This is a genomic window from Niveispirillum fermenti, assembly GCF_048066175.1.
GTDB lineage: Bacteria > Pseudomonadota > Alphaproteobacteria > Azospirillales > Azospirillaceae > Niveispirillum > Niveispirillum fermenti.
The window spans coordinates 1-56,570 of the sequence record NZ_JBLTXA010000013.1 but is presented as its reverse complement, the minus strand read 5'-3'; the positions used below and the strand labels follow the sequence as shown (position 1 = coordinate 56,570).

Here is a 56,570-nt window from a genome sequence, read left to right as displayed (position 1 = left end):
GGGTGACGTGCCGTTGAAGGCGCGGCGCCTAGTGGATGTCACCTATGAAGCCATGATGCGGGGCATCGCCGTCGTCCGGCCGGGCGCCACGCTGGGCGATATCGGCCATGCCATCCAGTCCTATGCCGAAAGCTTCCGCTTCTCCGTCGTGCGGGATTTCTGCGGGCACGGGTTGGGCCGGGTGTTCCACGACGCCCCGTCGATCCTGCATTACGGCCACAAGGGCCGGGGCACGGTGCTGGAAGAAGGCATGTTCTTCACGATCGAGCCCATGATCAATGCCGGCCGGTACGAGGTGAAGGTGCTGTCCGACGGCTGGACGGCCGTGACGCGCGACAAGAGCCTGTCGGCCCAGTTCGAGCATTCGATCGGCGTCACCAAGGACGGGTCGGAGATATTCACCCTGTCCCCTGCCGGCCATACAAAGCCACCCTACGCCTGACCTGCGGGCCGGATCAGGCTCACTTCCCGTCTGGCGCGCCCAACCCCCGGCTGTTACACTTATAGGCGAGTGGACGGCAGGGGTCATGCACATCATGGATGTGGAGCGGCGGCGGTGAAACGGGCAGGCAAGCTGATGCCACAGGCGGAGCGGCTGGACGAGGCCATGGCCGGGCCGCCGCTGACGGATGACGACCTGCTGGCGGCCCTTGTCGCCGGCCGGCCGGTGCCCGCCTCCGCGGCACCCGGCCCCGCCCGGCAGTCACGGCCCCAACCGCCGGAGCCGGAGCCGGACAAGCCGCATTATCACGGCCACCGGGACCGGCTGCGGCAGCGCTTCCTGGCCTCCGGGCCGGACGCGCTGCAGGATTACGAATTGCTGGAACTGCTGCTGTTCCAGGCCATCCCGCGGCGCGATGTCAAGCCGCTGGCCAAGGAGCTTCTGTCCGCCTTCGGCACCCTGTGGGCCGTCACGCAGGCCCCGGCGGAAAGCCTGAAGGCCCGCTTCAATTTTTCCGACGCCACCATCGCCCATATCCGTGTCGTCGGGGCCATCGGCCTGCGCATGGCGCGCCAGCAGGTGATCGGCCAGCCGATCCTGTCCTCCTGGCAGAAGCTGCTGGATTATTGCGCCGGGGCCATGGCGCATGAACCGGTGGAACAGTTCCGCCTGCTTTTCCTGGATCGCAAGAACACCCTGATCGCCGACGAGGTGCAGCAGCGCGGCACGGTCGATCATACGCCCGTCTACCCGCGGGAGGTGGTGCGCCGCGCGCTGGAACTGGGGGCGTCCGCCATCATCCTGGTCCACAACCACCCGAGCGGCGACCCCACGCCCAGCCGGGCGGACATCGACATGACGAAGCAGATCATCGCGGCCGCCAGCGCGCTGGGCGTCGTGATCCACGACCATGTGATCATCGGCAAGGGCGGCAAATATGTCAGCTTCAAATCGGCGGGACTGATGTGACCCGAGTGGGGCGTGCGCCCGCGCCTCAGCGCAGGGAGAATTCCACGGGCAGCACCAGTTCCATCCGGTCCCGGCCCAACTCGGGCGGAAGGGGCGGCAATGGCTGCGCACGGGCCAGCAATTCCTCCGCCTCCCGGTCCAGCAGCGTGATGCCGCTGCCACGCTCCAGGCGATGGGCCAGCACCCTTCCCTCCCGATCCAGCGTCAGCCGGACCCAGGCCGTGCCCTGCTGCCGCCGTTGCCGGGCACTGATCGGATAGCGCTTGTGCCGGGCCAGATGGGCCAGCAACCGGCCCTGGAAGGCGGCCAGCGCATCGGCCGGCGGCGGCCCGGCATGCACAGGCTGTGGCGAAGGGGCGCTGTCGGCGCTGCTTTCGGCCGCAGGTGCCGGGGACGGCGCCATGACGGGCCGGGATGCGATCTCAGGCACCGGCTCACGCCGCGGCGGCTTCCGGGGTGGCGGAGGCGGCAGCCGCGCCTCCGCCCGCTCGATGACGGGGGGCGGCTTGGGGGCCGGCGGCGGGGTCACGGCCGGCTGGGACGGTGCGGGCGGCGGTGGCGGTGGGGCCGGCGGGGCCAGATCCATCATGATGGCCGACAGGCCCGGCGGTGGCGGGGACGGCGGCGCCTGCGGCTTCAGTGCGACGACACCGGCCACGCCCAGATGGGCCCCCAGCGCCAGCGCGAAGGCCAGCCCCCAGCGTACCCCACCACCGGACAACGGGACGGCCGGGCTGCGCGCCGGAAGGCTCATGGCGCGGTTCCCACGGCGGCGCCATCCAGCCCGACCAGGGCGACCTTCAGATAGCCGCCGTCGCGCAACCCGTTCAGAACCTCCATCAGGTCGCCATAGGGCACCGTCTTGTCGGCGCGCAGGAAGACGCGCTGGTCCTTGTCACCGCCGGTCGCGGCATCCAGGGCCGCCACCAGGGCATCGGGGCCCCCGGCCACAGGCGTTTCGTCCAGTGCCAGCGACAGGTCCGCCTGCAGCGACAGGAACAGGGGCTTGGGCGGACGCTGGGTCTGCGGCGCGCTGGCGGCCGGCAGATCGACGGGAATATCCACGGTGGCCAGCGGCGCTGCCACCATGAAGATGATCAGCAGCACCAGCATCACGTCGATGAAGGGCGTGACGTTGATCTCATGATTTTCCGTCAGATCATCGTCGCCGCCGGTGCGCAGCTTCGCGGCCATGGCGCCTACTCCGCCACGCGCAGGCGGGGCTTGGCCGCGGCGGCCGCCCGCCGGTCAAGGTCACGCGACAGCAACCGCAGCACGGCGGCGGCGGCATCACCCACCTGGGCACGATAACCGCCGATGACGCGGGTCAGCGCATTATAGACCAGCACGGCCGGGATGGCCGCCACCAGACCAATGGCGGTCGCCAGCAGCGCCTCGGCGATGCCCGGCGCCACGACGGCCAGGTTCGTCGTATGGCTTTCCGCGATGCCGATGAAGCTGTTCATGATGCCCCAGACCGTGCCGAACAGGCCGACGAAGGGCGCCGTGGCACCGATGCTGGCCAGCACCCCGGTGCCACGGGCCGACCGGCGCGCCACGGCCGCCTCGATCCGTTCCAGGCGGCTGGCCGCACGCTCCTTCACGCCATCGGCGGGCAGGTCGGATGACAGTTCCATTTCCTCCCCCACGGCGCGCAGCAGGAAGGCCGCCGGATCGCGCGGGTCGGTCAGCCGCGCCGTGGCCTCCCCCAGGCCGGACGCACCGTCCAGCAGATACAGCGACGACGCGGCGCGGCGCTTGGCGGACGACAGTTCCAGCAGCTTGGCGACGAAAATGGTCCAGGTGGCCACCGATGCCGCACCCAACCCGATCATCACCGATTTCACGACCCAGTCGGCGGCCATGAACATGCCCCAGGGGGACAGGTTGTGCCCCGCCATCACGGGGTCCGCCAGGGCCGGCGCGGATATCAAGACCGCCGCCACGCACGCCGCCCATCGCATGCCTGTCCGCATGATTGTCACCGATCCTCAATGGAATGTCATACGGGTCCTATCTCATATGCGACTTAGTTGCAAACGCAAATCGACGACCGAAGCCATCCGCGCGCCAAGGGCACGGATGGCAGGTCCCGCGGGTCAGGTATTGCCGAAATAGGGCCGGCGGCGTTCGACGAAGGCCGTGATCCCTTCGGCGAACTCGGCACTGTCGATGGCGGCCAGAAACGTCTCCCGCTCCGCCGCCAGTTGCTGCTGGAAATTATGCTCAAGCGACAGGTACAGCAGCCGCTTGGTCCGGCCCGAGGCGGCCGCCGCCCCGCCAGCCAGCTTGCGGGCCACGCAGCGCGTCTCCTCCGCCAGCATGGGTGCCGGGCAGATGCGGTTGACCAGGCCCAGTTCCAACGCCTCCAGCGCCGTCAGGCGACGGTCCAGCAGAGACAGTTCCGCCGCGCGCCGCGCGCCCACCAGGCGCGGCAGGGAATGGGTGGCGCCGGCGTCGGGCGTGGTGCCCAGCGGGCCATAGGCCATCTGGAACACAGCCTTGTCGGAGGCCACGACCAGGTCACAGGCCAGCGTGATGCCAATGCCGGGGCCGGCGGCCGTGCCATGGATGCCGGCGATCACCGGCTTTTCCATGCGGCGCAGGGCCGTGACGGCCTGATGGGTGAAGTCCATCAGGCGGCAGAAATAATCCCGCCGCTCCCCGGCCGGGGCGGACAACAGGCGGTGGAACGCATGGATATCCCCGCCCGACATGAAGCTGGTGCCCCGCCCCGTCACCACCAGGACGCGGACCTGGGGATCGTTGGCGGCCATGGTCGCGGCTTCCGCGAAGGCGGCGGCCATGTCAAGGTCCAGCGCATTCATCAGGGCCGGCCGGTTGAAGGTGATCTCCGCCACGCCTTCGGCACCGTGGCGGGTGTAGAGAAGGCAATCATGCGTCATGGTGGTGGTCATGGCCATTTCCCTTCCTGTCCTGGGGCCGTCATGCGGGTCGGCCGGCGGCCCCTTGGCCCCGATCGTATCAAACAATTGTATGCTTGTGACAGGGATCACACCGGCCCCTGCACCGAAACATCGCATCCATGGGGATAGGGTGGGCTCAGCCCAGCATGTGCCAGGCCATCCGCGCCACGATCGCGGCATTCACCAGCATCAGCACGGGCGTCGCCAGGAACGCCAGACGACGCCAGCGGTTGGCGGCTGCACCGCCCAGCAGGCCGATGGCCAGCAGGGCCGGCACCGTGCCGGCGCCGAAGGCTGCCATCATGAGGGTGCCGGCCAGCGGGTCGCCGGTGCCCATGGCCGATGCCAGCCCCGCATAGACCAGGCCACAGGGCAGCAGGCCCAGCACCAGCCCCAGCAGATAGCCGTTGATGCCGCCCGGCTGCGCGAACAGTGGCCGCAGCGGCACCGTCAGCCGCCGGCCAAGCCCTTGCACGCAGCCGCCGCCCGTACCGGCCGCCAGCCACCGCCGCAGCCCGGCCGGCAGCCAGGGCGCCAGACCCAAAAGCCCCTGGCGCAGGAACAGCAGCGCGGCCAGCATGAGGATGAGGGCCAGCCCCCAGGAAACGCCAGCCAGGCGCGTCACGGTTCCGCCCCCGGCCGCGACCAGCCCGCCCAGCCCGGCATAGGTCGTGATGCGGCCCAGATGATAGGGCAGCAGCATCGATCCGCGGGCCCGCGCCAGAACGATGCCGGCCCCCTGCCCCGTCCCCGCCGGCAGCGCGCCGACCTGGGCCAGAACGAAGGGGCCGCACATGCCCGCGCAATGCGACAGCCCGCCCAGCATCCCCGTGGTGAACATGGCCGCCGCCAGCGACCAGACCATTCCATCCATCATGCCCCCTTGGCCTGCCTCTCTTATGGCACGGCCGGCCGGCCACGGCCTTGACGGGGATCAATCATTCGCCGGGGCAAGGATGCGGCCGGGGAAGCGGCGCTTTCACACCTGCCCGCCGGCGAACAGACCGGCGATGGTCGTGACGGCCCGCTCCGCCTCGGCCCGGTCCGGCGTCGGGTCGTCGATGCCATAGCCGAAATATTCATCCGCGCCGACATACTGGAAAACGAAACCGTCGCGCCGCGGCACGAAGGACACCATGTCGTGGTACATGCCATAGGTCACATCGGGCTGCGGCATGGTGCGGGCCAGTTGCCCGCGCACGGGCACCAGCGTGTCATCCCCGAACAGCGCCCGCGCGCCATAGCCCGTGCAGTTCACCAGCACCTTCTGCGCCAGACCGGCGAATTCCGCCGGGCTGTGGAAGTCCCGCACCTCAAACCGCCCGCCATTGGCCAGAAAGCCGGACATCAGGAAATGGGAGTAGGAGGCGATATTGAACATCATGCCCGTATCGGCCCGGACATCCCGATCACCGAAATCATGCCGGCCGGCGGCATAGGTCGTGCGGGGCGACCGAAGCTCCGGCGTCAGTTCCCGCGTCAGCCCGTGGGCGAAGGCGGGACGCGGGTCGGGCGGGCGCGGGGTCTGGCCCGCCATGGGCACGATAAAGCTGTCATACCATTCGATGGGCGTGCCGGGCAGGCCCAGCAGCGTCTGGAACCGGTCGTAGGAGGCGCGCGCCATGGCCGCCCACTGCGCCTTGAAGGCCGGCGTGGCATGCATGTCCAGGCAGATGCGGCTTTCCGGCGACCAGACCCCCGACGCGAAGGAGGACCGCACGAAGGGCGGCATCTCCCGCGCATAGATCGTCACCCTGGCCCCCGCCCGTTGCAGTTCCAGGGCCGTGGTCAGACCGATGGCGCCGCAGCCGATCACGGCGATATCACGCGCACCGGTCTGCATGACCAGCCCCACGGCCACCGCCGCCGATCCCCACGAGAGGGACCAGCCGGCACCACCATGGCCGTAATGGTGAATGACATCCTTCTCCCCCAGCCGTTCCCGCTCGATCCGCGGCCCCTGCGGCCGGAAGGGACGGGTGCAGACGGTGATCTGGGTGATGTGATCGATCCCGGTGCGCAGCGGCGGCAGTTTCAGCACCGGCCCGGCCGCCGCCATCCCGGGGGCCGCCGGACGGCCCGGCCCACCGGCACAGCCCGAAAGGAACGCCATGGAAAGGGCGGCACCGCCGCCGGTCAGCAGCATGCGTCGATCGGGAAGCAGGCGGGTCATCAAAAACCTCTGGTCTGGACGGGTGGGTCAAGGCCAGCCTATGCGATCAGGGCGGGCCGGATAAAGGTTTCTCACTGGGCACCGCCGCTTTCATGGCGCACGCCTTCCTTGACTACGTATTCACCCCGGCGGCGGCGGCAGGGCCGTTGACGGCAAACCACGCCCGCCCGCATCGTCCCGCGCAAACAGGGCGGCCCGCTGACAAGGGCCCCGGGGGCAAGGGGACGGAAATGCAAAAGCCCAGGCTCAGCCTGATCCAGATATGGAACATGTCCATCGGCTTCCTGGGAATCCAGGTGGCGTTCGGCCTGCAGAACGCCAATGCCAGCCGCATCTTCCAGACGCTGGGCGCCAATATCGACGATCTGGCCATCCTGTGGGTCGCGGCCCCGCTGACCGGCTTGCTGGTACAGCCGGTCATCGGCCATCTGTCGGACCGCACCTGGGGGCGGCTGGGGCGGCGGCGGCCCTATTTCCTGCTGGGTGCCGTGCTGGTCACGCTGTCGCTGCTGATCATGCCATCCTCTCCCGCGCTGTGGTTCGCGGCCTCCATGCTGTGGATTCTCGATGCCTCGCTGAACATCGCGATGGAACCGTTCCGCGCCTTCGTGGGCGACATGCTGCCCGATGAACAGCGGATGACGGGCTTTGCGGCGCAAAGCTTCTTCATCGGGGTCGGTGCCGTCGGCGCCTCCGCACTGCCCTGGATGCTGACCCACTGGTTCGGCATGGACAATACGGCCGCCCCCGGCCAGGTGCCGCTGACCGTGCATATCGCCTTCTATGTCGGGGCGGGTGCCATCCTGGTCACCGTGCTGTGGACGGTGCTGACCACCCGTGAATACAGCCCCGGACAGGTGGCCGCGTTCGAGGCGGCACGGCTGGCCGAACGCCGGATGGCCCCGCCCGCCCGGGCCGACCGGCCGGCCGCCTGGTTCCGGCAGACAGGGCTGCTGTGCCTGGGAGCCGGCATCCTGATCACAGCCCTGGTCGGGGCGGCGGGCCTGGAAAAGGAGGTGCATATCCTGGGTGGCGGCCTAGCCGTCTTCGGCCTTGCGCTGCTGGTCCATGCCCGGCTGAAACAGGCCGGCCGTGCCACGGGCGGCTTCTCCTCGGTGATGGAGGATCTGTTCGCCATGCCGGTCGTCATGCGCCGGCTGGCCATCGTGCAGTTCTTCAGCTGGTTCGCGCTGTTCGCCATGTGGATCTACACCACGTCGGCCGTCACGGCGCACCATTACGGCACGACCGATCCGGCCAGCCGCGCCTTCAATGACGGGGCGGACTGGGTGGGGCTGCTGTTCGCCGTCTATAATGGCGTGGCCGCCGTCGCGGCCTTCCTGCTGCCCGCCATGGCTCGCGCCATCGGCCGGCGTGGTGCGCATATGCTGTGCCTGTGCCTGGGCGGGGCGGGGCTGGCCTGCTTCCCGCTGATCGGCGATCCGGCCTGGCTGTGGCTGCCCATGGTCGGGGTCGGCTTCGCCTGGTCCTCCATCCTCTCCTCGCCCTACTCCATCCTGTCGGGCGCCGTGCCGGCCGCCAAGATGGGGGTCTATATGGGCATCTTCAACATCTTCATCGTCGTGCCGCAGGTGCTGGCCGCCAGCATTCTGGGCGTGGTGCTGCGCGGCTTCTTCGGCGGGCAGGCCATCTGGGCCCTGGTGCTGGGCGGTGCCGCCATGCTGGTGGCCGCCCTTGCCATGCTGGCGGTACGGGACGAGGCCGGGGCGGGCTGAACGGCGGCGGCCGGTCAGTATCCCCTCTGCCGGTCCACGACGTTCACCAGCCCCTGGCCCGCCCGGTGGCGGGCGATATTGCCGGCGATGATGCGTGCCGCCGTGACCGGATGGGTGACGGCGGCGGCATGCGGCAGGACCGTGATGGCGGGATGGAACCAGAACGGATGGCCGGCGGGCAACGGCTCCACCGCGAAGACGTCCAGCGTGGCCCCGGCCAGGTGCCCCGTGTCCAGCAGCGGGATCAGGTCCGCCTCCACCAGATGACCCCCGCGCGCGGCGTTGATCAGGAAGGCACCGCGCGGCAGGCGGGACAGGGTGTCCCGGTTCAGGATGCCGCGCGTATCATCGGTCAGCGGCAACAGGCAGACCAGGATCTCCGCCTGTTCCAGCAGAAAGGTGAGACCATCGGCGCCGGCCACGCAGCGCAGGCCGGCCAGATCCCTGGCCGTCCGGCTCCACCCCGTCACGTCGAAGCCGAGACCGGCCAGCGCCCGGCCCGCCGCAGCGCCCAGTTCCCCCAGCCCCAGAATGCCGACCCGCCGTTGCGCCGCCGGCACCTGCGGCAGGGGACGCCAAAACCCGTCGCGCTGCTGGCGCTCATAGGCGGGCATGTGGCGGTGATAATGCAGCACCCGCATCACCACGAATTCCACCATGCCCGACACCAGCGTCGGGTCGACCATGCGCACCAGCGGCACATGGTCCGGCAGGCTGTCGTCGCGCAGCACATGGTCCACGCCCGCACCCAGCGAGAAGATGGCTTTCAGGTTCACCAGCCCGTCCAGGATGCCGCGCGGCTGTTTCCACAGGAAGGCGTAATCGATTTCCGCCGGATCACCGATATCGGGCCAGACACGCACCTCCAGCCCCGGATCGGCGGCGGCGAGCGCCGACAGCCAGGCGTCCTGGTCCACCTGATGGCAGGCATAGAGCATGACGGGCGGTTTCATGGCGGCGGACCTTTCCTGTCTCGGGCGCCTATTCCAGGCGAAGTGCCACCTGGCCCGTGAACGGGCTGACGGCGATATGGCGGAAACCCATGCCCGTGCGGGACGTGAACTCGGTGAAGGCCTTGAATTCATGGGCATCCCAGGTGCGGTTGCCGATGAACTCATCGAACACCAGGATAGTGCCGGGCACCAGCCGGGGGGCCAGCGCCGTCAGCACGGTGACGGTGGAACTGTAGATGTCGCAATCGATGTTGGCGAAACGGACGGCACCCGAAAAGGCCGCCAGGAAGTCCGGCAGCGTCTGCGCGAACCAGCCCTTGTGCAGCGTCACATTGCCGGGCATGGCCGGCAGTTCCGCCCCCAGGCTGAAGGTGCCCGCCGGTTCGTTCCCCCAGCCCTCGGGCAGGCCTTCGAAACTGTCGAAGCCGTGGGCCTGCTGCCCGCAGGCGGCTGCGATATGGCGCAGCGAAGTGCCCCGCCGCACGCCGAATTCCAGCACCAGCCCCGGCACCGACGCCGCCGACAGGGCGAAGCGCAGCAGGTCGGCCGACAGGCCGAACAGGCGCGATTCCGGCGCCAGATGCGGCACCAGGGCACGCGCGCCGTCCAGAATGGCGGCCCGGCCGTCGCTGGCCGCCGCCGCCCCATCCGTGCCGGCACCGCCCGTCAGAACGTCATAGGCGGCCAGGAAGGCGGCATATTTGCGGTTGGCACCCGTGCAGGCAGCCGCATGCCGCAGCCGGGACAGGGCCGCCGGCAGCCCCTGGCCGTCCAGCACGCAGGCATGGCTGGCGAACCAGGCCGCGGCATGGCCGGGATCATCCGCCAGCAGCCTGTCGAAATCCGCCAGGGCCGCCGCCGCGTCGCCCAGCGCATGCCAAGACAGGGCGCGATGATAGAGGATGGCGTGGTCCAGCCGGCCCTGCGCCTCTGCCGCATCCACCAGGGCGATGGCCTGCTCGTAGCGCGCGTCGCGGCGCAGCGCATTGGCCAGCGCCTCCGTCACTGCGGCATCGGCAGGCCGGGCGCCGTGCAGGTCCGCCAGGATCGGCACGGCCGCATGCATCATGCCCAGCCCGTTCAGGGCCCGGGCCAGATGGAAGCGCAGCACCGGATCGCCGGGCGTGCGCAGCAGCGCCGCCTCCAGATGGGCGCGGGCCGCGTGGTGATCATTCAGCCCGACCAGGGCCGCCCCCAGCAGGCCCAGCCCCGCCGCATCGTCCGGCGGCACCCCGCCGGTCACCAGAAGCCGCCGGACGACGCGATAGCGCCCCGCTGCCAGCAGGTCGCGGGCCTGGTCCAGGATGTCGGGCGGGATCGGCATGGCGGCGGCGGTCCGGAACGGATGGGTCGGCGCGGGTCCTACCATGCCGGCCCGGTCCCCGTCATCCGGCAAGCACCGCCATCATCCCGGTATCAGATGCCGCCCCCGTCGCTGAAGGCATAGATGTCATAGGATGCCAGCGCCCGGCCGATATCGTTGATGGCCCGGTTGGCGGCGGGCAGCCGGCCGCCCATGGTGATGAAACCATGCACCATGTCGGGATAGAGCCGGTGCAGCACGGGTACACCGGCCGCGGCCAGCCGGCCGGCATAGGCCCGCCCCTCGTCCAGCAGCGGGTCGAACCCGGCCGTCAGGATGACGGTGGGCGGCAGCCCGTCCAGCCGGTCGGCCCGCAGGGGAGAGACCTGCCAGTCACCCTCCACCTCCTGCCCGGCCAGATAATGGCGGACATAGGCGACATAGGCCCGGCGGGTCAAAAGATAGCCGTCGGCCCGCGTGAAATGGCTGGGCAGGCCGGCCGACAGGTCGACGGCCGGATAGATCAGAACCTGGGTCTTCAGCGCCGGCCCGCCCGCATCCCGCGCCTTCAGGGCCAGGACGGCGGCGATGTTGCCGCCCGCGCTGTCGCCGGCCACGCCGATGGCCAGCGGATCGATGGCCAGCAGGGGCGCATAGGCCGCCAGCCAGCGCAGCGCCGCCCAGCCATCCTCGATGGCCGCCGGCCAGGGATGCTCGGGCGCCAGCCGGTAATCCACGGCGACGACGGCATGGCCCGTGGCCACGGCCAGTTGCCGGCACAGCGTGTCATGGCTGTCCAGGTCGCCAAGCGTCCAGCCGCCGCCATGGAAGAACAGCAGGGCCGGCAGCGGCCGGAACCCGAAGGAGGGACGGTAGAGCCGCAGGCGCAGCGGCCCGCCGGGACCGATGATCGTCTCCTCCCGCACCGATGCGATGTCGGGCGGCGGCGGTCCCAGGGCGCGGCGCACCTGGGTGAAGATGCGGCGCGCCTCTGTCAGGTCGGTGCCGCCATCGGCGCTGCCGGCGATGATGCGCACAACCTCCGCCACCTCCGGCGACAGGTCGGAACCGACCGTGAAGGCCGGTGTCTCCGGCACGACACACAACGGCGCCGCGCGATGGGAAGCGGTGGCGATGGGCAGCACGGTGCCTGTCATGTCCTGTCTCCGGGTGGGGTTGGGGAAAGCGGCAATGGGGACCGGTGATCGCGCAGCCGCCCCCCATTGCCGGGCGGATCAGAAGCGCACGCGGGCGCCGGAGATCACGCCGAACACGTCCTTGAAGTCGGCCGTGCGGGTGCTGTACTCGTGATTGCGGACGCCGAGATAGAAATCGGCGGCCCAGGCATCGACCGTCTGCACGAAGGCGGCACCCCAGGCCTTGGCATTGCCGCCGGCGACGACCAGATCTTCCTGCTTGCCGAAATCGACCGAGAAGGAGCTGGCGCCCACGCTGGTCAGCTTGGCCAGGTAACCGACCTTGCCGTACCAGAAATCACTGTTGCGCGGGCCCAGGTCGCGGGTGCCGGCCGCGGCCGTCAGGTTGAGGCCGCTGGCGAACTTCACCGACACCGAACCATTGGTCTGGGTGTCGAAGCCCGTGCGGCTGTCATTGTCGGCATAGGCGATGGCGGCCGCGATCTCGGTATCGCCGATCTTGCCCGCATAACGGCCGGCAACATCGGTGGCCCCGCCCTCGGTCACGCTGGTGGAAAGCTGGAAGCCGCCGAAGGTGGGCGTGTCATAGCGCACGCGATCCTCGCGGTGCAGACCGTCCAGGTTGTTGAAGACGCCGTTGACGGTCGGGCCGTTGGCGCGGTTGGCCTTGTTGCGGAAGGCGACACCGCCGAAGGCCTGTCCGATATCGCTGTAGCCCAGCAGCGTGACGGTGCCCGACAGGTCGATTTCCGACGTCTGGTTGCTGGCCGTGTCGCCCTGACCGATCCACAGGCGGCCAAGGGCCTTGTGCTGAACCCAGATCTCCACCTTGCGCTCATTGATGGAGAAGGCGCCGCTGTCGGTGCCGATGCCCGTGTTGCGGGACGAGGCCGACGAGGTCTCGAGCTCGATATCGGTGCCGGCCGTCCAGTTGTCGTCCAGCTTGGCCTGACCGGCCAGGCGGATGCGCGAGGAGGCCGTGGCGTTGTCGGCATGGATGGCGTCGGTATCGTAGCCGTCGCTAACGACGCTGACGATGCGGCCGACCTGACCGGACAGGGTCAGCTTCACCTTGCCGTTGCCCGACTGCGTCACCTGCGGCGCCTTATAGGCATCGGCGGGGACCAGCGGCGCATCCTTGCTGGCCGGCGGGCCGGCGGGCGTGCTGGGCGCACGCTCCAGCTTCTCGATGCGGCCCAGCAATTCCTGGACCTGGGCCCGCAGGGCCTCTACCTCCGAGGCCGCCTGGGCGGACGCGGGCAGGGCCAGGGCGGAAAACGCCGCGCCGGCCAGCAGGGCGGCGGCGGTGGAACGGAGCGATTTCATGGAACTTCCCTTCATGTGCGGTTTTTGCCGGCCAGGGAGAGGGAAAGGGCCGCAACCACGGGCCCTTTCTTCAAATCTCCGTCGGGAAGGTGCGAAATCCCCCGCTCCGGCCACCCCCCTGGCAACCGGACCCCAGCCTTGTTCGTGGATTATTCGATCGGCCCGCGATTTGAAATGACACGATCGCCGGCACGTCGTCAGGTCAGGTTCGACAGAAACGCATCGGGTGTCTCCTTGATCAAAACCGGACACCACGAGGGATCGTGGCGCTTTAGCGTTTGGTGACGCGGCGCAAGCTGCTGTCATGTCAAATGCCCGCGGATGGTTGAACCACCATCACGTCGGATATTGCGTACAATCCCCCATAACGTCAATAGGATTTTGTGGATTAATAAAATAGACAATACTTTTGTGTTGTATTGTGTGCGCAGCACCTGCGCTACCCTGTCCGCTACCGGGTGCCTTTACGGGAGGGAACGGTTGATGACGGACAAGGAAGCGGACAAGAAGGCGGAAAAGGAACAGGTGCGGGGAAAGCTGGCGCAAGGAGTGGCGGCGCTGGCCGGAACCGGCGCGCGAGCAGTCGCGGCGGGAGAGGCCGACATCCGCCGCGATCTGGCCGCGGCCTATCGGCTGGCGGCCCTGCATGGTTGGGATGATCTTGTCTTCACCCATATTTCCGCCCGGCTGCCGAGACCGGACCATCATTTCCTGATCAACCCCTACGGGTTGCTGTTCGAGGAGATCACGGCCAGCAGTCTGGTGCGGATCGACCAGGATGGCCACAAGCTGGATGACAGCCCCTGGCCGGTGAACCCGGCCGGCTTCACCATCCATTCGGCCGTGCATGCGGTGCGGGCCGATGCGGGCTGTGTCATGCATCTGCATACGCCCGATGGCACGGCCGTCTCGACATTGACCGAGGGGTTGCTGCCGCTGAACCAGACGGCGCAACTGGCCCTGGCCGACCTCGCCTATCACGATTACGAAGGCGTGGCTCTGGACGAGGCGGAGAAGCCGCGCCTGCAGGCCGATCTGGGCACGAAATCCGCGATGCTGCTGCGCAACCACGGCACGCTGACGGTTGGCGCCACGGTGGCGGAGGCCTTCACACGCATGTATTTCCTGGAACGGGCCTGCACCATGCAGGTGCGCACCCTGTCCATGGCCGGCCGGCCGCTTCATCCCACGGCGGACAGCGTCATCGACAAGAATATGGTGCTGGGCCGCATGGCCATCACGCCCGTGGCCAACCAGCTCATCTGGCCGGCCCTGTTGCGCCGGCTGGACCGGCTGTCACCCGATTACCGGGATTGAGGGGCTGGCAAGGGGGCCGTCACCAGCCCCCCCTTACCAACCCTTGTCCGCCACATCCTCCACATAGACCAGGGCGCGCCCTTCCGCCAGCAGGGCCCCGTCCGGCCCGTGACAGGTGGTTTCCAGGTCCACCAGGTGCTTGTCGGACCGGATGCGGGTGACGGTGACCCGCGCCGTCAATGCCTGGTCCAGCGGTGCCGGGCACAGGAAGCGCGTCTGCTGCTTCAGATAATTGGTCCCCCGCCCCGGCACCCGGACCCCCAGCAGATAGGAGAACAGGGCCCCCACCAGGGGTTCCGGCACCTGGCCCGCCGGCAGGGGCGCCCCGCCCAGCGACAGATAATCGGCCACATCCTGCTGCGTGAAGGCGCGCGTCACGCTGGCCTCATCCCCGATGCGGATCATGCGGCACCGTCCATCTCGAAAAACCCCTCGCAGGTGACCGTGCCGTCTGTCAGCCGCTCCGCCTTCACCGCCACGCGGGTCATGGCGTTCCCGCCCCCGCCCTCCGTCACCATGGCGGAAAACCGCATGGGCTCCCCGGCATAGGTGGGGGCCGGGAACCGTACATCCTGGCCCGCCAGCCCCGCCCCCGGCCGCAGCCGCCCGGCCAGCCCACGCAGGATGGAACAGAGATGCAACCCATGGGCCACCGTGCGGCCGAACCGGGTGCGGGCAGCAAAGGCCGGGTCCACATGGATGGGATTGTCATCGCCCGACAACAGGGCGAACAGGTCGAATTCCGCCTGGGTCAGGCTGCACTCGATGCTGGCATGGTCCGGCACGGGTCATCTTCCTCGATCGGGGGGGGGGGACGGTAATGGAAAGGCACGCGCCATCGCGCGCGAGGCGGCGGCGGCGGGACACCCTTACAACCGGTGCTTCTGCACCTTGCCGGACGCGGTGCGCGGAAAATCGGCAACGGTGATGAACCGCTTGGGCACCTTGAAGGGCGCCAGCCTGTCGCGGCAGAACGCTGCCAGTTCGTCGGCCGGGGGCAGGTCCAGGCCGGGGCGGGGCAGGATATGGGCATGGCCCACCTCTCCCCATTTCCCGTCCGGTACGCCAATGACGGCGGCCTCCAGGATGGCGGGGTGCTGCGCCAGCACATTCTCAACCTCCGCCGGATAGACATTCTCCCCGCCGGAGATGAACATCTCCTTGATCCGGCCCACGACATAGTAATAGCCGTCGGCGTCGCACCGGGCGATGTCGCCCGACCGCAGCCAGCCGTCGGCCGAGAAGGCGGCGGCCGTGGCATCGGGCCGGTTCCAGTATCCCGGCGTGATGCCGGGACCACCGAACCACAGTTCTCCCGCCGCGCCCGGCGCCACATCGCGCCCGTCGGCCCCGACGATGCGCACACCGCACAGCATCTGCGGCTTGCCCACCGACCCGATCTTCTCCGCCACGCGGTTGGGGTCCATGATGAAGGCCGTCGGTCCCGTTTCCGTCATGCCCATGCCGTTGCACACGCGCACGCCGCGTTCCAGGAAGCGGCGTACCAGCACGTCGGGCAAGGGCGCGCCGCCGCAACCCCAGGACCGCAGCCGCGTCAGGTCCACCTGGCCGAAACGCGGGTGCAGGGACAGCATCTGATAGATGGCGGGCACGCCGAAGATGGCGTCCAGCCGGCCGGCCGCCACCAGATCCATCATCACGTCGGCATCGAAGCCCGGCATGATCAGCACCCGCCCGCCCGCGATCAGGGTGGGCAGGGTATGCAGATTGATGCCGGCCGTGTGGAACAGCGGCAGGAAATTCAGCGTCGTGTCACGGCCCGTCAGGCCGATGGCCTGGGAGATGTTGACATAATTCACCATGGCCATGGTGAAGCTGTAGATGACGGCCTTGGGCCGGCCCGTGGTGCCGGAGGTATAGAGCAGGTACCAGATGCCGCCGGCCGGCCACTGGCGGCGGCAGAGGCCGGGGGGGCTGGCATCGCGCCGGGCCGGATAATCGCCATCCAGCGCCAGCGATGCCGGCACGGCATCGGCCAACTGGCCGGCCACGGCAGCATCCTCCGCGCCGAACAGCAGCAGGCCCGGCGTGCAATCGGCCAGCAGGGGCCGGATTTCCGCCGCCGGCATGCGCCAGTTCAATGGCACCAGGATGGCGCCCGTCTTGGCACAGGCGAACAGCAGTTCAAAAAACTCGATGCGGTTGCGGCACAGGATGGCGACCCGGTCCCCTTCCCCCACCCCCATGGCGGCCAGCAGGCCGGCGGCCCGCGCCGCCCGTTCCTCCAGCACGGCATAGGTGACGGTGCGGCCCGTCGCCACCTCCTCCATGGCGATGTCGCCGCCGTTCAGTTCGGCACGCCTGGCCGTGATGTCGAACAGGCAGGGGATCATGACGACCCCTCCGGCTTCGCGGCCGGCGACAGGCCATAGGTGATCAGTTCGGCCGCCGCCGTGGCGATCTCGGCTGCGGGCTGGTCGTCGCTCCACACGGCATAGCGCAGGCCCAGGAAGACACTCATGCCGATCAGGGCCCAGGCGCGCTCCTCCTCATGCCCGGGCCGGATCTCGCCCCTTTCGGCGGCCTGCGCCAGGTTGCGGCGGTAAGCGGCCGCGAAAACCTTGTAATAATTGAGATAGGCATCCTCGGCGACGAACTGCGCCTCCATGACGATGCGATACAGGTCCTTGTGTTCGCGCACGAACTCGATGAAGGCCTCCAGGCCCAGCCGCTCGGCCGTCAGCCGGTCGGTGCTGCCCGTCACGCGCTCGGCAATATGCTGGCGGGTCAGGCGGCCCATATCATCGACCAGCGCCCGGAACACCTGCTCCTTGCTGTCGAAATAGGTATAGAAGGTGCCGAGCGCCGCCCCCGCCCGCTGGGTGATGCCGCTGATCGACGCCTCGTGATAGCCGCGCTCGCCGAATTCCGCCGCCGCCGCATCCAGCAGCCTGCGCAATGTCCGCTTGCCTCTTTCGGTGCGCGGGGCCTTGGACGTTGCCGTCTCTTCGCCGCTCATGATTTCCTCCCTGGCTTCAACTTGAATATTGACTCAGGTTTCGATTTGCCGCAAGCATGGGCATAACGCCGGACGGGAGATCGTTGCGATCCCCCCAGAACGAACCGCCCCTTCATGACCGATCCGATCGGTGGAGGGCAGGGAAAAATGAACGGCGCGGGAAGGAACGCATTCAAGGGGACGTGTCGGCGCATGCCGTATCTGCTTGCCACCGATGGGGCGCGGATCGCCTATGACGATGTGGGGGAAGGACGCCCGCTGCTGCTGGTCCATGGCTGGGCCACGCATGCCGGCTTCTTCGCGCCCCAGATCGACGGGCTGGCCGGACAGTTCCGCCTGATCGCCGTCGACCTGCGCGGCCATGGCCGTTCGCGGCCGGCGACCGGTGCGCTGACCATCGAACGGCTGGCGCGTGACATCATCGAACTGGCCGCCGGGCTGGATCTGCGCGACCTGCTGGTCGTGGGCTGGTCCATGGGCGCCATGGTGCTGTGGCGCGCGCTGCTGGACGGGCTGAGGGACCGGGTGGCCGGCATGGTGGTCATCGACATGACCCCGCGCGTCATCAATGGCGATGGCTGGACCCACGGCCTGCGCGGCAGCCATCCGGGGCGCTCCGCCCAGGTGACGCTGGCCGGCATGTCGGCCAACTGGCCCGCCATCGGCCCCCGCGTCGCCGCCCGCATCTTCGCGGAGGGGCGGGAGGTGGAACAGGCCATCCTGCGCCGCTGGGCCGCCACGGAGGTTGCCGCCAGCGACCCGGCCGCGATGGCCAGCCTCTGGGGCTCGATGATCGCCCAGGATTTCCGCGCCGCATTGCCGGCCCTGGCCCTGCCCGTGCTGATCACGCATGGCCACCTGTCGCGGCTTTATTCCGACGCCACGGCACGGGCGCTGGCCGCGCTGCTGGCCCACGCCGTCACCGTGGGTTTCGACCGGTCCGGGCACGCCCCGCACCTGGAGGAGCCGGCGCTTTTCAACAGCACCCTGATCCAGTTCGCCGCAGCCCTGCCCCCGCCGGAAAGCGACGACCCACCAAACCCCGGCGGCACCCGCCCCGCCGGGGTCCAATGAAGTCAATGAAAATGAAAGGGAGAACCATGAAGTCGTTCGGTAAGTCCGCATCCGCCCTGCTTTGCGCCGGCACCGCGCTGGCCACCCTGCCCCTGCTGTCCCTGCCGGCCATGGCGCAGGCGCAGAGCCAGGAGACCGCCGGCGAATTCACCCTGGGCGAAATCGTCGTGACGGCGCGGCGCCGCGCGGAAAGCCTGCGCGACGTCCCCGTCTCCATCTCCGCCTTCACGGCCGAGCAGATGGAGATGCAGGGCACGCCCGACATCACCTCGCTGACCAAGACGACCCCGAACCTGACCATGCAGGTGGCGCGCGGTTCCAACTCCACGCTCATCGCCTTCATCCGCGGCGTGGGCCAGCAGGACCCGCTTTGGGGCTTCGAGCCGGGCGTGGGCCTTTATGTGGACGATGTCTACATCGCCCGCCCGCAGGGCGCCGTGCTGGACATCTTCGATATCGAGCGGATCGAGGTGCTGCGCGGTCCGCAGGGCACGCTCTATGGCCGCAACACCATCGGCGGCGCCGTCAAGTACGTGACGCGGCGCATCGATGACGAGCCGCATATGAAGGTGAAGGCGCAGGTCGGCTCCTACAAGCAGACCGACCTGATCATCTCCGGTTCTTCCCCCGTGACCGAGACGGTGGGCGTGTCGGGCGCCGTTGCGCTCTACCGCCGCGACGGTTATGGCAAGAACCTGACCACGGGCAAGGAGCATTACGACAAGGACGTGTCCGCCGGCCGTCTGTCGGTGGAATTCAAGCCCAACGAAGATCTGTTCATCCGCGTGGCGGCCGACAAGACCGTCGATGACAGCAATCCCCGCCATGGCTACCGCCTGCTGCCGACGGCTGGCTTCCCCGTGCTGGACAGCGTCTATGACACGCAGGCCGGCCTGACGGGCAAGCAGAAGGTGAAGAACCAGGGCGTCTCGGGCATCATCGAATACCGGACCAGCGACAGCGTGACGCTGAAATCCATCACCGCCTATCGCGACGGCCGGTCCGACACGGTCATCGATTTCGACAATCTGCCGGGCAAGATCCTGGACATCCCCGCCTATTACGAGGATGACCAGTTCAGCCAGGAGCTTCAGCTTGTCTATGAGGGCGAGCGCCTGAAGGGTGTCGCCGGCCTCTATTACATGGATGCCCATGCCGAGGGGGCCTTCGACACGATCGTCGGCCTGGCCAACCTGACCACGCTGACCGCCGGTGCCGTCGACACCAAGAGCTACGCGGCCTTTGCCGATTTCACCTATGAGATCACCGACCAGTTCAAGGCATCGGTCGGCGCGCGCTACACCTCAGACAAGAAGACGGGCTCCGTCTACCGCGTCAATTACGACGGGCTGACCAGCCCGCTGTTCGGCGGCACGCCGCGCAACCCGACCCTGATCCGGTCTGACTATACCAACAGCCGCACCTTCGACGAGTTCACACCGCGCGTCAGCCTGACCTATCAGCCCGACCGTGACTTCACGCTCTACGCCTCCTACAGCCGGGGGTTCAAGTCGGGCGGGTTCGACATGCGCGGCGACGCCATCCTGACCCCGGACACCGTCAACGGCTACAATCCCGAACTGGTGGACAGCTACGAGATCGGGTCCAAGTCCCGCTTCTGGGATGGCCGCGCCACCCTGAACCTGGCCGCCTTCTATTCCGACTACAAGGGCCAGCAGGTGACGACGCAGGTGCCGGCCGGCGCCAGCATCGCCAGCTTCGTGGACAATGTCGGTTCCTCCAGCATCAAGGGCCTGGAGGCCGAGGGCATGCTGGCCGTGACGGACAACCTGACCGCCAATGTCGTGGTCGGCTATATCAGCGCGGAATTCGACACGTTCCTGCGCTACAATCTCGCCACCGGGCAATATGACAATATTGCCAACCAGGCCGTGTTCCAGAACACGCCGAAATGGACCGCCAGCTTCGGCCTGACCTATACCCACGACATGGGCGATGCCGGGCTGCTGACGCTGACGGGGGCCGCCGCCCACCGTTCCGCCTTCTCGATGTTCGAGTTCCCCAACCCGGCGCTGGACCAGGACGGCTACACGCTGTTCGACCTGTCGGCCGTCTGGACGGCGGCCAGCGACAACTGGTCCGTCGGCGTGCATGGCAAGAACCTGGGCAACAAGAAGTACCGCGTCGGCGGCTACAATTTCCCGGGCGCCCTCTTCGCGGACAGCATCATCGGCTATTACGGCCCGCCGCGCACCGTCACGGCCACGGTCGAATACCGGTTCTGATCCCCGCCAGGGAACCGGCGGGCCGGATTTTTCCACCCGCCGGCCCGCTTCGCCGAGTGACTTTCATTATAATACCATCTATAAGGGTGCCACGCGCCGACGGGGTGTGGCACCCTCTTCTACCAAATGGCGACAAGTAGACCTTATCGCCATTTGGTACGGCGGCGACTGCCGCCGCGCCGCTTCGGCGGCGTAGCCAGGCCAACACTTGTTGGCGCCGGGAATTGAGGGCACTGATCAGAACCAACAGGTTCTGATCAGTGCAAAACGGTATCAGAAAAAGCAGAACAGGCGGAACATGGCAGGGAACGCGAGTGAAACGGGCAACCAGGGTTACCGTACCTATGTGCTGTTCGTCCTGATCCTGGTCTATATCTTCAACTTCATCGACCGGCAGATCCTGGGCATCCTGGCCCCGTCCATCAAGGCGGAACTGAACCTGTCCGACAGCGACCTGGGCTGGCTGGGCGGCTGGGCCTTCGCCCTGTTCTACACGCTGATGGGTGTGCCCATCGCCATGCTGGCCGACCGGTACAGCCGCACCTGGATCATCACCGTCTCGCTGGCGGTGTGGAGCGGCTTCACGGCCCTGTGCGGCACGGCCAACGGCTTCTGGCAGTTGTTCCTCTACCGGCTGGGTGTCGGTGTGGGCGAGGCGGGGGGCGTGGCCCCGGCCTATTCCCTGATTTCCGATTACTTCCCGCCCCACACCCGCGCGCGGGCGCTGGCCGCCTACAGCTTCGGCATCCCGATCGGCATGGGTCTGGGGGTGCTGGGCGGCGGGCTGATCGCGCATCAGATCGGCTGGCGCTGGGCCTTCATCATCTGCGGCCTGGTGGGGCTGCTGCTGGCCCCCCTGCTGAAGCTGACGGTGCGCGAGCCGGTGCGCGGCGGGCTGGACAATGTCGTGGCCAAGCCGAAGCCGGCCAGCCTGGGACAGGTGATCGCCACCTTGAAGACCAAGCCGTCCTTCTGGCTGCTGGCCTTCGGGGCCTCCAGTTCCTCCATCATGGGCTATGGGCTGGCCTTCTGGCTACCGTCCTTCTTCCAGCGCAGCCACGGCATGTCGCTGGTGGACACGACCCTGTTCTTCAGCGCCATCATCTTCATCGGCGGGCTGGCCGGCATCTGGCTGGGCGGCTGGCTGGGGGACCGGCTGGGCGCGGGAAACAAGGCCAATTACGCCCGCCTGCCGGCGGTGGCGTTCCTGATTTCCCTGCCCTTCTTCTTCATCGGGGTGAATGTCTCGTCCCAGACCCTGATGTTCTTCACCTTCATCGTGCCGCAGGCCCTGTCCCTGCTCTGGGCCGGGCCGGTGCTGTCCAGCGTGCAGCATCTGGTGGCGCCCAGCATGCGGGCCACCGCCTCGGCCATCTTCCTGTTCATCAACAACCTGATCGGGATCGGCTTCGGCACCTGGTTCCTGGGCGTGCTGTCCGACGTGCTGCGGGCCGAATACGGCCAGGACAGCCTGCGCTATTCCATCCTCTATTGCCTGGGCTTCTACCTGATCGCGGCCATCCTGCTGCTGCTGGCGTCCCGCCGGCTGGACCGCGACTGGCACCGCGGCTAGAACGGCTTTCAGTCAGCGGGAACACGCCCGCGGGAGGCCAACCCCACGCATGTGGGCGCCGACGCTTGAGGTGCCGGAAACCTTGACCATCGGTCAAGGTTTCCGGCCGCTGTCAGGGTGGTATCAGATATCGGCGCCGGCATCCTTGTAGTCGGCGAACACATGGTCCATGACGCGGGCGGGGTTGGCACAGCCAGCCTCGCCGATCACCTTGGCCGGGACCCCGGCCACGGTGACGCCGGGCGGCACGCTGCGCAGCACGACCGATCCCGCCCCCACACGCGCGCAGTCACCGACATGGATATTGCCCAGCACCTTGGCGTTGGCGCCCAGCAGCACGCCCGACCCGATCTTGGGATGGCGGTCGCCCAGATCCTTGCCGTTGCCGCCCAGATTGACGCCGTGCAGCATGGAGACATTGTCGCCGACCACGGCCGTTTCCCCCACCACCACGCCCGTGGCATGGTCGATCATGACGCCGCGGCCGAAACGGGCGGCGGGGTGGATATCCACCCCGAACACCACCGACGACCGGCTTTGCAGGTAAAGCGCCAGGTCGCGGCGGCCCATATGCCAAAGCCGGTGGGCCATGCGGTGGGTTTCCAGCGCCTGATATCCCTTGAAATACAGCACCGGCTCGATATGGCGGTAGCAAGCGGGGTCACGGTCCAGCACGGCGGCGATGTCGGCCCGGAAGGCCTGGCCCAGTTCCGGCTCGGCATTCAGCGCGTCGGAAAAGGCCTGGACCAGCAATTCGCCCTGCACGTCGGGATGGGCCAGCCGGGCGGCCACCCGGTGGATCACGGCGGCTTCCAGCGAGGGCTGGTTCAGGATGGCGCCATAGAACAGGGCGGCCAGCAACGGTTCATCCGCCACGGCCTGCGCGGCTTCCGTGCGCAGGCCGGCCCAGATCGGGTCCAGGTTGGCCAGCGCCTGGGACTGGGGGGCCTGCGAATAGGAGGAAGGACGCGCTGACATGGGTCGGCCTCGTTGCTTCGGAAAGGACTATTTGACCATGCGCCGCCCCCTGTGCAAGTGACAACGCCCGCAGCCGGACACATGGGTGCCCCGCCAAACCGTGCGGCTTGACCGTCGACAGGGCCGCCGGGTCCGTGCATCATGCTGTTTTCCAAACAGAAAAACCAACAGCAGGGCGGGATGACGGGAGAACAGAAGGTCACGGACGGATGTCCCACGGAACCGGCGGTGCGCACCATCGCCATGCCGGCCGACACCAATCCGTCCGGTGATATTTTCGGCGGCTGGCTGATGGCGCAGATGGATCTTGCCGCCGGGAATGCCGCCGCCCGCCGGGCCCGCGGCCGATGCGCCACCGTGGCGGTGGACGGGATGGTGTTCCACCGGCCCGTCTTCGTCGGCGACGAGGTCAGCCTTTATGCCAGCATCGACAGCATCGGCCGCACCTCCATGAAGATCCATGTGGAGGCCTGGCGCCGGTCACGCAAGGATGAGCATCGTTTCAAGGTGACGGAGGCCCTGTTCACCTTCGTGGCCATCGATGACCATGGCCGCCCCCGCGCCATACCCCCCGAGGAGCAGGAGGAATGAGGATGAGTGTGTCGCCCGACAGCCCCATCGAACTGGTGGTCGTGCCCAAGAGCCATGATGTCGGCGGGTTCGAGGTGCGCCGCGCCCTGCCCACGGCGAAGCGCCGCATGGTCGGGCCCTTCATCTTCTGGGACCAGATGGGCCCCGGCTTCCTGCCGGCCGGCACGGGGCTGGATGTCCGCCCGCACCCGCATATCGGCCTGTCCACCGTCACCTATCTGACGGAGGGCGAGATCATGCATCGCGACAGCCTGGGCAGCGTGCAGGCCATCCGCCCCGGTGCCGTCAACTGGATGACGGCGGGGCGCGGCATCGCGCATTCCGAACGGACCGAGGCCGGACTTCGGGCCCATGGCAACCATCTGGCCGGCTTCCAGAGCTGGGTGGCACTGCCGCAGCGGTTCGAGGAGATCGACCCCGGCTTCGTGCATTATCCCAGCGACGGGCTGCCCATCATCAGTGACCATGGCGTCTGGATGCGCCTGATCGCAGGCGAACTGTTCGGGGAGACCTCCCCCGTCCGCACCCTGTCGGAAACCATCTATCTGGAAATCCTGCTGGATGCGGGCGCGCGGCTGGAAATTCCGGCCAGCCACCCCGAACGGGCGCTGTACCTGGCCGATGGCCGTGTGGACATCGCGGGCGACATCCACATGGCAGAGGGTGGGGCCGGCCAGTTGCTGGTGCTGCGCGAAGGCGACGCCCTGACCGTGAGGGCCGAATGCCGCACCCGCCTGCTGCTGCTGGGCGGGGAGCCGATGGACGGGTCGCGCTATATCTGGTGGAACTTCGTCTCCAGTTCCAAGGAACGGATCGAGGACGCCAAAGCCGATTGGCGCAACGGTCGTTTCGCAGCCGTACCGGGGGAGACGGAGTTCATTCCGCTTCCGGAATAAACCCTGCCACCCCATGATGGCCGATGTTATCAGTTCTGGGTCAGCCCGGCATCGACGATGAAGTTGGCGCCGGTGCAGCCCGCACTTTCATCGGAGGCCACGAACAGGGCCATGCGGGCCACATGCCCGGCCGTCAGGCGGAATTTGAGCGCCTGGAGATCGATGAATTGCTGGTTCAGTTCCGGTGTCAGCCACAGGGCCGCCTGCCGGTCGGTCAGGATGGCCCCCGGCACGATGCAGTTCACCCGGACCCCGCCCGGCCCGTATTCGCGGGCCAGCGTGCGGGTCAGGCCGTTGATGGCCGCCTTGGCGGTGGTATAGCTGACCATGCCGGGCCGGCCGCGCATCCAGGAGATGCTGCCCAGCATGATGATGGCCCCGGCCCCGCGCGCCATCATGGCGGGGGCTACGGCCTGGCTGGCGAAGAACTGGTGGTCCAGGTTCAGCGCCAGCATGCGCCGCCAGCTCTCCGGCTCCACCCCGTCCACCGTCTGGCGATCGTCCTTGCCGGCATTGTTGACCAGCACGTCGATGCCACCCGCCGCCGCTTCGGTATCGGCGATGGCCGCGCGCAGGGCGGCGATGTCGGTCACGTCGCAGGGCACGAAACGGGCACCGGTACGCGCCGCCATGGCCGTGCCCGCCGCCGCGTCGATATCGATGAAGCTGACGCGGGCCTGCTGGGCGGCGAACGCCTCCACCATGGCGGCCCCGATGCCGGAGGCCCCGCCGGTGATCAGGACGGACCGGCCTTCCAGGCTGGGATAACGGGCAACGGCGCTCATGGCAGGCTCTCCGGATTGCAGGGCGGGCTGGGCAGGCCGGCGACATCGACCGGCATGGCAAACAGGGCACCGTCCAACGGACCGTCCAGCCCCGCCCCGACACTGGTGACATAAAGGGTCCTGCGGTCGGGCCCGCCGAAACAGGGCATGGTCGGGCACCGCGCGGGCAGCCTGTATTCGGCCATCAGCCGGCCGTCGGGATCGTATCGCTGCACCCTTCCGCCGGCAAACAGCGCCGTCCAGTAACAGCCATCCTCGTCCACGGCCGCCCCGTCGGGCCGGCCGCGGTCGCTGGCCGACGGGTCCAGTTGCGCGAACAGACGCTTGCCCGCCACCGCACCGCTATCCGGGTCGTAATCATAGGCATGCACGGCGAAGCGTGGCGTGTCGGCATGGTACAGGGTGCGGCCATCGGGGGAGAAGGCCAGCCCGTTGGAGGTGAGCAGCCCGCCGAACAGAAGGCGCAGCCCCGTCTTCTCCAACCGGTATAGCGCGCCGCGGGAACCGGATTTCGGCTCGTCGATGCTGCCGATCACCAGATGCCCGGACGGATCGACCCGTCCGTCGTTGAAACGGGTATCGGCCGGGTCGGTGGGGTTTACCGCCAGCAGGCCGGTGGAAGTAGCGTCGGGTCCCAGCCGGAAAATCCCGGTGCGCAGGCCTGCGACATGGCCGCCGCCGGCCAGCGGCACGGCGCAGCCGACATGTTCGGGCAGACCCAGGCTGCGCACCGTCCCGTCGTCCGGACGATAAAGGTGCAGGCACCGGCCCAGGATATCGACGAAGGACAGGATGCCGGCCGCATCGTCCCAGACCGGGCTTTCACCCAGGGCGCAGCGCAGGGGCAGGACGGGGGTGAATGCATCATGATGCATCAGATCGGCTCCGCAAGGATGCTGATGGTGCCGGACAGGGCGGCACCGGGGGCCAGGATGGCCATGGGCGGCAGTTCCGGCTGATTGATGGCGTTGGCGCCATGGGTGACCGGTTCCAGCCCGAAGAAATCGCGGGCCGTCGGGGTAAAGACGCGCAGCGTGCCGAACAGCCTGTCGGCCCGCAGGCTGACCAGCAGGCCGGGCGCCAGACCCGTGACATGGGCGATGCCGGCCCAGCCGGGAAAATCCCCGTCCAGCACGCTGTCATCCAGCAGCCGACCGTGGCGGAAATCCGGATCGGGCGGCATGCTGACGCTGGCCGGCAGCCCATCGGGTCCCGGCCGCCAGTGCGACAGGGCTGAAAAGCGCAGCATGGCGCCCGGCACGCGCCGGAAATTCGGGTGCAGCCCCATGCCGGCCGGGGCCATGCCGGCACTGTCATTGACCAGCCGCATGCCCACATCCAGCCCCGCCGGCGTCAGGCGGTATTCCAGCCCGGCCGTGAAGGCGAAGGGCCAGTCGCCCTCCGCCGCGGGGATATGGGCCAGCGTCAGCGACAGATGCGCCGGCCCGCTTTCCACCAGTGTCCAGGCGCGCTGCCAGCCCGATCCGTGCAGGGCGTGCGGCCCCAGATCCGGGAAATTGGGCCGTATCCGGTGCCAGCGGCCGGCGAACAGGAAACGGCCATCGGCAATGCGGTTGGCGAAGGGCAGCATGGGATAGCCACCCGTCAGCCGCACCTGCCCCCCCGCCAGCGCCGCCGGCGTGGCGGGCCGCAGGATGTCGCCGCCGGCATGCGTGAAGGACAGGATCGATGCGCCCAGGCCCGGCGCGATCACGGCGCGCAGGGCACCGGCGGCCAGGGAAATGGGATCGGACATGGCGGTCGCCTCCTGGCGGGAACGGCTGGCGGATGCCAGATCAGACGACAACGTAACGCTGAAGCGGTTCCCGGCTGACCGAAAACCGCTCCGGCAGCACGGCCACAGCGCCGCTCATATACCGCGCTCCTCAATAAGGGCCGGCCGCCACCGGCGCTTCCGCCGCCTGTCCGCGCAGTGCGGCCTGCCATTCCACGGCGCGGCCCGTCATCATGGCGATGTCCGACGCCACGGCCGCGAAACTGTAACCGTAATCGATGAACCGGCCCACCATCTCCGGGTTGGGGCCGACGATGCCGATGGGCTTGCCGGCGGCACGGGTCAGGGCGGCGGCCCGCGCGATCATGGCCTGAACGTCGGGATGGCCCACCTGTCCGATCAGGCCCATGGCGGCCGACAGGTCGCCCGGCCCCAGGAACAGCGCATCCACGCCGGGCACACAAGCCATCTCCCCGGCACGCTCGACCGCCTGCGGCGTTTCCATCTGTACGATGACGGCCACCTCCGCATTGGCGCGGGTCAGATAGTCGGGCACCCGCCCATAGCGGGAACCGCGATGCACGGCCGCCACCCCCCGCACCCCGTCGGGCGGGTAGCGGGTATAGGATACCGCGGCCTGCGCCTCCTCCACCGTTTCCACGAACGGGAACATCAGTGTGCGGGCGCCGGCATCCATGACGCGCTTGACCAGCACCTGGTCGTTCCAGGCCAGCCGCACGATGGCGCTGGCCGGCGTGCATTCGATGGCGCGCAGGATATTGGCCAGGTCCGGCATCTCGATGGGCACATGCTCCATATCGACGACCAGGAAATCGAAGCCGCAATGGCCAAGCGCTTCCGCGGTGCTGGGGGCGCCCGACATCAGCCAGGTGCCGGTCAGCAGGCGGGACGTATCGGCCAGCCGCGGCTTCAGCGGGTTCAGGGGGACAGGCATATCGGTTCCTCAATAGATCGGCGGTTCCGGCACTGTCGCCGTGCCGGCCAGGAAGTCGAAGTCACAGCCCTGCGGCGCCTGGGTGACATGGGCGCGGTAAAGGGCGGCATAGGACCGTTCATAGGGGCTGGCCGGCGGGGTCCAGGCGGTCCGGCGCGCTTGCAGTTCCGCCTCGTCGACCAGCATGTCCAGCCGGCCGGCGGCCGCGTCCAGCCGGATCAGATCGCCCGTGCGCACCAGGGCCAGCGGACCACCGACCGCCGCCTCCGGCGCTGCATGCACGATGCAGGCACCGTAATGCGTGCCCGACATGCGGGCATCGGAAATGCGGACCATGTCGCGCACGCCCCGGGCCAGGAGCTTCTTGGGAATGGGCAGGTTGCCCCATTCCGGCATGCCGGGCGCCCCCACGGGCCCACCATTGCGCAGGATGATGACGCTGTCGGCATCGACATCCAGGTCCGGATCGTCGATGGCGGCCAGCATGTCGGCATTGCTGTCGAACACCAGGGCCCGGCCCGTATGCGACAGCAGCCGCGGATCGGCGGCGCTGGATTTCATCACGGCCCCGTCGGGGCACAGATTGCCGCGCAGCAGGGCCAGCGTCGCGCCGCGGGCCAGCGGCACGACGGGGTTGGACGGGTCGCGGATGATCTCGTCATCGTGACAGACGGAATCGGCAATATTCTCCCCCAGGGTGCGGCCCGTCACGGTCAGGCAATCCGGCCGCAGATGGTCCCGCAGCTTGGCCAGCAGCGCGCACAGGCCGCCCGCGAAGAAGAAATCCTCCATCAGCGCGTTGCCCGACGGGAACAGGTTGGCACAGACCGGAATGCGGCGGGCGGCGGCGGCCAGATCATCCAGCGACAGGTCCACCCCGGCCCGCCCCGCCATGGCGACCAGATGGATGGCGGCATTCGTCGATCCGCCCAGCGCCATATAGGCGACCACCCCGTTCAGGAAGGCGTCGCGCGTCAGGATCTTCGCCGGCGTCAGGTCCTCGTCCACCATGGCCACGATGCGTTCGCCGCACAGGCTGGCCATGCGGCGATGGCCGCTGTCGATGGCGGGAATGGACGAGGCGCCGGGCAATGTCAGGCCCATGGCGTCGACGATGCCCGTCATGGTCGACGCCGTGCCCATGGTATTGCAGGTGCCGATGGACCGCGTCATCCGCGATTCCAGGTCCAGCCAGTCGGCGGGGCCGATCGTGCCGGCCCGCAATTCATCCCAGTATTTCTTGGTATGGGTGCCGGCCCCGGTCTTGGTGCCCCGCCACTGGCCGTTTGCCATGGGACCCGCTGGGCAATAGATCGCAGGCAGCCCGGCGCTGATCGCCCCCATCAGCAGGCCCGGCGTGGACTTGTCGCAGCCCCCCAGCAGCACGGCCCCGTCGATGGGATGGGACCGCAGCAGTTCTTCCGTCTCCATCGCCAGGAAATTGCGGTAGAGCATGGTGGTGGGCTTCACCATCACCTCGCCCACGCTGAGCGCCGGCAGTTCCACGGGATAGCCGCCGGCCCGCAGCACACCGCGTTTCACCGCCTCGGCCACGTCGCGCAGATGGATGTGACAGGGACTCATCTCACTCCAGGTGTTCACGATGGCGATCACCGGGCGGTCCATGAACTCTTCCCGCCGTAATCCCATCTGCTGGGTGCGCTGGCGGTGCGCAAAGCCGCGCATGTCGCCCGAGGCGAACCAGCGGGCGCTGCGCAGGGGGCGTTTCCGGTCGGATGGCGGGTTGGACATGTCACCTGCTCTTATATAAGACCGCTGACATGAATGGCCCTTTCAAACGTAAAGTCAATGCAAAAATCGGCAGAATACCGCCATTCCTGAAAATCATCAAAAAGCCCGCTTGCCAAGCGTTCGGCAATCTGCACATATGTGTCTTATATAAGACTTCAGACTTGCCTAGAACGAGGGAGGCTCCTGTGGACGCACCACATCTTTTGGTCCATGACCGGCGCGACAATGTCGGCGTCGTCGTCGTGGAGGGGTTGGAGGCCGGCACCGACATGCTGTGCGTCGTGACGGAGGATAACAGCGAGTTCCGGATGACCGTCAGCCAGCCCGTCCAGATCGGCCACAAGGTCGCGCTGCGCGACTTCGCGGCGGGCGACACGGTCATCAAGTACGGGGAGGATATCGGCAAGGTCGTGCAGCCGATCGGGAAGGGCGCCCACGTCCACACCCACAATCTCAAGACGAAGCGCTGGTAAGGGGACGGGGATCATGGGCTATTCCGATCGTAAAATCTGGGGCTATCGCCGCGAGAACGGGCGCGTCGGCGTGCGCAATCACGTTGCCATCCTGCCGCTGGACGACATCTCGAACGCCGCCTGCGAGGCCGTTGCCGCCCACATCCAGGGCACCATCGCGCTGCCGCATTCCTATGGCCGCCTGCAGTTCGGCGCCGACCTGGACCTGCATTTCCGCACCATCATCGGCACGGGCGCCAACCCCAACGTGGCCGCCTGCATCGTGATCGGCATCGAGGAGGGCTGGACCCAGAAGGTGGTCGAGGGCATCGCCGCCACGGGCAAGCCGGTCGCGGGTTTCTGGATCGAGGGCAATGGCGATATCGCCACCGTCGCCGCCGCATCGAGGAAGGCCAAGGAATTTTCCCAATGGGCGTCGGAACTGGTGCGCACCGAATGCCCCCTCACCGATGTCTGGGTGGCCGCCAAGTGCGGGGAGAGTGACACGACGACGGGCCTGGCCTCCTGCCCCACCGTCGGCAACATGTATGACAAGCTGGTGGAGCTGGGGCTTTATGGCTGCTTCGGCGAGACGTCCGAACTGACGGGGGCCGAGCATCTGGCCGCCGCCCGCGCCGCCGATGCCGACGTGGCGGCCAAATTCATGAAGACCTGGCAATCCTACCAGGACGACGTGATCGAGGCGCACAAGACCTCCGACCTGTCCGACAGCCAGCCGACCAAGGGCAACATCGCCGGCGGCCTGACGACGATCGAGGAAAAGGCGCTGGGCAACCTGGAGAAGATCGGCAAGAAGACGTCGTTCATCGACGTGCTGGAACCGGCGGAAGCGCCGGCCCGCGGCCCCGGTCTTTATTTCATGGACACATCGTCGGCTGCTGCGGAATGCTGCACGCTTCAGGCGGCCGCCGGCTATGTCGTGCATTGCTTCCCCACGGGGCAGGGCAACGTCATCGGCAACCCGATCATGCCCGTCATCAAGATCACCGGTAACCCGCGTACCGTGCGCCTGATGAGCGAGCATGTGGATGTCGACGTGTCCGGCATCGTCCGCCGCGACATGACCATCGACCAGGCCGGCGACGCCCTGATCGACATGATCGCCCGCACGGCCAACGGCCGCCTGACGGCGGCAGAGGCACTGGGCCACAGGGAGTTCGTCATGACCAAGCTGTACCGGTCCGCATGAGCATGGTTGCCATCACACTGGCAGAGGCCGTGGCACTGGCGGAGGGGGCGCTGATCGCCAGCGGCGTCTCCCCCGCCAATGCGGCCGCCACCGCCGCCGCCCTGGTGGCGGCGGAGGTGGATGGGCAGGCGGGCCATGGGCTGTCCCGCGTCCCGTCCTATGCGCTGCACGCGCGGGTGGGCAAGGTGGCGGGCCATGCGGTGCCCGCCGCCGCACCGGCCGGTGATGCCGGGCTCCGCATCGATGCGGCCAACGGCTTTGCCTACCCCGCCATCGACCTGGCCATCGAACGGCTGGTGCCCCTGGCGGCCAGGACCGGCGTGGCCGCCGCCGCCATCCACCGTTCCCACCATTTCGGCCAGGCCGGCCGGCATGTGGAACGGCTGGCCGATGCGGGTCTGGTGGCGCTGGCCTTCGCCAACACACCCGCCGCCATGGCCCTGCCGGGCGGGCGGCGGTCGCTGATGGGAACCAACCCCGTCGCCTTCGCCGCCCCCCTGCCCGGCCGCGCCCCGCTGGTCATCGACATGGCCCTGTCGGTGGCGGCGCGTGGCAAGATCATGGCCGCGTCGAAGGCCGGCAAGCCCATTCCCGAAGGCTGGGCGCTGGATGCGCAGGGTGATCCCACCACCGACGCCAAGGCGGCGCTGGGCGGATCGCTGCTGCCCATCGGCGGTGCCAAGGGCGCGGCCCTGGCCCTGATGGTGGAGGTGATCTGTGCTGCCCTGGTCGGCGGCAATTTCGGCTGGAACGCCAGCGGCTTCTTTGATGGGGAGGGCGGACCGCCCGACCTGGGGCAGTTGCTGGTCGTGCTGGATCCCGGCCGCTTCGGTGGCGGGGACTATGCCGGACGGATGGCGCACATGCTGGCCGTCGTGGATGGCGAGGCACCCGCCCGCCTGCCGGGGGACCGCAGGCTGGCGCTGCGGCGGAAGGCGGCGGCCGAAGGGCTGAACATCCCCGAAGCGCTGCATGCGGAAATACTGGGGCTGACGGGCTGATACCCGCTTTGCGTTGAGTGGAACTCAACGCAAAGCGGGTACGGCGGCGCGCCCCACAGGGCCTTGCCCGCGCATGTGGAAAAGGCCCTGCGGGGGCGATGTTCACGGACATCCACACTTCAAACGGGAACCATCATGCCCGAGATCGTCATCACCGAGTTCATGGACGAGGCCGCCATCGCCGCCGTGCTGGGCGGCCGTGACGTGCTTTACGATCCCCGGCTGGTGGACCAGCCGGAAAGGCTGGCCGCCGCCATCGCCGATGCACGCGCCCTGATCGTGCGCAACAGGACCCAGGTGCGCCAGGATCTGCTGGACAAGGCGCCGGGGCTGAAGGTCGTGGGCCGGCTGGGCGTGGGGCTGGACAATATCGACACGGCCGCCTGCGCCGCGCGCAATGTGAAGGTCCGGCCCGCCACGGGCGCCAACGACCTGGCCGTGGCCGAATATGTCGTCACGGCCGCGCTGATGCTGCTGCGCCGGTCCTGGTTCGCGTCGGCCTGCGTGGCCGACGGGTCCTGGCCGCGCATGGACCTGATCGGGCGCGAGGCGGCGGGCAAGCGCCTGGGTCTGGTGGGCTATGGCGCCATCGCCCGGCTGACGGCACAGAAGGCGCGCGCGCTGGGCTTTTCGGTCGCGGCCTACGACCCGCACCTGCCCGAACGCCATCCGGCCTGGGTGCAGGTGGAACGCCAGTCGCTGGAAGCGCTGCTGGAAACGGCCGACGTGGTCAGCCTGCATGTGCCGCTGACACCGGCCACCACGGGCATGATCGACGGTCCCGCCATCGCGCGCATGAAGAAGGACGCCATCCTGATCAATGCGGCGCGCGGCGGGGTGGTGGACGAGCCGGCCCTTTGCGCTGCGCTGCGGGCCGGCGGGCTGGGCGGGGCCGCGCTGGACGTCTTCGCCACCGAGCCGGTGACGGCGGCCTCGGGCGCATTGTTCCGCGACGTGCCGAACCTGATCCTGACCCCGCATATCGCCGGCGTGACGGATGAAAGCAATGCGCGGGTCAGCGAGGTGACGGCCCGCGCCGTACTGGAAGAACTGGAGGCATGATGGCCCCGGCCGCCGCCTGCGTGAAGGACCGGCTGGACAGGGCGCGCACGGCAATGCCCGGCCTGGTGGCCACCATGGTGGTGGCGCTGGCGGCGACCTATCTGTCCGACCATTACAATGCCCCTTCCATGGTCTTCGCCCTGCTGCTGGGCATGGCGCTGAACAGCCTGCCGGGGGAACCGCGCTACGCGCCCGGCATCGCGCTGTCGGCCCGCACGCTGCTGCGGTTGTCGGTGGCGTTGCTGGGCCTGCGCATCACCTTCGCGCAGATCGGTGAACTGGGCTGGTCCACCGCCGCCATGGTCGCCTGCGCCGTGCCGCTGACCATCGGCTTCGGCTGGCTGGTGGCGCGGGTCACGGGCATCGGGACGCGGTTCGGCGTGCTGTCGGGCGGGGCCGTGGGCATTTGCGGCGCCTCCGCCGCCATGGCCATCGCCGCCGCCTGGCCGCGCAAGGATGCCGAGCGCGACACCGTCGTCGTGATCGCCTGCGTCACCACCCTGTCCACCCTGGCCATGCTGGCCTATCCGGCCATCGGCGGCTGGCTGGGGCTGGACGCGCAGGCGGCGGGCCGCTTCTTCGGCGGGTCCATCCATGACGTGGCGCAGGTGGTGGGCGCCGGCTACAGCCAGTCCCCGCAGGCCGGCGACACGGCGACGGTGGTGAAGCTGATGCGGGTTGCCATGCTGCTGCCCGTCGTCGTGGCCATCACCGTGCTGGCCACCCGGCGGCGGGCCACGGCGGGTACGGGCGACGGGGAAGCCAGGGTGACACCCCTTCCCGGCTTCCTGATCGCCTTCGTCCTGCTGGCCGGCGTCAACGGCATGGGCTGGGTGCCGGGCCCCGTGGCGACCGGCCTGTCGGAACTGTCGCGCTGGCTGCTGCTGATCTCGGTCGCAGCCCTGGGCATGAAGACATCGGCGCGCGACATCATGGCGGTGGGCCGCGCCGCCATCACCCTGGTCGTGGCGGAAACCCTGTTCATCGCCCTGTTCGTCCTGGCCTGGATCGAGATGGGCGGATAACGCCGGCAGGGGGAAAGCCCGCCGGTTCACGTGAAGGCGGCCGGAAAACCGGCCCCGGCAGTTGGAAAGAATAGTGGGAGGAGATGTTGTGCAGACCATGCAAGCCGGGGCCGGCAAGGCCCCAAGCGCCGCGGGGGGACCGTCTCCCGTTCCCGCCGTTCCGCCCGTCAGCGACGGTTATCGCCGCTATGCGCTGTGGGTGCTGCTCATCATCTACATCCTGAATTTCCTGGACCGCCAGATCGTCGCCATCCTGGCGGAGCCCATCAAGAACGAACTGCATCTGGCCGACTGGCAGCTTGGCGTGATGACGGGGCTGGCCTTCGCCCTGTTCTACACCTTCCTGGGCATCCCCATCGCGCGGGTGGCCGAACGGGGCAACCGGCCGCTGATCATCGCGGCGGCCGTGGGCACCTGGAGCGGGTTCACCGCGCTGTGCGGCATGGCGCAGAATTTCACGCAGCTTGTCCTGTGCCGCATCGGCGTCGGCGTCGGCGAGGCCGGCTGCACGCCGCCGGCCCATTCGCTGATCAGCGATTACACCCCGCGGGAGAAGCGCGCCTCGGCCCTGGCCTTCTATTCGCTGGGCACGCCGCTGGGCGGACTTCTGGGCATGTTGCTGGGCGGGCTGATCGGCGATGCCTGGGGCTGGCGCATGGCCTTCATCGTGGCCGGCGCGCCCGGGGTGCTGATGGCCCTGGTCGCCGCCTTCACCCTGCGCGAGCCGCGGCGGCAGATGCTGGCCGCAGACCTTGCCGCGCGCCGCGCGGCGGCCCCCAGCCTGGGCGAGGCCTGGGCAGAGCTGCGGTCCAAGCGGGCCTTCTGGCTGATCGCCTTCGGCGCCGCCATCAAGGCCTTCATCGGCTATGGCGCGGCGGCCTTCCTGGCCCCCTTCTTCTTCCGCAACCACGCCGAAAGCCTGGCCGACATGGCCGACGGGTTCGGGCTTGGCATCGCGGGCTTCCTGGGCGTGGCGCTGGGCCTGATCCTGGGGCTGACGGGGGCGGTCGGCACCTGGCTGGGCGGCTTCCTGGCCGACAAGCACGGGGCGAAGGACCTGCGGGCCTATATGTCGATCCCCGCCGTCTCAACGGCCATGGGCATCCCCTTCTACATCGTCGGGCTGACGGTGGAGAATACGACGCTGGCCCTGGCCATGCTGGCCTTCCCGCCCGTGCTGAACACGCTCTGGTACGGTCCCGGCTATGCCGCCGTGCAGGGGCTGGTGCGGCCGCAGACGCGGGCGACGGCCACGGCCGTGCTGCTGTTCATCATCAACCTGATCGGTCTGGGCCTGGGACCGCTGGGCGTGGGCGCCATCTCCGACCTGCTGAGCGGGCCCATGGGCCTGGGCAGCGCGGAAGGCGTGCGCTGGTCGCTGATCCTCTTCACCCTGTTCGGCCTCGTCGCCTCCACCTTGTTCTGGATGGCCCGCAAGACGCTGCGGGAGGAAACGGTGAGCTGATTATTTTGCGCCCGCCCGCCCGGTCCCGCTTCCCTGGGGGCGGGCGGTTGCGGATAGTGTGACCATTGGCAGACCGTTCGAGAATATCCGCCGGAAAAGGAAGAAGGGCCATGTCCGACCATATCCTGGCGATCGACCAGGGCACCACGGGCACCACCGTCATCATCTTCGACCGGGAAACCCGGATCGCCGGCCGGGCCTATGCGGAGTTCACGCAGCATTACCCGCAGCCCGGCCGGGTGGAGCATGACGCGGCGGAGATCTGGCGCGTGACGCTGGACACCGCCGCCCGCGCGCTGAAGCAGGCCGGGCTGGCGCCGCGCGACCTGCGCGGCATCGGCATCACCAACCAGCGCGAGACGGTGCTGGCCTGGAACCGGCACACGGGCGAGCCGGCGCACCGCGCCATCGTCTGGCAGGACCGGCGCACCGCTGCCTTCTGCGACGAATTGCGGGCCCGCGACGGGGTCACGGCCCTGATCCGGTCCCGCACCGGGCTGGTCGTCGATCCCTATTTTTCCGGCACCAAGCTGCGCTGGCTGCTGGAAAATGTGCCCGGCCTGCGCGCCGGGGTGGAAAAGGGCGACATCCTGTTCGGCACCATCGACACATGGCTGATCTGGAACCTGACAGGGGGTGCGGCCCATGTGACCGACCCGTCCAATGCCGCCCGCACCCAGTTATTCGACATTCATGCCGGCCGCTGGGACGATGATTTGCTGGCCCTGATGGACGTGCCGGCCCGCGGCCTGCCAGTCGTGCGGCCATCATCGGCCGTGCTGGGCCATACGGCGGCGGACGGGTTCCTGGGCGTGGCCGGCATCCCCATCGCCGGGGTGGCCGGCGACCAGCAGGCGGCCCTGTTCGGCCAGGCCTGCCACGGGCCGGGGCTGGCCAAGAACACCTATGGCACGGGCTCCTTCCTGCTGATGCATACGGGGGCGGAGACGCTTCGCGATCCGGGACCGCTGCTGTCGACCGTGGCCTGGCGCATCGGCGACGAGCCGCTGGAATATGCGCTGGAGGGAGCCATCTTCGTCACGGGCGCGGCGGTACAATGGCTGCGCGACGGGCTGGGCCTGATCGCGTCTGCCGCGCAGACGGAGGAACTGGCCCGCTCCATCCCGGATAATGAGGGTGTCTATTTCGTGCCGGCGCTGACGGGGCTGGGCGCGCCGCACTGGGATCCCTATGCGCGCGGCCTGATCGCGGGCCTGACGCGCGGCACGGGCCGGGCGCATCTGGCCCGTGCCGCGCTGGAGGCCATGGCCTACCAGACAGGCGACGTGGTGCGCGCCATCGAGGCGCAGACCGGTATCACCCTGACGGAGCTGCGGGCCGATGGCGGGGCCGTGGGCAATGGTTTCCTGATGCAGTTCCAGGCCGACCTGCTGGGCGTGCCCGTGGAGGTGCCGCAGATCGCGGAGACCACAGCCCTGGGGGCCGCCTATCTGGCCGGACTGGCGACCGGCATCTGGCAGGACCGGGAGGAGATCAGGGCCACCTGGAAGCCGGCCCGCCGGTTCGAGCCGGGGATGAAGCCGGCCGAGCGCGACCGGCTCTACCGGCAATGGGCGCGGGCGGTGGATCATTCGCGCGGCTGGGCCGCGGAACAGGGGCAGGCATGACGGGCGGGCTGGATCGCGCCGCCGGCCTGGAAAGGCTGGCCGAGACGCCGGAATGGGACATCCTGGTCATCGGGGGCGGGGCGACGGGGCTGGGCACGGCCCTGGACGCGGCGGCCCGCGGATACCGCACCCTGTTGCTGGAAGCGCATGACTTCGCCAAGGGCACATCGTCGCGATCGACCAAGCTGGTGCATGGCGGCGTGCGCTATTTGGCGCAGGGCAATATCCATCTGGTCCGCCATGCCCTGCATGAACGGGGGCGGCTGCTGGCCAATGCGCCGCAGGTGACGCGGCGGCAGGGCTTCATCGTGCCCTGCTACCGCTGGTGGGACATGCTGTTCTACGGCGCGGGCCTGCTCGCCTATGACCTGCTGGCCGGCCGGCTCGGGCTGGGCCGGTCGCGCCTGCTGTCGCGCGCCCGGACGCTGGCGCGCCTGCCCATGGTCAAGCCGGACGGGCTGCGCGGCGGGGTGCTCTATTATGACGGGCAGTTCGACGATGCCCGCCTGGCGTTGTCGATCGCCGCCAGTGCGGCCGACCACGGTGCCACCCTGCTGAACCATGTCCGCGTCACGGGCCTGGTGAAGCGGGACGGCAAGGTGACCGGTGCCACGGCGCAGGATATGGAAACGGGCACCACCCACCGGATCGCCGCCAGGGCGGTGGTGAACGCCGCCGGCATCTTCATGGACGAGGTCCGCCGCATGGATCAGCCCGACATGGCCGACGGCCTGTCGCTGAGCCAGGGCGTGCATCTGGTGCTGGACCGGTCCTTTCTGGGGGGCGACGATGCCATCATGATCCCCAGGACGGCGGACGGCCGCGTGCTGTTCGTGCTGCCCTGGCTGGACCGGACCGTGGTGGGCACCACCGACACGCCCATCCCCGCCCCCAGCCTGGAACCGCATGCGCTGGAAAGCGAGATCGCCTTCCTGCTGTCCCATGCCGCCCAATACCTGACGCGCCCGCCCACGCGGGCCGATGTGCTGGCCACCTTCACGGGCATCCGGCCGCTGGTGAAGGCCAAGGGCGTGTCGGGCACGTCGGCCGTGCCGCGCGACCATGTGCTGATGCGGTCCGACAGCGGGCTGGTCACCATCACGGGCGGCAAATGGACCACCTATCGCGAGATGGCGGAACAGACGGTGGATGCCGCCGTCGCCGTCGCCGGGCTGGCCCGGCGCCCGTGCCCCACGCGCGACCTGCGCCTGCATGGCTGGGCACAGCCGGCCGATCCCGCCGATCCGCTGGCGGCCCATGGCAGCGATGCGCCCCTTGTGCGGGCCGTGCTGGCCGAACGGCCCGGCTGGGACGCACCCCTGCATCCCCGCCTGCCCTACCGGCTGGGAGAGGTGGTGTTCGCCGCCCGCCACCAGATGGCGCGCACGGTGGAGGATGTGCTGGCAAGGCGCACCCGCGCCCTGCTGCTGGATGCCCGCGCGGCGGCCGATGCCGCCCCCGCCGTCGCCACCCTGCTGGCCGCCGAACTGGGCCGCGATGCGGCATGGGAGGCGGCACAGGTGGAACAGTTCCGGGAACTGGCAGCGGCATCGGTCCTGCAAGGCGCCGTCCGGGAATTTCCCTAGAGCGTGTTTCCGGTCAGCGCAAACACGCTCTAGCTCAGCGTCACCGAATAGGTGAGGTCGCGGGCATAGATGCGGCTGGTCCGCCATTCGACCTTGCGTTCCTGCAGGGAAAGCGCGATGCGGTCGATGCACAGGATGGCGGCACCAGCCGGGGCACCCAGCATGCGCTGGTCATCCGGTGTGGCGATATCGGCGCGCAGTTCCTCGCTGGCCGACACGATGTTGATGCCGAACTCCGTCTGATAGAGCGAATAGAGCGTGTTGGGCAGCGGCATCCGGTCCTCGATCCGCGGGAACAGGGCCGATGGCAGGATGATCGTCTCCCGGATAGTGGGCCGGCTGTCGACCAGGCGCACGCGGTTGATCTCCACGACCCGGCTGCCCTTCGACAGGTCCAGCCGCTGCTGGTCGGCGACGCGGGCCACGCGCACGCGCACGCTCTGTTCCCCCATGGCGGGGGTGACCCGCTCGCCGCCCGGCCGCACCATGCGGAAGAACCGGAAAAGTGATCGTTCCTGCGTATTTTCCGCAATGAAGGTGCCCTTGCCCTGATGGCGGACCAGCAGCTTTTCCGCCGTCAGCGCATCCAGCACCTTGCGCATGGTCCCCTGGCTGACACCCAGTTCACGCGCCAGAGCCTGCTCGCTGGGGATGGCCTCCCCCGGCCGCCAGACGCCATCGGCCACCTTGTTGACGATGATGTCGTAGACCTGGCGGTAAAGCGGGCGGTAACCGGGGACTTCCATCAGCGGGGGATATCCTGGAGGGAAAGAAGACTTCTATAAGATAAAACAATTTTCGCGCATCGCGGCAAGGTTTTTGGGCGTGGCCGCCCCCCGGCGCGCAGCCGGGGGGCGGCGGCCCTCAGCCGAGCCCGCCGATGCAGGCATATTTCAGCACCGTGTAATCATCGATGCCATGGCGCGACCCTTCGACCCCCATGCCGGAATCCTTCTGTCCGCCGAACGGGGCCACCTCGGTCGTGATCAGCCCCTCATTGATGCCGACCAGGCCATATTCCAGCCCGTCCATCATGCGGAAGGACCGGCCAAGGTCGCGGGTATAGACATAGGCGGCCAGACCATATTCGGTATCGTTCGCCATGCCCAGCGCCTCGGCCTCGGTGGCGAAGCGGAAGACGGGAGCCAGCGGGGCAAAGGTTTCCTCCCGCGCCACGGCCATGGCGGGGGTCACGCCCGTCAGCAGGGTAGGCTGGAAGAAGCCGCCGCCGCGGGCATGCCGGGACCCGCCGGCCGCCAGCCGCGCACCCTTGGACAGGGCATCGGCGATATGTTCCTCGATCTTGGCGACACCGGCCATGTCGATCAGCGGTCCCTGCGTCACCCCCTCTTCGGTGCCGTCACCCACCTTCAACGCCGCCATGGCCGTGCCCAGCCGCTCCACGAAGGCATCATGGATGCCGTCCTGCACCAGGAAACGGTTGGCGCAGACACAGGTCTGGCCGGCATTGCGGAACTTGGCCACCATGGCCCCGGCCACGGCGGCGTCCAGATCGGCATCGTCGAACACGATGAAGGGCGCATTGCCCCCCAATTCCATCGACACCCGCTTCATGTGCGCCATGGCCTGGGCCGCCAGCTTCTTGCCCACCGCCGTCGATCCGGTGAAGGTGATCTTGCGCAGCAGCGGGTTCTCGCACATCTCCTGCGCGATCTCCGCCGCCGATCCCGTCACGACGTTCAGCACGCCGGGCGGGAAGCCCACCTGCTCGGCCAGGGCAGCGATGGCCAGGGCCGAATAGGGTGTCTGGGTCGCGGGCTTGACCACCAGGGTGCAGCCCGCGGCCAGGGCGGCACCCATCTTGCGGGCGATCATGCTGTTGGGGAAGTTCCAGGGCGTGATGGCCCCGACCACCCCCACAGGCTCGCGCACCGCCAGCAGGCGCCGTCCCTTCCAGGGCGAGGGGATGACATCGCCATAGATGCGCCGCGCCTCCTCCGCGAACCAGCGGATATAGGCGGCCCCCAGCGTCACCTCCCCCGCCGCCTCGGCCAGGGGCTTGCCCATCTCCAATGTCAGCAGGCGGGCCAGATCGGCACGGTTGTCCAGGATGGCGTCGTGCAGCTTCATCATAAGGCCGGCCCGTTCGCCCGCCGTCCAGTGCCGCCAGTCCCGGAAGGCGCGGTGCGCCGCGGTGATGGCCACCGCCGTCTCGGCCCGGCCACAGCGCGGTATTGACCCCAGCGCATCACCTGTTGAGGGATTGGAAACAGCGATGGTAGCGCCGCCTATGGCATCCTTCCAGGCGCCGTCGATGAAACATTGCTGGCGCTGCAACGCTCCGGGAATGGTCATGACCTTGTTTCCTTCACATGGGAGGGGGCGGCGGGACCGTCGTTCCGGAACTGCCGGCCGCCATTTTGGGACTAGACGAGTATCTATGATAACTCTTATATAAGACACAACTATTGTCTTACCGCAGACCTTGCGTTAGGAATCGCATCAGCCCCGCGAAACAAGGGGAGCCGACAAACATGGGTCAGGGAGGAAACGACATGAACAAGCCTATGCTGAAACTGCGTCTGGCCGCCGGGACGGCGGCATTCGGCCTGCTGGGCCTGACCGGCGGCGCCATGGCCCAGGAGGGCGGCGGCGTGCTGCTGGAAGAGATCATCGTCACGGCGCAAAAGCGCGTGCAGAACCTGCAGGACGTGCCGCTGGCCATCTCCGTCGTCACGGGCGCACAGTTGGAACAGGCCAACATCAATTCCGCCGAACAGCTTTTCCAGCGCGTGCCGACCATCACCTTCCGCAAGGGCAACACCAACAAGGACAGCGCCATCTCCATCCGCGGCGTGGGCACCATCTCCTTCGCCTCGGGCATCGAGCCGTCGGTGTCCACGGTGATCGACGGCGTGGTCTATGCCCGCACGGGGCAGCAGACGGCCGACTTCCTGGACCTGGAGCGGGTGGAAGTGCTGCGCGGGCCGCAGGGCTCGATCTTCGGCAAGAACGCCTCGGCCGGCGTGGTCAACATCACCACGCGCGACCCCGGCTCCACCCCCGGCGGGCATATCGAGGCCTCTTACTATGAAGGCAACGAATACCGGGTGAAGGCCGGGGTCTCCGGGCCTGTGTCCGACAATCTGTCGGGCCTGATCACGGCCTTTTACAGCAAATATGACGGCAACGGCAAAAACGTCTTCAACGGCAATGACATAAACGGCTACGAGCGCTGGGGTGCGCGCATGAAGCTGGTGCTGGACGCCAGCGAGACGGTGCGCCTGACGGCCATCGCCGATTATGCCAAGGCCAATGACAACGGCTTTGCCGACAGCATCGGCCTGGTCTTCCCCAGTGCCTTCAACCAGCAGATCTTCCTGCCATCGCTGGCCCCGCTGACGCCCGGCCCGCGCAACAAGGATATCGACAACGACCTGGACCCGCGCACCCGCGACCGCAACAGCGGTGTGTCCCTGCAGGCCGATTTCGATCTCGGCGCCGTGGCGCTGACCTCCATCACCGCCTATCGCCACTGGTATAATTACCAGCAGCGCGACGGTGATTTCCGTTCCGACGGGCCGCTCTACGTCGCCACGGGTGTCGCGGCCGGCGACAACCGCTCCCACGACCGCGGCGATCTCGATTTCAACCAGTTCACGCAGGAACTGCGCATCGCGTCGACGGGCAACAACTTCATCGACTATGTGGCGGGCCTCTACTATTACACCACAAAGGAAGTGGATTTCTTCAACCGCACGGTCACGGCCTGCACGGCAACCACCCTGCCCGCCGAAAACGGCCTGCTGCCCTGCCGGCCGGGTGCGTCCACCTATGTCACCAACGAAGGCAATGCCGACTTCACGACCCGGCTGAAGAACTATGCCGCCTTTGGTCAGGCCACGGTGAACTTCACCGATGATTTCCGCGCCATCATCGGCGGCCGCTATACCAAGGACAAGGTGTCGTTCGATTTCGAACGGCGGTCCACCTCCACGGCGGCCTTCCCCGGCGTGCGCCCCTATTTCGCGGCCGACGGGTCGACGAAGAAGGACGGCGTGTCGGGCAATGCCGGCCTGCAATATGATTTCACCGACGAGGTGATCGGCTACGCCACCTATACCCGCGGGTACAAGGGGCCGGCCATCAACGTCTTCTTCAACATGATCGGGCCCGATACGCTGCCCATCTCGGCGGAAAAGGCGGACAGCTACGAGGCGGGGCTGAAGACCCGCTTCGCCGAGGCGGGCCTGATGCTGAACCTGGCGGCCTTCAAGACCACCTATAACGGCTACCAGGCCAATACCCGCGAACTGGTGGAAGGCCAGGTGGTGACCCGCCTGACCAATGCCGGCTCGGTCTCCACCCGCGGGCTGGAGGCGGACTTCACCTGGGCGGCCACGTCCGATCTGGAGTTCAACGGCGGCGTTGCCTATACCAAGGCCAAGATCGACCGGTTCAAGTGCCCGGCGACGGAGCCGACCTGCGCCGACGCCATCAACGGCAAGCCCCTGCCCTTCGCCCCGAAATGGAAGGGATCGGTCACGGCCGACTGGCGCCTGCCCGTCGAGCTGCCGGACATGGATGCCCGGCTGTCAAACACGCTGCAATTCACCAGCAAGCAGAATTTCGACCTGACGCAGAACCCCTATGCCTTCCAGGCCGGCTATGCCACCTGGGATGCCGTCCTGTCCTTCGTGACCCATGACGACAAGTATCGCGTGTCGCTGATCGCCAAGAACATCACCGACCGCCACTATGTCATCGGCCGCATCCCGAACGGCACGGCCTTCATGCGCCAGATCACGCCGCGCGACGCTGAACGGTACTTCGGCGCCTCCGTCCGGGCCAATTTCTGACCCGGAATGTCCGGGGACGGGCGGGTCGTCCGTCCCCACCCTTGAAGCCCCAGCCGCGGATGCGGCGCCGGCGCTTCGGGGGATTGAAAGCAGGCGCCGTGTTTTCGGTCTGTACAAACACGGCGCCTGCCTACCGGCATCTTCCTCCCGATCCCCCGCCACCCTCCGGTGACGGGGGATTTTTTTGGCCGGACCCTATTGCATATAGGCGCGGGCGATGATGGTCGGCGGCAGCACGGCCATCGTGGCCAGCGGGAACAGCAGCACGCCCAGCACCAGCCCCTGCCGCACCCGGCCGGCCCAGGGCTGCGGCAGCCGGTGCGCCAGGGAGGGCATGGCCAGTCCCGTCGCTGCCAGCAGCGACAGGAAGTACCGGCCCTGCACGCCGCTGACCTCCATCCCGCCCACGGCGGAAAAACTCAGATACTGGATGAAATAGATGCCGACCGCGGCGATCAGGATGGTGCCGGCGGCCAGCGCCGCCAGGCGCGGCGGATTGCGCGCGCCGCCCAGCAGTTCCGCCAGCAAGGCCGCCGCCAGCATCCACAGGGCCGCCGGATAGAACCAGGGCGCCAGCGTGATGTTGAACTGTCCCCAGCCGATCCACCCCAGCATCATCACTGTCGTGCCCCAATAGCCCGCCCCCGTGAACAGGGTCAGGTAAAGCGCCCGGAAGAAGTCGAACGGCTGGGCCAGCAGGTGGCGAAGCTGTCCCGACATGGACGGCACGACATCACCCCAGGTCTGCTGTACCTGCACGATGGCTGCCATCAGGATGACCCAGCCCACGACCAGGAAAGTCGAAATGGCCGTCACCGACAGCAGCGAGATGCGCCCCCGCAGGCGGGGCGCCAGGGGCAGCAGCAGCAGGAGAAAGGCGAAATTGGTGGGGCGCGACATGGACAGGGCGACGATCAGCACCGCCATGGCGATGAACTCCGCATCGGTGGCCGGCCGCTGCTGCGCGATGGGCCGGGTGACCAGCGCGACCAGCAGCGCCGCCCCCGACAGCAGCAAGGCATCCTGCGAGGCCGAGGCCATCAGCGCCACGCTCATCGGCAGCAGCATGGTGGCGAAGATCACCAGCCGCCCGCGCGCCGCCACCTGCAGGGCCAGGGCGACGAGCGCAATGGAAACCAGACCGTTCACTAGGCGGGCCAGGATGAAGGTGCGGTCCATCGACAGGTCCAGCGCCTTGCCCAGCGCCAGCCCCGCGATGACCGGCGCGTACAGCGTGGGCGGATAGATGGCCGTGTTGGGAATGTCCACGAAGACGGGCGGTCCGCCCCAGCGCACGCTCTCTCCGGTCTGCTTGATCTCCGTCGTCATCCGCTGATCGACCACCGACAGCAGGGGCCAATGGACATGCAGCAATCCCAGCATGTTGCCGTCGATATAGCCGCCGGACCGCGCGTCATCGGTGCGCTTGCCGATGATGTGACCGTGCAGCGCCGTCTCCGACCGCATCAGATGGTTGGTTTCGTCCGCCATCAGATAGACGGGCATGTTGATGGCCACGAAAAACACCATCGGAACCGCATAGAAAAGATACAGCGGCACCAGCCAGCGGCGTAACATATTGGCCCCCCGGGTGAATATCTGGAAAGAACACCCCTGTTCGACGGTTGCAATGTCTACGGAAATTCACGGGCGCAGGCAATCGCAACGGGATGTTCCATCGCTTCCGGCACGGATATAGGGCTTGTGCCTGCCAAAGGGGTTGCCCATAGTCGCGGCCGGTTGGCCGGCTGGCCAGGGATCGAAGAAGGACGGGCGACATCCGCATGGCGATACGCGACCGATTGGCAGCCCTTTTCCGCCCGGCCGGCCCGACAGGCGCCCGCCCCCCCGGTGCGGCACCCGCTGTCGCGCCTTCCCCGCTGGACGGGCTGGTCATCGCCGAACGGTTCCATACGGATGTCCCGGACCTGTCGGTACTGCATCTGGACCTGTCTGCCCAGCCGCTGCGCGACGGGGTGCCGCTGATCGTGTCCCTGCTGCGGCCGGGCAATGGCGACGTGCGGCAGGTCTTCGTCAAGGACTGGCGGCGGATGGACGAACCGTCGCGCCTGACCCTGCCCTTTCCCCCCTTCCGCCATGATGCCGGGGAATTGCTGCATCTGTTCGTGCATCAGCGGGCCGAGCCGCCTTGCATGGCGGATCTGGCCGCGGCCGGCGGGTCGCTGGGCCTGGATCGCCGCATGCCTATCCGCCTGCCTGCCGCGCCCCCGCCGCCGCCCGTGCGGGCCACCCCGCCGGACGCGCCGGACCTGCGCATCGTCTATGGCATCGACAATTTCTGGTGTGACCGGCACGGCGTGTTCGTGCAGGGCTGGGTCCATTGCAACGAGCATCGGGTTACCCGTGCCGCCATCATCGTGGGTGATGCCCGGTACGACATCCCCGCGCTGTCACGCCGCGCCGACCTGCTGAACTTCTATCCAGATCATGACCACGTCGCCGATGCCGGCTTCATGGCCTATCTGGAGGCGCGGCCCGGCCAGCCGGTGGAACTGGAGGTGCTGACCGATGCGGGCCGGGGCCGGTTGCGGCTTGACCTGCCACAGGCCGGCGTCCTGACCGGCCCGTGGACCGAGGGGCAGGTCGACAAGGTCAATGATTTCTTCCTGAACCTGCGCGGCTTCGTCGATGTCATCAATGAGCGTCATCTGACCGTGGCGGAAATCGGGGCCCGCGTCGTGGGGGATGCCAGCCACGGGCGCCGGCATTACTTCCCCGGCGCCCGCCGTTTCATCGGCATCGATATCCATGCCGCGCCCGGCGTCGATATCGTGGGCGACGCCCACCAACTCGACGCGCTGGTGGGGCGCGGCGGCATCGACGCCGTCTTCTCCTTCTCCGTCATCGAGCATCTGAGCCATCCCTGGCTGCTGGCGGCGGCCACCAACCGGGCACTGTCCATGGGCGGGCTGGTCTTCCATTCCGCCCCGCAGACCTATCCCATGCATGAACAGCCCAATGATTTCTGGCGCTTTTCCGATGAGGGGCTGAAGGTGCTGTTCGGACCGGAAACGGGGTTCGAGGTGCTGGCCGCCGGCATGGTCAACAAGATGGAAATCTATCCGGAGGACCGGCGCGGCCCCTTCGCGCTGATGCCGGTCAATCCCGGCTATGGCAATGCCTATATCCTGGCCCGCAAGGTTCGCGACCTGCCGGACGGTGCCGTGGCCTGGCCGGCAGAGGCGGGGCACAGCCATGACCGCGCCACGCTCTATCCCAACCGCGCGTCAGCCGGCGGGCAGGACGAGGCTCCGTAACGCCTTCTTGTCGATCTTGCCCGTGGCGCCCAGCGGCATGGCGTCGATGAAGCGCACATCGTCGGGGATCTGCCATTTCGACAGGCGGCCCTGGAAATGGTCCAGGAATTCGGCCGTTGTGGCCTGCGTGCCGGGCTTCAGTTGCACGACCAGCAGGGGCCGTTCGTCCCATTTGGGATCGGGCATGGCGATGGCGGCACAGAGGGCTGCCTTGGGATGGGACGAGGCGATGTTCTCGATCTCCAGCGAACTGATCCATTCGCCGCCCGACTTGATCACATCCTTGGCCCGGTCGGCGATGCGCATATAGCCATGAGGGTCGATATCGGCGATATCGCCCGTGTCGAACCAGCCATCCCCATCCAGCACCTGCCCGCCATCACCCTGCAGATAGGCGCTGGCCACGACGGGGCCGCGCACCAGCAGGCGCCCCATCTGCTGCCCGTCATGGGGCATAAGCCCCCCATCCGCGCCGCGCAGCGCCAGATCGATGCCCAGCGGCGGCCGTCCCTGGCGCAGGCGATAGGGCATCTGCTGTTCGAACGGCAGGCCGGCCAGTTCAGGCACCAGCTTGAAATGCGTGCCGATGGGCGAGGTTTCCGTCATGCCCCAGGCATGGCGGGCCGACACGCCGTAATCCTGCAACCGGCGCAGCACGGATTCCGGGCAGGCGGCGCCGCCGATGATGACGCGGCGCAGCGGTCCGAAATCGCCGCCATGACGTTCCAGATGCTGGACCATGGCCTGCCAGAGGGTGGGGACCGCCGCCGCGAAGGTCACCCCCTCCCCCCGGATCAGGTCCAGAAGGGAGGCCGGGTCCAGCCGCGATCCCGGCAGCACCAGCCTGGCCCCCACCGCCGCCGCCGACAGGGGGATGCCCCAGGCATTGGCATGGTACATGGGCACCAGCGGCAGGGCCACGTCGGCGATCGACAGGCCCATGACATCGGGTTGCAGGCTCATCCACAGATGGATCATGGTCGAACGGTGGGAATAAAGAACGCCCTTGGGATTGCCCGTCGTGCCGGACGTATAGCAAAGGGCCGCCGCCATGCGCTCATCGAACCGGCCCCACGGCACCCCGTCATCGTCGGTGGCAGCCAGCCATTCATCATAGGCGATGGCGTGCGGCAGCCGCGCGCGGTCGATATCGCCCGCCGCACATAACAGCACGACATGCGAGACGGTCGGGCAGTCGGGCAGCAGATCGGCCACCAGATCGGCGAAGACCGGATCGGCCAGGATCACCCGGTCGCCGGCATGGTTGATGATGAAGCGCAACTGGTCCCGGAACAGGCGTGGGTTCAGCGTGTGGCACACCGCCCCCATGCCCATGATGGCGAACCAGGATTCCAGATGCCGGTCGCTGTTCCAGGCCAGGGTGGCCACCCGGTCGCCCGGCGCCACGCCCAGCCCGCGCAAGGCCGCCGACAGGCAGCGCGCGCGGCGCCGGATGGTGGCATAGTCGCTGCGCGCCAGCGCCCCGTCGGCCGACGCCTCCACCCGGCGCGACACGACGGGCCGCCCGCCATCCCAGCGGGCGGCATGATCGATGATGCGGTCGACCGTCAGTCCCCATTCCTGCATCAGACCGAACATGGCGGCACTCCCTTTCCCTGCTGGTCCCATTACCGGTCCCCTTGTCATTTCATCATTCCCGTCCGGCCGCATCCTGGCGTCTGGACAGCGCGTCCTTATAGGTCTTATATTAGATATAAGAGTATCAATGAAGTGATAGTCACCCCTCCGAAGCCACGGGGCCGGGAACGACATCATGAGGGAAGGGAATGTCATGCGTTTGATCGAGACGGCGGGCGGGTTCGACCTGACCCTGGCGGGACGGACCATCCTGCGCCACCGGCAGGATGAGCCCTGCCTCTATGTCGGGCACGGCGACCCGCGGGTGGAGATGCATCACGGCCATTTCGACATCGAGGACCAGATCGTCGAACGGCTGGGCCTGCGCCATGCGAGCATCGATCGGCAGGACGGGGCGACCCGTATCGACCTGTCGCAGGCGGCGGGACTGGACCCGTTGGCCAGCCTGATCTTGACCGGTTCCGACAAGGGGGGCGCCATCCGGCTGGAGGCCCATGACCCCGCGCTGAACCGGCTGTGGCTGCGCGTGGTGGCGGAAAAGGCGGAGCATGTCTGGGGCGGGGGCGAGCAGCTTTCCTATTTCGACATGCGCGGCCGGCGTTTCCCCCTCTGGACATCGGAACCGGGTGTCGGGCGGGACAAATCCTCCTTCCTCACCTTCCAGGCGGACCAGCGCAGCAATTCCGGCGGCGACTATTACAAGACCAACTACCCCCAGCCGACATACTTGTCCTCCCGCCGCTATGCGCTGCATATCGACACCACGGCCTACAGCGCCTTCGACTTCCGCAAGGACGGGTTCCATGAACTGGAGGTCTGGGCCGCCCCGGCCACGGTCGAGCTTTGGGCGGATGACAGCTTCACCGGGCTGGTCACGGCCCTATCCGACCGGTTCGGCCGGCAGCCGCCGCTGCCCGACTGGGTGCTGAAGGGTGCGATCATCGGCCTGAAGGACGGGGATGAAAGCTTCACGCGGCTGGAAAAATATGCCGATGCCGGGGCGGCCCTGTCGGGCCTGTGGTGCGAGGATTGGGTGGGCCTGCGCATCACCAGCTTCGGCAACCGGCTGTTCTGGGACTGGAAATGGAACCAGGCGCGCTACAGCGACCTGGATGCGCGCATCGGGCAGCTTCACGCGCGCGGCATCCGCTTCCTGGGCTATGTGAACCCCTATCTCTGCGTCGATGGCAGTCTTTATCCCGAGGCGGCGGCCGCCGGCTATCTGGCGCTGAAGCGGGACAGTGACGAGGTCTATACCGTCGATTTCGGGGAATTCGACTGCGGTGTGGTGGATTTCACCAACCCCGCCGCGGCCGAATGGTTTGCCGACAAGGTCATCGGGCGGAACATGCTGGATTTCGGCCTGTCGGGCTGGATGGCCGATTTCGGCGAATATCTGCCGACCGATGTGCGCCTGCATGACGGCACCGACGGCATGCTGGCGCACAATGCCTGGCCCGTGCTGTGGGCGGAGGTGAATGCCCGGGCCCTGGCAAGCCGGGGCAAGACGGGGGAGGCCCTGTTCTTCATGCGGGCAGGCTATAGCGGCGTGCAGCGCCATTGCCCCCTGCTGTGGGCCGGCGACCAGTCGGTGGATTTCTCCCGCCATGACGGGATCGGCACCGTCATCACGGCGGCACTGTCGTCCGGCCTGCTGGGCAATGCCTACCATCACAGCGATATCGGCGGTTACACCAGCCTGTTCGGCAATGTCCGCACGCCGGAACTGCTGATGCGCTGGGCGGAAATGGCAGCCTTCACCCCCGTCATGCGCAGCCACGAGGGCAACCGCCCGCGGGAGAATGTGCAGATCGACGAGGATGCGCGGGTCCTGGCCCATTTCGCGTACATGACCCGCCTCTATGTCCATATGGCGCCCTATCTGCGCGCCCTGTCGGATGAGGCGGCGGCCACCGGCCTGCCCGTGCAGCGGCCGCTGTTCCTGCATTTCCCCGATGATCCGCGCACCTATACGCAGCAGGAAAGCTATCTTTATGGCGCCGACCTGCTGGTGGCGCCGGTCATCCAGCCGGGCGTGGACCGCTGGACCACCTGGCTGCCGGCCGGCACCGACTGGGTGGAGGTCTGGACCGGCGCCACGCACCAGGGCGGGCAGGATGTGACCGTGGCGGCCCCGCTGGGCCGGCCGCCGCTGTTCTTCCGCCGGGGCAGCGACTGGACGGCGCTGTTCCAGGGGATCACCACGGTCGCCAGCACGGTCTGACCCGGCAACCCCCCGCCCCGGCGCGCGCGCCGGGGCGATAGCGCAGCGGTGCCGGCCCCACTGGCGACCGGCATTCCCATCCCCTTCCCGGAAAAGGGCGAGCCCCCATGCGTTTCGGCCTTCATCGCACCTTGCTGCTGGCGCTCGTCATGCTGGCCGGCATCCTGAACTATACCGACCGGCAGATCATCGCCGTGCTGAAACCCATGCTGGAAGAACAGCTGGGGTGGAGCGACGCCGATTACGGTTTCCTGGTCGCCGCCTTCCAGTTCGCGGCGGCCGTGGCCTTCATCTTTGCGGGCTGGCTGATCGACCGGCTGGGCTGGCGCGTGGGCAATCCCGTCGCCGTCGGGTCCTGGAGCATGGCGGCCATCGTGCATGGCATGGCCACGACCATGCGGGAATTCACCGCCGTGCGCGTGGCGCTGGGCGCGACGGAGGCCCTGGGCACGCCGGCCGCCATCAAGACGGTGGCCGTCTGGTTCCAGGCCCGGGAACGGTCCCTGGCGCTGGGCTTCGTGAATGCCGCCGGCAATATCGGCGCCATCATCGCGCCGCTGGTCGTGCCCGTCATCGCGCTTGCCTATGGCTGGCGGGCCGCCTTCTACATCATGGGCGGGCTGGGGCTGGTCTGGGTCCTGGCCTGGTGGGCTTTGACCCGGAGCCCTTATTTCCAGAACCCGCCGCCGACGCAGGCCACAGCGGTGGAGGGGGCGCGGGTGCCGTGGCGCACCGTGCTGTCGGACCGGCGCACCTGGGCCTTCGCCGGGGCCAAGGTCTTCTCCGATCAGGTCTGGTGGTTCCTGCTGTTCTGGATGCCCGACCTGTTCATCCGGGTCTTCGGGCTGGACATGCGCGGCTTCGGCGTGCCGCTGGCCACCATCTATGCCATCGCGGCCATCGGCTCGCTGGCTGGCGGCTATTTCTCCGGCCACCTGCTGGCCCGCGGTGTGGGCCTGAACCGGGCGCGCAAGCTGACCCTGCTGGTCTGCGCGTTGCTGGTGCTGCCCGTGCCGCTGGTGCTGATGGTGGAGAATTACTGGCTGGCCGTGGCACTGCTGGGGCTGACCCTGGCCGCCCATCAGGGCTTCTCCGTCAACCTGTTCGCCACGGCGACCGACATCATCCCGCAGCGGCGCATCGCCACCGTCATTTCCATCGGCGCCCTGTGCGGCAACCTGGCCGGCATGTTCATCCTGCAGCTTGCCGGCTGGGTCCTGGCGGCGGGCGGCACCTATGCGCCCATGTTCGCGCTGGTGTCGGTATCCTACCTGTTGGCCCTGGGCTGGCTGCATCTTCTGCAACCGGTATTGCGGCCGGCGGACTGACCGGCCGCGATATTTCAGCCCCCGGACGGCATTTACCCCTTGTTCGTATTGAACGAACGATCAATAATGTCGTCCGACGTTTTCGGGGAAACCGGGGGGAGGAAGGCGGGATGCCTGCCAGCCAGCGCCAGGCTACAGGATATGACCGGCAACCGCCCGGCTGCTTGACCCGTGGCGGCGGGACGGGGATCATCGGTCGATGACCGGTTTCCTGATCCGCCGCCTGTTCCTGGCTTTCGGCGTCGTCCTGGGGGCGACGGTGGCGATCTTCCTGCTGGTCTATGCCATTCCCGGCGATCCGGTGACCGTGGCGCTGGGCCCCCGTGCCACGGCGGAAATGCGGGCCCATTACCGTGAACTGATGGGGCTGGACCAGCCGCTGGTCGTCCAGCTCTGGCATTTCCTGGGGCGGGTGGCGCGGGGTGACCTGGGCACCGACATCTGGAGCGGCCGGCCCGTGACCGCCATCCTGTGGGATGCGCTGCCCCATACGGTGGCGCTGGCCTGCGCCGGGCTGGGCACGGCCGTGCTGCTGGGTGTGGGGCTGGGCTGCCTGGGGGCGGCACGGCGCGGCAGCCTGACCGATCATGCCATCGGGGTGCTGAGCGTCAGCGTCATCGCCCTGCCCCCGTTCCTGGTGGCCATCTACAGCCTGTTGATCTTCGCGGTGACGCTGAACTGGTTCCCGGCCATCGGCGCGGGAGAGGCCGGGGACTGGGCCAGCCGCCTGCACGCGCTGGTGCTGCCGGCCTTTGCCGTGGGTCTTGGCTGGGTCGGCTATATCGCGCGCATCGTCCGTTCCTCCCTGATCGAGGTGATGCGCGAGAAGCATGTGGAAACGGCCCGCGCCTTCGGCCTGCCGCCCTGGCTGATCCTGTGGCGCTATGCGCTGCCGCTGGCGCTGGTGCCCGTCATCTCCATCATCGGGGTGGGTTTCGGGGCGCTGCTGTCGGGATCGGTCTTCGCAGAGATCATCTTCGCCCGGCCCGGCATCGGCCGCGTCGTCTATGACGCCGTGCTGGCCCGCAACTATCCCGTCGTCAGCGGCGCCATCGTGGTGACCGCCGCCCTCTATGCCCTTGCCATGCTGGTGACCGACCTGGTCACGGGCCTGCTGGATCACCGCACCCATGCCGCCCTCTGAACCGCCGCCAGCCCGGCCCCGACCCGCCACCGGCCAGCGCAGGATCGACAGGCCCGGCCTGTTCGGCCTGGTTGTCTGCATCCTGATCGCGCTGGTGGCGCTGACGGCCGACATGATCCGGCCGCACGACCCCGCCCGCATCGATGTCGCGCACAGGCTGGAAGGACCCAGTGCAACCCACTGGCTGGGCACCGACCATCTGGGCCGCGACACGGCCTCGCGCATCATCACGGGCACGCGCACGGCGATGGGCGTGGCGCTGCTGTCCATCGGCATCGCCGTCATCGCCGGCACGGCCCTGGGGCTGATGGCCGGCTATGGCCCGCGCTGGCTGGGCACAGGGCTGCTGCTGGTGCTGGATACCATCAGTTCGCTGCCCATGATCATGTTCGCGCTGGCCGTGCTGACCCTGCTGGGGCCGGGGCTGTGGACGCTGGTCGGCACCATCGCCTTCTTCACCGTGCCCGGCTATGCGCGGCTGGTGCGGTCCCAGACCATGGCCTTGCGCGACAGCCCCTTCATCCAGGCCGAACGGTCGATGGGGGCGGGGCCGCTGCGCATCCTGTTCGTGCATATGCTGCCCAATGTCATCGGCCCGTTGCTGGTGGTGATGACCATGGACATTCCCGTCGTGATCGGGCTGGAGGCCGGATTATCCTTCCTGGGCATCGGCATCCAGCCGCCGACGCCAAGCTGGGGGTCCATGCTGAACGACGGCTTCGTCTTCATCCGCAACACGCCGTTGCTGGTGCTGTTCTCCGGCCTGCCCATCATGGTCGCCACCCTGGCCTTCACCTTCCTGGGCGAAGCCTTGCGGGAACGGCTGGACCCTTCGGCACGGCGGATATGACATGACGCAACCCGTGCTGGAAATCAGCGGCCTCCATGTCTCCTACGCCACCGACCGGGGGCCCCTGCGCGTGCTGCGGGGCGTGGACCTGTGCGTGGGGCGGGGGGAGATCACGGGCATCGTGGGGGAAAGCGGCTGCGGCAAGTCCACGCTGATCGCCGCCATCCTGGGGCTGCTGGCCGGCAATGCCGGGGTGGAGGGCGGGTCCGTGCGGCTGGCCGGGCGGGAATTGCTGGACCTGCCCGAACCGGCCATGCGCGCCCTGCGCGGCGACGGGCTGGCCCTGGTGTCGCAGAACCCCATGGCCGCCTTCAACCCCGTGCTGACCATCGGCCGCCAGCTGACGGATTTCCAGTATCGGGCAGGGATTCCCGCAGCGCAGAAGCGGCAGCGCATCGTGGAGATGTTCGGCCGTGTCGGCATCGTCGATCCGGATCGCCGGCTTGCCGCCTATCCCGGACAATTGTCGGGCGGCATGCTGCAGCGGGTGGCCATCGCCGCCGCCCTGCTGACCCGGCCGGCGCTGCTGATCGCAGACGAGCCGACAACCGCGCTGGACGTGACGCTGGAGGCGCAGATCCTGCGCCTGCTGCGCCAGACGCGCGACGAGACCGGCACCAGCATCCTGTTCATCTCCCACCATCTGGGCGCCGTGGCGGGTCTGTGCGACCGGGTGATCGTGATGTATGCCGGCACGGTGGTGGAGGCGGGGCCCGTGGCGGAAATCTTCGCCCGGCCGCGCCATCCCTACACCCGCCGCCTGATCGCGGCCGATCCCGGGCATCTGGCCATCGCCGCCGCGGTCCCCGGGCGGGAGGGTATCCGCACCGACCTGCCCACCATTCCCGGCCGCGTGCCCGACCTGACCGATCCGCCGCGCGGCTGCGTCTTCGCCCCGCGCTGCCTGGAGGCTGAGGCGCACTGCCACACGCTGCCACCGCCGTCCGGCGCCGTGGGACCGGCGCATCGGGCCGCCTGCCACCGGATCATGCCATGACGGGCCTGCTGGAGATCAACGAACTGTGCGTGCGCGTGCAGCCCCCCGGTGCCTTGTGGCAGCGGCTGCGCGGCCGGAGCCCGCAGCCGCTGGAAATCCTGTGCGGCGTGTCGCTGGGCCTGGCCAAGGGGGAGACGCTGGCCCTGGTGGGGGAAAGCGGATCGGGCAAGACCACGCTGGCCCGCGCCATCATGGGCCTGCAACCCTTCAGCGCCGGGACCATCCGGTTCCAGGACGCCATCCTGACGGGGCGGGAGCGGCGCTGGCACCGGTTACGGCGGCGTGCCGCCCTGATGTTCCAGGACCCTGTCGCCTCGCTCAGCCCGCGGCTGACCGTGGGTTATCTGGTGACGGAACCGCTGGCCATCCATGGCCGCCCCCTGCCTGACCGCCGGGCGGCGGCGGCACGGCTGCTGTCCATGGTGGGCCTGTCGCCCGACATGGCCGGGCGCTATCCGCGCGAACTGTCCGGGGGGCAGGCCCGCCGTGTCACCGTGGCGCGGGCGCTGGCCATGGAACCGGCCCTGGTCATCGCCGACGAGCCCACGGCCGGCCTGGACGTATCGGTACAGGCGGAAATCCTGAACCTGATGACCGGCCTGCAGCGCGACCTGGATGTCGCCTATCTGCTGATCACCCATAATCTGGCCGTGGTCCGCCATGTCAGCCACCGCATGGCGGTGCTGTATCTGGGCCATCTGGTGGAAACGGGGCCGACCCGCGCCGTGCTGGAACGGCCCCGCCATCCCTATACCCGCGCGCTGCTGGCGTCGGAACCCGCGATCGACCCCGCGCGGCGCCCCGACGGCCCCGTCCTGGGCGGGGAGGTGCCAAGCCTTTACGACCGGCCGCGCGGCTGCGCCTTCCATACGCGCTGCCCCGCGGCCAGTGACCTGTGCCGGTCCGTGCCGCCCCAGGATCGCACGCTGGGCAACGGCCACCGCGTCGCCTGCCACCACCCGCTGGACTGATACCCACGGTCGAAATATTTGACCGTGGGTACCGGCGGCAACTGCCGCCGCGCGCCATGTGG

49 protein-coding genes (1 of these 49 running past the window's edge) are annotated in these 56,570 nt (G+C 68.2%); 25 read left to right on the top strand and 24 right to left on the bottom strand.

What is annotated here, in order from left to right; all coding sequences use genetic code 11:
- Both map and radC read left to right on the top strand, forming a co-directional pair.
- Window positions 1-442 carry the 3' portion of a type I methionyl aminopeptidase gene (gene map / locus ACM9LZ_RS14575; RefSeq protein WP_416620215.1) on the top strand. Its footprint begins 380 nt before the window's first position, so the window shows 442 of its 822 coding nt (coding positions 381-822); its start codon lies off the left edge, out of view; it ends in the stop codon at window positions 440-442.
- A gap of 114 nt (window positions 443-556) precedes the next feature.
- Window positions 557-1,411, top strand: coding sequence for a RadC family protein (gene radC / locus ACM9LZ_RS14570; protein WP_416620214.1), 855 nt, complete (start codon window positions 557-559; stop codon window positions 1,409-1,411).
- 25 nt (window positions 1,412-1,436) lie between these two features.
- Here the strand turns inward: radC and ACM9LZ_RS14565 are convergent, their stop codons facing one another.
- From ACM9LZ_RS14565 to ACM9LZ_RS14540, 6 genes are all read right to left on the bottom strand, one after another.
- Window positions 1,437-2,165 carry an energy transducer TonB family protein gene (locus tag ACM9LZ_RS14565; protein ID WP_416620213.1) on the bottom strand — a complete coding sequence of 243 codons (729 nt, stop codon included), beginning with the start codon at window positions 2,163-2,165 and terminating at the stop codon, window positions 1,437-1,439.
- Entirely contained in the window at window positions 2,162-2,605 is a 444-nt protein-coding gene (exbD, locus tag ACM9LZ_RS14560; protein WP_416620212.1) for a TonB system transport protein ExbD, read from the bottom strand. The genes ACM9LZ_RS14565 and exbD overlap by 4 nt, the downstream gene beginning before the upstream one ends.
- A gap of 5 nt (window positions 2,606-2,610) precedes the next feature.
- Window positions 2,611-3,312, bottom strand: a complete 702-nt coding sequence (gene exbB, locus ACM9LZ_RS14555) for a tonB-system energizer ExbB (RefSeq protein ID WP_416620211.1) — start codon at window positions 3,310-3,312, stop codon at window positions 2,611-2,613.
- Between the two features lie 198 nt (window positions 3,313-3,510).
- Window positions 3,511-4,329 (bottom strand): enoyl-CoA hydratase/isomerase family protein, encoded by an 819-nt coding sequence (locus ACM9LZ_RS14550; protein WP_416620210.1) that lies wholly within the window; start codon window positions 4,327-4,329, stop codon window positions 3,511-3,513.
- A gap of 145 nt (window positions 4,330-4,474) precedes the next feature.
- Complete coding sequence (locus ACM9LZ_RS14545; RefSeq protein WP_416620209.1) at window positions 4,475-5,215, bottom strand: sulfite exporter TauE/SafE family protein; 741 nt, start codon at window positions 5,213-5,215, stop codon at window positions 4,475-4,477.
- Window positions 5,216-5,317: 102 nt separating this feature from the next.
- A complete protein-coding gene (locus ACM9LZ_RS14540) occupies window positions 5,318-6,511 on the bottom strand; it encodes an FAD-dependent oxidoreductase (RefSeq protein ID WP_416620208.1) in 1,194 nt (397 codons plus the stop codon).
- Between the two features lie 230 nt (window positions 6,512-6,741).
- Between ACM9LZ_RS14540 and ACM9LZ_RS14535 the strand changes: the two genes are divergently transcribed.
- The gene (locus ACM9LZ_RS14535; RefSeq protein ID WP_416620207.1) at window positions 6,742-8,247 is read left to right on the top strand and encodes an MFS transporter; all 1,506 of its coding nucleotides are present in this window, start codon (window positions 6,742-6,744) and stop codon (window positions 8,245-8,247) included.
- A gap of 14 nt (window positions 8,248-8,261) precedes the next feature.
- On the opposite strand, the gene ACM9LZ_RS14530 is transcribed toward ACM9LZ_RS14535, so the two are convergent.
- From ACM9LZ_RS14530 to ACM9LZ_RS14515, 4 genes are all read right to left on the bottom strand, one after another.
- On the bottom strand, window positions 8,262-9,200 hold the full coding sequence (locus ACM9LZ_RS14530; RefSeq protein ID WP_416620206.1) for a 2-hydroxyacid dehydrogenase: 939 nt from the start codon (window positions 9,198-9,200) through the stop codon (window positions 8,262-8,264).
- A 28-nt stretch (window positions 9,201-9,228) separates the two neighbouring features.
- Window positions 9,229-10,569, bottom strand: coding sequence for a class I SAM-dependent methyltransferase (locus ACM9LZ_RS14525; RefSeq protein ID WP_416620205.1), 1,341 nt, complete (start codon window positions 10,567-10,569; stop codon window positions 9,229-9,231).
- Window positions 10,570-10,616: 47 nt separating this feature from the next.
- Entirely contained in the window at window positions 10,617-11,660 is a 1,044-nt protein-coding gene (locus ACM9LZ_RS14520; protein WP_416620204.1) for an alpha/beta hydrolase, read from the bottom strand.
- 78 nt (window positions 11,661-11,738) lie between these two features.
- Complete coding sequence (locus ACM9LZ_RS14515) at window positions 11,739-12,986, bottom strand: porin (RefSeq protein WP_416620203.1); 1,248 nt, start codon at window positions 12,984-12,986, stop codon at window positions 11,739-11,741.
- Window positions 12,987-13,469: 483 nt separating this feature from the next.
- On the opposite strand from ACM9LZ_RS14515, the gene ACM9LZ_RS14510 reads away from it, so the two are divergent.
- Window positions 13,470-14,303: a class II aldolase/adducin family protein gene (locus ACM9LZ_RS14510; protein ID WP_416620202.1), complete on the top strand. Its 834-nt coding sequence runs from the start codon at window positions 13,470-13,472 to the stop codon at window positions 14,301-14,303.
- Between the two features lie 33 nt (window positions 14,304-14,336).
- On the opposite strand, the gene ACM9LZ_RS14505 is transcribed toward ACM9LZ_RS14510, so the two are convergent.
- The 4 genes from ACM9LZ_RS14505 to ACM9LZ_RS14490 form a co-directional block, all read right to left on the bottom strand.
- Window positions 14,337-14,708 carry a hotdog family protein gene (locus tag ACM9LZ_RS14505; RefSeq protein WP_416620201.1) on the bottom strand — a complete coding sequence of 124 codons (372 nt, stop codon included), beginning with the start codon at window positions 14,706-14,708 and terminating at the stop codon, window positions 14,337-14,339.
- Window positions 14,705-15,088 carry a MaoC family dehydratase gene (locus tag ACM9LZ_RS14500; protein ID WP_416620200.1) on the bottom strand — a complete coding sequence of 128 codons (384 nt, stop codon included), beginning with the start codon at window positions 15,086-15,088 and terminating at the stop codon, window positions 14,705-14,707. The genes ACM9LZ_RS14505 and ACM9LZ_RS14500 overlap by 4 nt, the downstream gene beginning before the upstream one ends.
- 84 nt (window positions 15,089-15,172) lie before the next feature.
- Window positions 15,173-16,657 (bottom strand): AMP-binding protein, encoded by a 1,485-nt coding sequence (locus ACM9LZ_RS14495; protein ID WP_416620199.1) that lies wholly within the window; start codon window positions 16,655-16,657, stop codon window positions 15,173-15,175.
- On the bottom strand, window positions 16,654-17,283 hold the full coding sequence (locus ACM9LZ_RS14490) for a TetR/AcrR family transcriptional regulator (RefSeq protein ID WP_416620198.1): 630 nt from the start codon (window positions 17,281-17,283) through the stop codon (window positions 16,654-16,656). The genes ACM9LZ_RS14495 and ACM9LZ_RS14490 overlap by 4 nt, the downstream gene beginning before the upstream one ends.
- Before the next feature lie 192 nt (window positions 17,284-17,475).
- Here ACM9LZ_RS14490 and ACM9LZ_RS14485 point away from each other — a divergent pair, with 192 nt between their 5' ends.
- From ACM9LZ_RS14485 to ACM9LZ_RS14475, 3 genes are all read left to right on the top strand, one after another.
- Window positions 17,476-18,357: an alpha/beta fold hydrolase gene (locus tag ACM9LZ_RS14485; protein ID WP_416620197.1), complete on the top strand. Its 882-nt coding sequence runs from the start codon at window positions 17,476-17,478 to the stop codon at window positions 18,355-18,357.
- 26 nt (window positions 18,358-18,383) lie between these two features.
- Entirely contained in the window at window positions 18,384-20,603 is a 2,220-nt protein-coding gene (locus tag ACM9LZ_RS14480; protein ID WP_416620196.1) for a TonB-dependent receptor, read from the top strand.
- Window positions 20,604-20,901: 298 nt separating this feature from the next.
- Window positions 20,902-22,176 (top strand): spinster family MFS transporter, encoded by a 1,275-nt coding sequence (locus tag ACM9LZ_RS14475; protein ID WP_416620195.1) that lies wholly within the window; start codon window positions 20,902-20,904, stop codon window positions 22,174-22,176.
- A 123-nt stretch (window positions 22,177-22,299) separates the two neighbouring features.
- Here ACM9LZ_RS14475 and cysE read toward each other — a convergent pair whose 3' ends face one another.
- Complete coding sequence (cysE, locus tag ACM9LZ_RS14470; RefSeq protein ID WP_416620194.1) at window positions 22,300-23,154, bottom strand: serine O-acetyltransferase; 855 nt, start codon at window positions 23,152-23,154, stop codon at window positions 22,300-22,302.
- A 180-nt stretch (window positions 23,155-23,334) separates the two neighbouring features.
- Between cysE and ACM9LZ_RS14465 the strand changes: the two genes are divergently transcribed.
- Both ACM9LZ_RS14465 and ACM9LZ_RS14460 read left to right on the top strand, forming a co-directional pair.
- Window positions 23,335-23,745 carry an acyl-CoA thioesterase gene (locus ACM9LZ_RS14465; protein ID WP_416620193.1) on the top strand — a complete coding sequence of 137 codons (411 nt, stop codon included), beginning with the start codon at window positions 23,335-23,337 and terminating at the stop codon, window positions 23,743-23,745.
- Between the two features lie 2 nt (window positions 23,746-23,747).
- Window positions 23,748-24,641, top strand: a complete 894-nt coding sequence (locus ACM9LZ_RS14460; RefSeq protein ID WP_416620192.1) for a pirin family protein — start codon at window positions 23,748-23,750, stop codon at window positions 24,639-24,641.
- Between the two features lie 29 nt (window positions 24,642-24,670).
- On the opposite strand, the gene ACM9LZ_RS14455 is transcribed toward ACM9LZ_RS14460, so the two are convergent.
- From ACM9LZ_RS14455 to araD, 5 genes are all read right to left on the bottom strand, one after another.
- The gene (locus tag ACM9LZ_RS14455) at window positions 24,671-25,426 is read right to left on the bottom strand and encodes an SDR family NAD(P)-dependent oxidoreductase (protein WP_416620191.1); all 756 of its coding nucleotides are present in this window, start codon (window positions 25,424-25,426) and stop codon (window positions 24,671-24,673) included.
- Window positions 25,423-26,301, bottom strand: a complete 879-nt coding sequence (locus ACM9LZ_RS14450) for an SMP-30/gluconolactonase/LRE family protein (protein WP_416620190.1) — start codon at window positions 26,299-26,301, stop codon at window positions 25,423-25,425. Before ACM9LZ_RS14450 ends, ACM9LZ_RS14455 begins: the two co-directional genes overlap by 4 nt.
- Entirely contained in the window at window positions 26,301-27,182 is an 882-nt protein-coding gene (locus ACM9LZ_RS14445; protein WP_416620189.1) for an aldose 1-epimerase, read from the bottom strand. The genes ACM9LZ_RS14450 and ACM9LZ_RS14445 overlap by 1 nt, the downstream gene beginning before the upstream one ends.
- 130 nt (window positions 27,183-27,312) lie before the next feature.
- On the bottom strand, window positions 27,313-28,116 hold the full coding sequence (locus tag ACM9LZ_RS14440) for an HpcH/HpaI aldolase family protein (protein WP_416620188.1): 804 nt from the start codon (window positions 28,114-28,116) through the stop codon (window positions 27,313-27,315).
- 9 nt (window positions 28,117-28,125) lie between these two features.
- On the bottom strand, window positions 28,126-29,868 hold the full coding sequence (gene araD / locus ACM9LZ_RS14435; protein ID WP_416620187.1) for an L-arabinonate dehydratase: 1,743 nt from the start codon (window positions 29,866-29,868) through the stop codon (window positions 28,126-28,128).
- Window positions 29,869-30,053: 185 nt separating this feature from the next.
- On the opposite strand from araD, the gene ACM9LZ_RS14430 reads away from it, so the two are divergent.
- The 8 genes from ACM9LZ_RS14430 (at window position 30,054) to ACM9LZ_RS14395 (ending at window position 39,297) form a co-directional block, all read left to right on the top strand.
- Complete coding sequence (locus ACM9LZ_RS14430) at window positions 30,054-30,341, top strand: UxaA family hydrolase (RefSeq protein WP_416620186.1); 288 nt, start codon at window positions 30,054-30,056, stop codon at window positions 30,339-30,341.
- Between the two features lie 13 nt (window positions 30,342-30,354).
- Window positions 30,355-31,530: a UxaA family hydrolase gene (locus ACM9LZ_RS14425; protein ID WP_416620185.1), complete on the top strand. Its 1,176-nt coding sequence runs from the start codon at window positions 30,355-30,357 to the stop codon at window positions 31,528-31,530.
- Entirely contained in the window at window positions 31,527-32,531 is a 1,005-nt protein-coding gene (locus tag ACM9LZ_RS14420; RefSeq protein ID WP_416620184.1) for an Ldh family oxidoreductase, read from the top strand. The genes ACM9LZ_RS14425 and ACM9LZ_RS14420 overlap by 4 nt, the downstream gene beginning before the upstream one ends.
- 135 nt (window positions 32,532-32,666) lie before the next feature.
- Window positions 32,667-33,593 (top strand): hydroxyacid dehydrogenase, encoded by a 927-nt coding sequence (locus ACM9LZ_RS14415; protein WP_416620183.1) that lies wholly within the window; start codon window positions 32,667-32,669, stop codon window positions 33,591-33,593.
- Entirely contained in the window at window positions 33,590-34,618 is a 1,029-nt protein-coding gene (locus tag ACM9LZ_RS14410; protein WP_416620182.1) for a YeiH family protein, read from the top strand. The genes ACM9LZ_RS14415 and ACM9LZ_RS14410 overlap by 4 nt, the downstream gene beginning before the upstream one ends.
- A gap of 97 nt (window positions 34,619-34,715) precedes the next feature.
- Window positions 34,716-36,083, top strand: a complete 1,368-nt coding sequence (locus tag ACM9LZ_RS14405) for a spinster family MFS transporter (protein WP_416620270.1) — start codon at window positions 34,716-34,718, stop codon at window positions 36,081-36,083.
- A gap of 110 nt (window positions 36,084-36,193) precedes the next feature.
- A complete protein-coding gene (gene glpK, locus ACM9LZ_RS14400; protein WP_416620181.1) occupies window positions 36,194-37,711 on the top strand; it encodes a glycerol kinase GlpK in 1,518 nt (505 codons plus the stop codon).
- A complete protein-coding gene (locus ACM9LZ_RS14395; RefSeq protein WP_416620180.1) occupies window positions 37,708-39,297 on the top strand; it encodes a glycerol-3-phosphate dehydrogenase/oxidase in 1,590 nt (529 codons plus the stop codon). The genes glpK and ACM9LZ_RS14395 overlap by 4 nt, the downstream gene beginning before the upstream one ends.
- 29 nt (window positions 39,298-39,326) lie before the next feature.
- On the opposite strand, the gene ACM9LZ_RS14390 is transcribed toward ACM9LZ_RS14395, so the two are convergent.
- Both ACM9LZ_RS14390 and ACM9LZ_RS14385 read right to left on the bottom strand, forming a co-directional pair.
- Window positions 39,327-40,043 (bottom strand): GntR family transcriptional regulator, encoded by a 717-nt coding sequence (locus ACM9LZ_RS14390; protein ID WP_416620179.1) that lies wholly within the window; start codon window positions 40,041-40,043, stop codon window positions 39,327-39,329.
- A 118-nt stretch (window positions 40,044-40,161) separates the two neighbouring features.
- Entirely contained in the window at window positions 40,162-41,613 is a 1,452-nt protein-coding gene (locus ACM9LZ_RS14385) for an NAD-dependent succinate-semialdehyde dehydrogenase (RefSeq protein WP_416620178.1), read from the bottom strand.
- A 200-nt stretch (window positions 41,614-41,813) separates the two neighbouring features.
- Between ACM9LZ_RS14385 and ACM9LZ_RS14380 the strand changes: the two genes are divergently transcribed.
- A complete protein-coding gene (locus ACM9LZ_RS14380; RefSeq protein WP_416620177.1) occupies window positions 41,814-44,117 on the top strand; it encodes a TonB-dependent receptor in 2,304 nt (767 codons plus the stop codon).
- 195 nt (window positions 44,118-44,312) lie between these two features.
- On the opposite strand, the gene ACM9LZ_RS14375 is transcribed toward ACM9LZ_RS14380, so the two are convergent.
- The gene (locus ACM9LZ_RS14375; RefSeq protein ID WP_416620176.1) at window positions 44,313-45,695 is read right to left on the bottom strand and encodes a DUF2142 domain-containing protein; all 1,383 of its coding nucleotides are present in this window, start codon (window positions 45,693-45,695) and stop codon (window positions 44,313-44,315) included.
- A gap of 206 nt (window positions 45,696-45,901) precedes the next feature.
- Between ACM9LZ_RS14375 and ACM9LZ_RS14370 the strand changes: the two genes are divergently transcribed.
- On the top strand, window positions 45,902-47,395 hold the full coding sequence (locus ACM9LZ_RS14370; RefSeq protein WP_416620175.1) for a class I SAM-dependent methyltransferase: 1,494 nt from the start codon (window positions 45,902-45,904) through the stop codon (window positions 47,393-47,395).
- Here the strand turns inward: ACM9LZ_RS14370 and ACM9LZ_RS14365 are convergent.
- Window positions 47,366-48,994: a long-chain fatty acid--CoA ligase gene (locus tag ACM9LZ_RS14365; RefSeq protein ID WP_416620174.1), complete on the bottom strand. Its 1,629-nt coding sequence runs from the start codon at window positions 48,992-48,994 to the stop codon at window positions 47,366-47,368. The two genes, ACM9LZ_RS14370 and ACM9LZ_RS14365, sit on opposite strands and share 30 nt — an antisense overlap.
- 193 nt (window positions 48,995-49,187) lie before the next feature.
- Between ACM9LZ_RS14365 and ACM9LZ_RS14360 the strand changes: the two genes are divergently transcribed.
- The 6 genes from ACM9LZ_RS14360 (at window position 49,188) to ACM9LZ_RS14335 (ending at window position 56,508) form a co-directional block, all read left to right on the top strand.
- Window positions 49,188-51,218, top strand: coding sequence for an alpha-glucosidase (locus ACM9LZ_RS14360; protein ID WP_416620173.1), 2,031 nt, complete (start codon window positions 49,188-49,190; stop codon window positions 51,216-51,218).
- Between the two features lie 107 nt (window positions 51,219-51,325).
- The gene (locus ACM9LZ_RS14355; RefSeq protein ID WP_416620172.1) at window positions 51,326-52,546 is read left to right on the top strand and encodes an MFS transporter; all 1,221 of its coding nucleotides are present in this window, start codon (window positions 51,326-51,328) and stop codon (window positions 52,544-52,546) included.
- Window positions 52,547-52,745: 199 nt separating this feature from the next.
- The gene (locus tag ACM9LZ_RS14350) at window positions 52,746-53,690 is read left to right on the top strand and encodes an ABC transporter permease (protein WP_416620171.1); all 945 of its coding nucleotides are present in this window, start codon (window positions 52,746-52,748) and stop codon (window positions 53,688-53,690) included.
- Window positions 53,677-54,540: an ABC transporter permease gene (locus ACM9LZ_RS14345; RefSeq protein WP_416620170.1), complete on the top strand. Its 864-nt coding sequence runs from the start codon at window positions 53,677-53,679 to the stop codon at window positions 54,538-54,540. Before ACM9LZ_RS14350 ends, ACM9LZ_RS14345 begins: the two co-directional genes overlap by 14 nt.
- 1 nt (window position 54,541) lies before the next feature.
- Window positions 54,542-55,537 carry an ABC transporter ATP-binding protein gene (locus ACM9LZ_RS14340; protein ID WP_416620169.1) on the top strand — a complete coding sequence of 332 codons (996 nt, stop codon included), beginning with the start codon at window positions 54,542-54,544 and terminating at the stop codon, window positions 55,535-55,537.
- Window positions 55,534-56,508 (top strand): oligopeptide/dipeptide ABC transporter ATP-binding protein, encoded by a 975-nt coding sequence (locus ACM9LZ_RS14335; protein WP_416620168.1) that lies wholly within the window; start codon window positions 55,534-55,536, stop codon window positions 56,506-56,508. Before ACM9LZ_RS14340 ends, ACM9LZ_RS14335 begins: the two co-directional genes overlap by 4 nt.
- The last annotated feature ends 62 nt before the right edge of the window (window positions 56,509-56,570 follow it).

What these genes read in the sequence shown, in the direction of transcription:
- ACM9LZ_RS14565 (WP_416620213.1), bottom strand. Translation starts at nt 2,165, where the DNA reads ATGAGCCTTCCGGCGCGCAGCCCGGCCGTCCCGTTGTCCGGTGGTGGG.
- exbD (WP_416620212.1), bottom strand. Translation starts at nt 2,605, where the DNA reads ATGGCCGCGAAGCTGCGCACCGGCGGCGACGATGATCTGACGGAAAAT.
- exbB (WP_416620211.1), bottom strand. Translation starts at nt 3,312, where the DNA reads ATGGCGGGGCACAACCTGTCCCCCTGGGGCATGTTCATGGCCGCCGAC.
- ACM9LZ_RS14550 (WP_416620210.1), bottom strand. Translation starts at nt 4,329, where the DNA reads ATGACCACCACCATGACGCATGATTGCCTTCTCTACACCCGCCACGGT.
- ACM9LZ_RS14545 (WP_416620209.1), bottom strand. Translation starts at nt 5,215, where the DNA reads ATGATGGATGGAATGGTCTGGTCGCTGGCGGCGGCCATGTTCACCACG.
- ACM9LZ_RS14540 (WP_416620208.1), bottom strand. Translation starts at nt 6,511, where the DNA reads ATGACCCGCCTGCTTCCCGATCGACGCATGCTGCTGACCGGCGGCGGT.
- ACM9LZ_RS14535 (WP_416620207.1), top strand. Translation starts at nt 6,742, where the DNA reads ATGCAAAAGCCCAGGCTCAGCCTGATCCAGATATGGAACATGTCCATC.
- ACM9LZ_RS14530 (WP_416620206.1), bottom strand. Translation starts at nt 9,200, where the DNA reads ATGAAACCGCCCGTCATGCTCTATGCCTGCCATCAGGTGGACCAGGAC.
- ACM9LZ_RS14525 (WP_416620205.1), bottom strand. Translation starts at nt 10,569, where the DNA reads ATGGTAGGACCCGCGCCGACCCATCCGTTCCGGACCGCCGCCGCCATG.
- ACM9LZ_RS14520 (WP_416620204.1), bottom strand. Translation starts at nt 11,660, where the DNA reads ATGACAGGCACCGTGCTGCCCATCGCCACCGCTTCCCATCGCGCGGCG.
- ACM9LZ_RS14515 (WP_416620203.1), bottom strand. Translation starts at nt 12,986, where the DNA reads ATGAAATCGCTCCGTTCCACCGCCGCCGCCCTGCTGGCCGGCGCGGCG.
- ACM9LZ_RS14510 (WP_416620202.1), top strand. Translation starts at nt 13,470, where the DNA reads ATGACGGACAAGGAAGCGGACAAGAAGGCGGAAAAGGAACAGGTGCGG.
- ACM9LZ_RS14505 (WP_416620201.1), bottom strand. Translation starts at nt 14,708, where the DNA reads ATGATCCGCATCGGGGATGAGGCCAGCGTGACGCGCGCCTTCACGCAG.
- ACM9LZ_RS14495 (WP_416620199.1), bottom strand. Translation starts at nt 16,657, where the DNA reads ATGATCCCCTGCCTGTTCGACATCACGGCCAGGCGTGCCGAACTGAAC.
- ACM9LZ_RS14490 (WP_416620198.1), bottom strand. Translation starts at nt 17,283, where the DNA reads ATGAGCGGCGAAGAGACGGCAACGTCCAAGGCCCCGCGCACCGAAAGA.
- ACM9LZ_RS14485 (WP_416620197.1), top strand. Translation starts at nt 17,476, where the DNA reads ATGCCGTATCTGCTTGCCACCGATGGGGCGCGGATCGCCTATGACGAT.
- ACM9LZ_RS14480 (WP_416620196.1), top strand. Translation starts at nt 18,384, where the DNA reads ATGAAGTCGTTCGGTAAGTCCGCATCCGCCCTGCTTTGCGCCGGCACC.
- ACM9LZ_RS14475 (WP_416620195.1), top strand. Translation starts at nt 20,902, where the DNA reads ATGGCAGGGAACGCGAGTGAAACGGGCAACCAGGGTTACCGTACCTAT.
- cysE (WP_416620194.1), bottom strand. Translation starts at nt 23,154, where the DNA reads ATGTCAGCGCGTCCTTCCTCCTATTCGCAGGCCCCCCAGTCCCAGGCG.
- ACM9LZ_RS14465 (WP_416620193.1), top strand. Translation starts at nt 23,335, where the DNA reads ATGACGGGAGAACAGAAGGTCACGGACGGATGTCCCACGGAACCGGCG.
- ACM9LZ_RS14460 (WP_416620192.1), top strand. Translation starts at nt 23,748, where the DNA reads ATGAGTGTGTCGCCCGACAGCCCCATCGAACTGGTGGTCGTGCCCAAG.
- ACM9LZ_RS14455 (WP_416620191.1), bottom strand. Translation starts at nt 25,426, where the DNA reads ATGAGCGCCGTTGCCCGTTATCCCAGCCTGGAAGGCCGGTCCGTCCTG.
- ACM9LZ_RS14450 (WP_416620190.1), bottom strand. Translation starts at nt 26,301, where the DNA reads ATGCATCATGATGCATTCACCCCCGTCCTGCCCCTGCGCTGCGCCCTG.
- ACM9LZ_RS14445 (WP_416620189.1), bottom strand. Translation starts at nt 27,182, where the DNA reads ATGTCCGATCCCATTTCCCTGGCCGCCGGTGCCCTGCGCGCCGTGATC.
- ACM9LZ_RS14440 (WP_416620188.1), bottom strand. Translation starts at nt 28,116, where the DNA reads ATGCCTGTCCCCCTGAACCCGCTGAAGCCGCGGCTGGCCGATACGTCC.
- araD (WP_416620187.1), bottom strand. Translation starts at nt 29,868, where the DNA reads ATGTCCAACCCGCCATCCGACCGGAAACGCCCCCTGCGCAGCGCCCGC.
- ACM9LZ_RS14425 (WP_416620185.1), top strand. Translation starts at nt 30,355, where the DNA reads ATGGGCTATTCCGATCGTAAAATCTGGGGCTATCGCCGCGAGAACGGG.
- ACM9LZ_RS14420 (WP_416620184.1), top strand. Translation starts at nt 31,527, where the DNA reads ATGAGCATGGTTGCCATCACACTGGCAGAGGCCGTGGCACTGGCGGAG.
- ACM9LZ_RS14415 (WP_416620183.1), top strand. Translation starts at nt 32,667, where the DNA reads ATGCCCGAGATCGTCATCACCGAGTTCATGGACGAGGCCGCCATCGCC.
- ACM9LZ_RS14410 (WP_416620182.1), top strand. Translation starts at nt 33,590, where the DNA reads ATGATGGCCCCGGCCGCCGCCTGCGTGAAGGACCGGCTGGACAGGGCG.
- ACM9LZ_RS14405 (WP_416620270.1), top strand. Translation starts at nt 34,716, where the DNA reads ATGCAAGCCGGGGCCGGCAAGGCCCCAAGCGCCGCGGGGGGACCGTCT.
- glpK (WP_416620181.1), top strand. Translation starts at nt 36,194, where the DNA reads ATGTCCGACCATATCCTGGCGATCGACCAGGGCACCACGGGCACCACC.
- ACM9LZ_RS14395 (WP_416620180.1), top strand. Translation starts at nt 37,708, where the DNA reads ATGACGGGCGGGCTGGATCGCGCCGCCGGCCTGGAAAGGCTGGCCGAG.
- ACM9LZ_RS14390 (WP_416620179.1), bottom strand. Translation starts at nt 40,043, where the DNA reads ATGGAAGTCCCCGGTTACCGCCCGCTTTACCGCCAGGTCTACGACATC.
- ACM9LZ_RS14385 (WP_416620178.1), bottom strand. Translation starts at nt 41,613, where the DNA reads ATGACCATTCCCGGAGCGTTGCAGCGCCAGCAATGTTTCATCGACGGC.
- ACM9LZ_RS14380 (WP_416620177.1), top strand. Translation starts at nt 41,814, where the DNA reads ATGAACAAGCCTATGCTGAAACTGCGTCTGGCCGCCGGGACGGCGGCA.
- ACM9LZ_RS14375 (WP_416620176.1), bottom strand. Translation starts at nt 45,695, where the DNA reads ATGTTACGCCGCTGGCTGGTGCCGCTGTATCTTTTCTATGCGGTTCCG.
- ACM9LZ_RS14370 (WP_416620175.1), top strand. Translation starts at nt 45,902, where the DNA reads ATGGCGATACGCGACCGATTGGCAGCCCTTTTCCGCCCGGCCGGCCCG.
- ACM9LZ_RS14365 (WP_416620174.1), bottom strand. Translation starts at nt 48,994, where the DNA reads ATGTTCGGTCTGATGCAGGAATGGGGACTGACGGTCGACCGCATCATC.
- ACM9LZ_RS14360 (WP_416620173.1), top strand. Translation starts at nt 49,188, where the DNA reads ATGCGTTTGATCGAGACGGCGGGCGGGTTCGACCTGACCCTGGCGGGA.
- ACM9LZ_RS14355 (WP_416620172.1), top strand. Translation starts at nt 51,326, where the DNA reads ATGCGTTTCGGCCTTCATCGCACCTTGCTGCTGGCGCTCGTCATGCTG.
- ACM9LZ_RS14350 (WP_416620171.1), top strand. Translation starts at nt 52,746, where the DNA reads ATGACCGGTTTCCTGATCCGCCGCCTGTTCCTGGCTTTCGGCGTCGTC.
- ACM9LZ_RS14345 (WP_416620170.1), top strand. Translation starts at nt 53,677, where the DNA reads ATGCCGCCCTCTGAACCGCCGCCAGCCCGGCCCCGACCCGCCACCGGC.
- ACM9LZ_RS14340 (WP_416620169.1), top strand. Translation starts at nt 54,542, where the DNA reads ATGACGCAACCCGTGCTGGAAATCAGCGGCCTCCATGTCTCCTACGCC.
- ACM9LZ_RS14335 (WP_416620168.1), top strand. Translation starts at nt 55,534, where the DNA reads ATGACGGGCCTGCTGGAGATCAACGAACTGTGCGTGCGCGTGCAGCCC.